This window comes from Candidatus Enterococcus huntleyi (assembly GCF_009933175.1).
Classification (GTDB): domain Bacteria; phylum Bacillota; class Bacilli; order Lactobacillales; family Enterococcaceae; genus Enterococcus_K; species Enterococcus_K huntleyi.
Window position 1 is genome coordinate 1 of record NZ_MAEJ01000018.1, and the last position, 57,482, is coordinate 57,482.

General features: G+C 36.8%; 56 protein-coding genes. 41 read left to right on the forward strand and 15 right to left on the reverse strand.

Annotated elements, in window-relative coordinates; all coding sequences use genetic code 11:
- Positions 1-181 precede the first annotated feature (181 nt).
- From BAU15_RS10380 to lepA, 5 genes are all read right to left on the reverse strand, one after another.
- Positions 182-1,555: an ABC transporter permease family protein gene (locus tag BAU15_RS10380; protein ID WP_161842674.1), complete on the reverse strand. Its 1,374-nt coding sequence runs from the start codon at positions 1,553-1,555 to the stop codon at positions 182-184.
- On the reverse strand, positions 1,555-2,295 hold the full coding sequence (locus tag BAU15_RS10385; protein WP_161842675.1) for an ABC transporter ATP-binding protein: 741 nt from the start codon (positions 2,293-2,295) through the stop codon (positions 1,555-1,557). The genes BAU15_RS10380 and BAU15_RS10385 overlap by 1 nt, the downstream gene beginning before the upstream one ends.
- 368 nt (positions 2,296-2,663) lie before the next feature.
- The gene (locus tag BAU15_RS10390) at positions 2,664-3,068 is read right to left on the reverse strand and encodes a type II toxin-antitoxin system HicB family antitoxin (protein WP_237580177.1); all 405 of its coding nucleotides are present in this window, start codon (positions 3,066-3,068) and stop codon (positions 2,664-2,666) included.
- Between the two features lie 16 nt (positions 3,069-3,084).
- On the reverse strand, positions 3,085-3,258 hold the full coding sequence (locus tag BAU15_RS10395; protein WP_161842676.1) for a toxin-antitoxin system, toxin component, HicA family protein: 174 nt from the start codon (positions 3,256-3,258) through the stop codon (positions 3,085-3,087).
- Between the two features lie 238 nt (positions 3,259-3,496).
- The gene (gene lepA, locus BAU15_RS10400) at positions 3,497-5,332 is read right to left on the reverse strand and encodes a translation elongation factor 4 (protein WP_161842677.1); all 1,836 of its coding nucleotides are present in this window, start codon (positions 5,330-5,332) and stop codon (positions 3,497-3,499) included.
- A gap of 147 nt (positions 5,333-5,479) precedes the next feature.
- On the opposite strand from lepA, the gene BAU15_RS10405 reads away from it, so the two are divergent.
- Genes BAU15_RS10405 through BAU15_RS10415 form a run of 3 tightly spaced genes read left to right on the forward strand, consistent with a single transcriptional unit; the run spans position 5,480 to position 7,949 of the window.
- Positions 5,480-6,700 (forward strand): GNAT family N-acetyltransferase, encoded by a 1,221-nt coding sequence (locus tag BAU15_RS10405; protein ID WP_161842678.1) that lies wholly within the window; start codon positions 5,480-5,482, stop codon positions 6,698-6,700.
- Positions 6,701-6,756: 56 nt separating this feature from the next.
- Positions 6,757-7,254 carry a nucleoside 2-deoxyribosyltransferase gene (locus BAU15_RS10410; RefSeq protein ID WP_161842679.1) on the forward strand — a complete coding sequence of 166 codons (498 nt, stop codon included), beginning with the start codon at positions 6,757-6,759 and terminating at the stop codon, positions 7,252-7,254.
- Between the two features lie 29 nt (positions 7,255-7,283).
- On the forward strand, positions 7,284-7,949 hold the full coding sequence (locus BAU15_RS10415; protein WP_161842680.1) for a DUF2238 domain-containing protein: 666 nt from the start codon (positions 7,284-7,286) through the stop codon (positions 7,947-7,949).
- 237 nt (positions 7,950-8,186) lie between these two features.
- Here BAU15_RS10415 and BAU15_RS15590 read toward each other — a convergent pair whose 3' ends face one another.
- On the reverse strand, positions 8,187-8,339 hold the full coding sequence (locus BAU15_RS15590; RefSeq protein ID WP_202622733.1) for a hypothetical protein: 153 nt from the start codon (positions 8,337-8,339) through the stop codon (positions 8,187-8,189).
- A gap of 322 nt (positions 8,340-8,661) precedes the next feature.
- Positions 8,662-9,072 (reverse strand): hypothetical protein, encoded by a 411-nt coding sequence (locus BAU15_RS10420; protein WP_161842681.1) that lies wholly within the window; start codon positions 9,070-9,072, stop codon positions 8,662-8,664.
- Positions 9,073-9,313: 241 nt separating this feature from the next.
- On the opposite strand from BAU15_RS10420, the gene BAU15_RS10425 reads away from it, so the two are divergent.
- Positions 9,314-9,499 carry a hypothetical protein gene (locus BAU15_RS10425; protein WP_161842682.1) on the forward strand — a complete coding sequence of 62 codons (186 nt, stop codon included), beginning with the start codon at positions 9,314-9,316 and terminating at the stop codon, positions 9,497-9,499.
- Positions 9,500-9,575: 76 nt separating this feature from the next.
- Here BAU15_RS10425 and BAU15_RS10430 read toward each other — a convergent pair whose 3' ends face one another.
- Entirely contained in the window at positions 9,576-9,947 is a 372-nt protein-coding gene (locus BAU15_RS10430) for a hypothetical protein (RefSeq protein WP_237580178.1), read from the reverse strand.
- Positions 9,948-10,725: 778 nt separating this feature from the next.
- On the opposite strand from BAU15_RS10430, the gene BAU15_RS10435 reads away from it, so the two are divergent.
- Complete coding sequence (locus BAU15_RS10435; RefSeq protein ID WP_161842684.1) at positions 10,726-10,941, forward strand: hypothetical protein; 216 nt, start codon at positions 10,726-10,728, stop codon at positions 10,939-10,941.
- Positions 10,942-11,033: 92 nt separating this feature from the next.
- Here BAU15_RS10435 and BAU15_RS10440 read toward each other — a convergent pair whose 3' ends face one another.
- Positions 11,034-11,561: an HdeD family acid-resistance protein gene (locus BAU15_RS10440; RefSeq protein WP_161842685.1), complete on the reverse strand. Its 528-nt coding sequence runs from the start codon at positions 11,559-11,561 to the stop codon at positions 11,034-11,036.
- A gap of 140 nt (positions 11,562-11,701) precedes the next feature.
- On the opposite strand from BAU15_RS10440, the gene BAU15_RS10445 reads away from it, so the two are divergent.
- The 9 genes from BAU15_RS10445 to pheT all read left to right on the forward strand — a co-directional run bounded on the left by BAU15_RS10445 (position 11,702) and on the right by pheT (position 26,588).
- On the forward strand, positions 11,702-11,923 hold the full coding sequence (locus BAU15_RS10445) for a hypothetical protein (RefSeq protein ID WP_161842686.1): 222 nt from the start codon (positions 11,702-11,704) through the stop codon (positions 11,921-11,923).
- Between the two features lie 23 nt (positions 11,924-11,946).
- Positions 11,947-12,150 (forward strand): hypothetical protein, encoded by a 204-nt coding sequence (locus tag BAU15_RS10450; RefSeq protein WP_161842687.1) that lies wholly within the window; start codon positions 11,947-11,949, stop codon positions 12,148-12,150.
- Between the two features lie 173 nt (positions 12,151-12,323).
- Entirely contained in the window at positions 12,324-12,797 is a 474-nt protein-coding gene (locus tag BAU15_RS10455) for a hypothetical protein (protein ID WP_161842688.1), read from the forward strand.
- Positions 12,798-12,999: 202 nt separating this feature from the next.
- Positions 13,000-14,466 (forward strand): peptide MFS transporter, encoded by a 1,467-nt coding sequence (locus tag BAU15_RS10460; RefSeq protein ID WP_161842689.1) that lies wholly within the window; start codon positions 13,000-13,002, stop codon positions 14,464-14,466.
- Positions 14,467-15,080: 614 nt separating this feature from the next.
- A complete protein-coding gene (locus tag BAU15_RS10465) occupies positions 15,081-18,656 on the forward strand; it encodes a PD-(D/E)XK nuclease family protein (protein WP_161842690.1) in 3,576 nt (1,191 codons plus the stop codon).
- Positions 18,649-22,380, forward strand: coding sequence for a helicase-exonuclease AddAB subunit AddA (gene addA / locus BAU15_RS10470; protein WP_161842691.1), 3,732 nt, complete (start codon positions 18,649-18,651; stop codon positions 22,378-22,380). The genes BAU15_RS10465 and addA overlap by 8 nt, the downstream gene beginning before the upstream one ends.
- A gap of 79 nt (positions 22,381-22,459) precedes the next feature.
- Positions 22,460-22,804 carry a winged helix-turn-helix transcriptional regulator gene (locus BAU15_RS10475; RefSeq protein ID WP_161842692.1) on the forward strand — a complete coding sequence of 115 codons (345 nt, stop codon included), beginning with the start codon at positions 22,460-22,462 and terminating at the stop codon, positions 22,802-22,804.
- A 314-nt stretch (positions 22,805-23,118) separates the two neighbouring features.
- Positions 23,119-24,162: a phenylalanine--tRNA ligase subunit alpha gene (pheS, locus tag BAU15_RS10480; protein ID WP_161842693.1), complete on the forward strand. Its 1,044-nt coding sequence runs from the start codon at positions 23,119-23,121 to the stop codon at positions 24,160-24,162.
- 5 nt (positions 24,163-24,167) lie between these two features.
- Complete coding sequence (gene pheT, locus BAU15_RS10485; protein WP_161842694.1) at positions 24,168-26,588, forward strand: phenylalanine--tRNA ligase subunit beta; 2,421 nt, start codon at positions 24,168-24,170, stop codon at positions 26,586-26,588.
- 206 nt (positions 26,589-26,794) lie between these two features.
- Here pheT and trpS read toward each other — a convergent pair whose 3' ends face one another.
- Positions 26,795-27,808 carry a tryptophan--tRNA ligase gene (trpS, locus tag BAU15_RS10490; protein ID WP_161842695.1) on the reverse strand — a complete coding sequence of 338 codons (1,014 nt, stop codon included), beginning with the start codon at positions 27,806-27,808 and terminating at the stop codon, positions 26,795-26,797.
- Between the two features lie 306 nt (positions 27,809-28,114).
- Here trpS and BAU15_RS10495 point away from each other — a divergent pair, with 306 nt between their 5' ends.
- The 4 genes from BAU15_RS10495 to BAU15_RS10510 are packed head-to-tail and all read left to right on the forward strand — an operon-like array spanning position 28,115 to position 31,020.
- Positions 28,115-28,852 carry an amino acid ABC transporter ATP-binding protein gene (locus BAU15_RS10495; protein WP_161842696.1) on the forward strand — a complete coding sequence of 246 codons (738 nt, stop codon included), beginning with the start codon at positions 28,115-28,117 and terminating at the stop codon, positions 28,850-28,852.
- 56 nt (positions 28,853-28,908) lie between these two features.
- Positions 28,909-29,688 (forward strand): transporter substrate-binding domain-containing protein, encoded by a 780-nt coding sequence (locus BAU15_RS10500; protein WP_420022125.1) that lies wholly within the window; start codon positions 28,909-28,911, stop codon positions 29,686-29,688.
- Positions 29,689-29,700: 12 nt separating this feature from the next.
- A complete protein-coding gene (locus BAU15_RS10505; protein ID WP_161842698.1) occupies positions 29,701-30,348 on the forward strand; it encodes an amino acid ABC transporter permease in 648 nt (215 codons plus the stop codon).
- Between the two features lie 15 nt (positions 30,349-30,363).
- Positions 30,364-31,020: an amino acid ABC transporter permease gene (locus tag BAU15_RS10510; protein WP_161842699.1), complete on the forward strand. Its 657-nt coding sequence runs from the start codon at positions 30,364-30,366 to the stop codon at positions 31,018-31,020.
- A gap of 167 nt (positions 31,021-31,187) precedes the next feature.
- Here the strand turns inward: BAU15_RS10510 and BAU15_RS10515 are convergent, their stop codons facing one another.
- Positions 31,188-31,406, reverse strand: coding sequence for a hypothetical protein (locus tag BAU15_RS10515; RefSeq protein ID WP_161842700.1), 219 nt, complete (start codon positions 31,404-31,406; stop codon positions 31,188-31,190).
- 174 nt (positions 31,407-31,580) lie between these two features.
- On the opposite strand from BAU15_RS10515, the gene racE reads away from it, so the two are divergent.
- The 6 genes from racE to BAU15_RS10545 all read left to right on the forward strand — a co-directional run bounded on the left by racE (position 31,581) and on the right by BAU15_RS10545 (position 37,189).
- On the forward strand, positions 31,581-32,408 hold the full coding sequence (racE, locus tag BAU15_RS10520) for a glutamate racemase (protein ID WP_161842701.1): 828 nt from the start codon (positions 31,581-31,583) through the stop codon (positions 32,406-32,408).
- Positions 32,398-33,735 carry a ribonuclease PH gene (gene rph, locus BAU15_RS10525; RefSeq protein ID WP_161842702.1) on the forward strand — a complete coding sequence of 446 codons (1,338 nt, stop codon included), beginning with the start codon at positions 32,398-32,400 and terminating at the stop codon, positions 33,733-33,735. The genes racE and rph overlap by 11 nt, the downstream gene beginning before the upstream one ends.
- Positions 33,736-33,738: 3 nt before the next feature.
- Positions 33,739-34,251: a metallophosphoesterase gene (locus tag BAU15_RS10530; RefSeq protein ID WP_161842703.1), complete on the forward strand. Its 513-nt coding sequence runs from the start codon at positions 33,739-33,741 to the stop codon at positions 34,249-34,251.
- Between the two features lie 246 nt (positions 34,252-34,497).
- Positions 34,498-34,995 (forward strand): cyclic-di-AMP-binding protein CbpB, encoded by a 498-nt coding sequence (cbpB, locus tag BAU15_RS10535; protein ID WP_161842704.1) that lies wholly within the window; start codon positions 34,498-34,500, stop codon positions 34,993-34,995.
- A gap of 86 nt (positions 34,996-35,081) precedes the next feature.
- The gene (dapD, locus tag BAU15_RS10540) at positions 35,082-35,783 is read left to right on the forward strand and encodes a 2,3,4,5-tetrahydropyridine-2,6-dicarboxylate N-acetyltransferase (protein WP_161842705.1); all 702 of its coding nucleotides are present in this window, start codon (positions 35,082-35,084) and stop codon (positions 35,781-35,783) included.
- 272 nt (positions 35,784-36,055) lie between these two features.
- Complete coding sequence (locus BAU15_RS10545; protein ID WP_161842706.1) at positions 36,056-37,189, forward strand: N-acetyldiaminopimelate deacetylase; 1,134 nt, start codon at positions 36,056-36,058, stop codon at positions 37,187-37,189.
- Between the two features lie 121 nt (positions 37,190-37,310).
- Here the strand turns inward: BAU15_RS10545 and BAU15_RS10550 are convergent, their stop codons facing one another.
- Positions 37,311-38,231 (reverse strand): mechanosensitive ion channel family protein, encoded by a 921-nt coding sequence (locus tag BAU15_RS10550; RefSeq protein WP_161842707.1) that lies wholly within the window; start codon positions 38,229-38,231, stop codon positions 37,311-37,313.
- A 341-nt stretch (positions 38,232-38,572) separates the two neighbouring features.
- Between BAU15_RS10550 and BAU15_RS10555 the strand changes: the two genes are divergently transcribed.
- Entirely contained in the window at positions 38,573-39,586 is a 1,014-nt protein-coding gene (locus BAU15_RS10555; protein WP_161842708.1) for a branched-chain amino acid aminotransferase, read from the forward strand.
- A gap of 119 nt (positions 39,587-39,705) precedes the next feature.
- Here the strand turns inward: BAU15_RS10555 and fabI are convergent, their stop codons facing one another.
- On the reverse strand, positions 39,706-40,461 hold the full coding sequence (gene fabI, locus BAU15_RS10560; protein ID WP_161842709.1) for an enoyl-ACP reductase FabI: 756 nt from the start codon (positions 40,459-40,461) through the stop codon (positions 39,706-39,708).
- Positions 40,462-40,991: 530 nt separating this feature from the next.
- Here fabI and fabZ point away from each other — a divergent pair.
- On the forward strand, positions 40,992-41,429 hold the full coding sequence (gene fabZ, locus BAU15_RS10565) for a 3-hydroxyacyl-ACP dehydratase FabZ (RefSeq protein WP_161842710.1): 438 nt from the start codon (positions 40,992-40,994) through the stop codon (positions 41,427-41,429).
- A gap of 77 nt (positions 41,430-41,506) precedes the next feature.
- On the opposite strand, the gene BAU15_RS10570 is transcribed toward fabZ, so the two are convergent.
- On the reverse strand, positions 41,507-42,283 hold the full coding sequence (locus BAU15_RS10570) for a peptidylprolyl isomerase (RefSeq protein ID WP_161842711.1): 777 nt from the start codon (positions 42,281-42,283) through the stop codon (positions 41,507-41,509).
- 168 nt (positions 42,284-42,451) lie between these two features.
- On the opposite strand from BAU15_RS10570, the gene BAU15_RS10575 reads away from it, so the two are divergent.
- Together BAU15_RS10575 and BAU15_RS10580 are read left to right on the forward strand one after the other, a co-directional pair.
- On the forward strand, positions 42,452-43,543 hold the full coding sequence (locus BAU15_RS10575; RefSeq protein WP_161842712.1) for a DUF871 domain-containing protein: 1,092 nt from the start codon (positions 42,452-42,454) through the stop codon (positions 43,541-43,543).
- Positions 43,544-43,834: 291 nt separating this feature from the next.
- Positions 43,835-44,770 (forward strand): alpha/beta hydrolase, encoded by a 936-nt coding sequence (locus BAU15_RS10580; RefSeq protein WP_161842713.1) that lies wholly within the window; start codon positions 43,835-43,837, stop codon positions 44,768-44,770.
- Positions 44,771-44,921: 151 nt separating this feature from the next.
- On the opposite strand, the gene gap is transcribed toward BAU15_RS10580, so the two are convergent.
- Complete coding sequence (gene gap, locus BAU15_RS10585; protein ID WP_161842714.1) at positions 44,922-45,932, reverse strand: type I glyceraldehyde-3-phosphate dehydrogenase; 1,011 nt, start codon at positions 45,930-45,932, stop codon at positions 44,922-44,924.
- 220 nt (positions 45,933-46,152) lie between these two features.
- On the opposite strand from gap, the gene BAU15_RS10590 reads away from it, so the two are divergent.
- From BAU15_RS10590 to BAU15_RS15950, 13 genes are all read left to right on the forward strand, one after another.
- Positions 46,153-47,139, forward strand: coding sequence for a DUF4003 family protein (locus BAU15_RS10590; protein WP_161842715.1), 987 nt, complete (start codon positions 46,153-46,155; stop codon positions 47,137-47,139).
- 114 nt (positions 47,140-47,253) lie between these two features.
- Positions 47,254-48,567 (forward strand): GTPase ObgE, encoded by a 1,314-nt coding sequence (obgE, locus tag BAU15_RS10595; protein WP_161842716.1) that lies wholly within the window; start codon positions 47,254-47,256, stop codon positions 48,565-48,567.
- Between the two features lie 163 nt (positions 48,568-48,730).
- Positions 48,731-49,120 carry a hypothetical protein gene (locus BAU15_RS10600; RefSeq protein ID WP_237580180.1) on the forward strand — a complete coding sequence of 130 codons (390 nt, stop codon included), beginning with the start codon at positions 48,731-48,733 and terminating at the stop codon, positions 49,118-49,120.
- A 127-nt stretch (positions 49,121-49,247) separates the two neighbouring features.
- On the forward strand, positions 49,248-50,072 hold the full coding sequence (locus tag BAU15_RS10605) for an endonuclease/exonuclease/phosphatase family protein (RefSeq protein ID WP_161842717.1): 825 nt from the start codon (positions 49,248-49,250) through the stop codon (positions 50,070-50,072).
- A 345-nt stretch (positions 50,073-50,417) separates the two neighbouring features.
- Entirely contained in the window at positions 50,418-50,900 is a 483-nt protein-coding gene (locus BAU15_RS10610; RefSeq protein ID WP_161842718.1) for a protein-tyrosine phosphatase family protein, read from the forward strand.
- A 16-nt stretch (positions 50,901-50,916) separates the two neighbouring features.
- On the forward strand, positions 50,917-51,747 hold the full coding sequence (locus BAU15_RS10615; protein WP_161842719.1) for a metallophosphoesterase family protein: 831 nt from the start codon (positions 50,917-50,919) through the stop codon (positions 51,745-51,747).
- A 10-nt stretch (positions 51,748-51,757) separates the two neighbouring features.
- Positions 51,758-52,831, forward strand: coding sequence for a metallophosphoesterase (locus BAU15_RS10620; RefSeq protein WP_161842720.1), 1,074 nt, complete (start codon positions 51,758-51,760; stop codon positions 52,829-52,831).
- Positions 52,832-53,175: 344 nt separating this feature from the next.
- The gene (locus BAU15_RS10625) at positions 53,176-53,568 is read left to right on the forward strand and encodes a hypothetical protein (RefSeq protein ID WP_161842721.1); all 393 of its coding nucleotides are present in this window, start codon (positions 53,176-53,178) and stop codon (positions 53,566-53,568) included.
- Between the two features lie 239 nt (positions 53,569-53,807).
- The gene (locus BAU15_RS10630) at positions 53,808-54,113 is read left to right on the forward strand and encodes a hypothetical protein (RefSeq protein WP_161842722.1); all 306 of its coding nucleotides are present in this window, start codon (positions 53,808-53,810) and stop codon (positions 54,111-54,113) included.
- A 507-nt stretch (positions 54,114-54,620) separates the two neighbouring features.
- Positions 54,621-55,019, forward strand: a complete 399-nt coding sequence (locus BAU15_RS10635) for a hypothetical protein (protein WP_161842723.1) — start codon at positions 54,621-54,623, stop codon at positions 55,017-55,019.
- A 1-nt stretch (position 55,020) separates the two neighbouring features.
- On the forward strand, positions 55,021-55,827 hold the full coding sequence (locus tag BAU15_RS10640; protein WP_161842724.1) for a metallophosphoesterase: 807 nt from the start codon (positions 55,021-55,023) through the stop codon (positions 55,825-55,827).
- 262 nt (positions 55,828-56,089) lie between these two features.
- On the forward strand, positions 56,090-56,641 hold the full coding sequence (locus BAU15_RS10645) for a metallophosphoesterase (RefSeq protein WP_161842725.1): 552 nt from the start codon (positions 56,090-56,092) through the stop codon (positions 56,639-56,641).
- Between the two features lie 735 nt (positions 56,642-57,376).
- On the forward strand, positions 57,377-57,482 hold a 106-nt coding region (locus BAU15_RS15950; RefSeq protein WP_046668824.1), incomplete at its 3' end, for a transposase.

Below are 57,482 nucleotides of genomic sequence, written 5' to 3' on the forward strand. Positions count from 1 at the left end.
CTTCCGGCGTAAGTTTCATTCTTCTTTTTCCCATAACAAATACCCCTATCTAGGATTTATTTATTTCTTTGTCCTAGATAGGGGTAGCATACCATGACGACTAGTCTCAGGTTTTATTTGTCTTAAAAATATTTGTATAGATATTTTCCTCAAATGTGTCTTCAATAAAAAGCCAATCCAGTTATACTACATGCTGCATATATTTTTTTAATTGGAAAATATGAATGCTACTTAACACGATGAACATTCCTAAACATATAGATAAGGACCAGTAGAAGGTGACGCCCCATGAGCCACTAGCATTGCCATTACTGATCTGTGCAACTTTGATCACGGCGATAGAAATCAGGACATTGCAACTGAGCGAGCATAGCAGAAAGGTCAGGGAATAGATTAAGACTTCCATGATTTTTACTTTCAATACTTCCCATGAAGAAAAGCCAAGTATGATTAGCTGATTCACGGTAGCCAATTGTTGCTTGCCAGAAACTAAGGTAATCACGAGTACATTTACGAGAATAATCAATAGCGGAGCACCCACATAGAGAATAAAGATTAACAAATTTTCGATATTTTGTTCTTGAACAGTTCTGGAAGCTACTTGGCTAAGAATATTTACCATAATAGATGAAAATCCAGACAATAATACTGCTCCTGCAATCATCGGATTTAGTAAGGAAGTGAGATAATCTTTCTTTGCCAACACCTCCCAATAGGCCGTATTGACTGTAGCAGATTTCTCTCTTGGTAGCAGCCGTGTCCAAATTTTAACAACAGCGGGTAGGATAACTGATCCGGTTAAGTTGAGTAATATTAATAATGTAAAGATGATGATGAAACAAAGTTGAAATCCTAGTGAATTAAATGAAGTTGACTTATTTTTAGAAAGTGATATAAAAATCTGGTAATAACAAGTGCATAGAATTCCTAGGCATAAGAAAATCATTAATAATAGGAATAGCGTAAATTTTCTTTTGCTTGGCTTTTTAAAACTAAAAATATCTTTCTGCGAACGAATAAAGACTTTTCTAGCATGTTTAAACCCACCTAATCCACCAAGTAGGAAACAAAATAGAATGGTTACTAAGAAAGCTGAAAAGGAAAAATTTATTTGAATAGAAGGTAACATGGTCTGTCCAACGATGGTTTGCATCCAATAGTACAGATAAGAAGTGAAAGGGACAGCTATTAAATAACCTATGAACCCACCAATTGCACCAACGATTGCTAGTTGTCCGCCGATGAGTAAGGACAGTTGAGTCGGATTGCTGCCGAGAATCGTCCAGAGAATGTACTCTTCCTGAAAATAATTGATAACTAACCGAATGACACCACCAATAACAAAAAATAGTGTCAGTCCGCCAAATACAGTTGGCATTAAAAAGATAGGCGTTGGATCATTTTTCCCTAACAGCACTTGATTATTTTCTTGAATCAATGAAAAGAGACCGGTTAAGCAAATTCCTGATAAGAATCCTGCCACAATAAATATGAATAAAGAGCTGACCCATATTTTCCATGAATGTTTAAACTGTAACCAAACTAACTGAATCATTAGGCAGGCCTCGTTTCTTCACTCATCGCTTCAAATAATTGAGTTGCGAAAGGCTTAGAGATGCTGTGAACTAATTGGCCATCTTTCATAATAATCGCGCGATCTGTGTTGGCAGCCAATTCAATATCATGTGTCACCATAATGACGCACACGCCTTGATTAGCCAGGTAGCGCAGTAAATCAAAAACGATTTTTCCGGAAACGGAATCTAGAGCGCCCGTTGGTTCATCCGCAAAGACAACCTCACAATTAGCCACTAACACGCGAGCAATAGCGATTTTCTGTTGCTCACCACCAGATAAGGCATCCACAAAACTCGTGATATCGGCATGAAATTTCAGCTGATCTAGCAAGCTTAAAATTTCCTGTTTATCAATTTTCTTTCCTGCTAATCTCAGCGGTAAGACAATATTTTCAAAAGCAGGCAAGGCGGGTAACAAATTATAAGCTTGAAATATGAAGCCTATTTTTGTACGGCGAAATGCTGCAATTTTTGACGCACGTAGCTCGTAAGGATGAACGTCCAAAATGGTAACTTGACCTTTTGTAGGAATGGATAATCCAGACATACAATGTAATAAGCTAGTCTTACCTGAGCCCGATGCACCAATAATACTCAAAAATTCACCTTTCTCTGCCTCTAAAGAAATATCATGTAAAATCTCCATCGTTTTCCCACTCTCGCCAATTTCGACGCTTTTCGTCACATTTTCTAGAACAATTGCTTTATTTTTAGTCATTATTGACCTCCGTTATGGCGTGCACGCAATAAGAATATGATTTTCAGGGACAATTGTTCTTTTTCATAAAGAGTTCAAGTAGGTGGATGCGCTCAGTATAGTTATTCGGTTCGCATAAGTTCTTTGACGGCTATTTATCTTGTTTGAGTGTAACACTAAATGTACGGTAAAAGTAAAATATAAGGAAAAGGGATATGATTAGTGAACGATTGAGACTAATTGTACTGAGAATAATGAACAGAAGGAGGAGAGAGGCGTTATTAGCGGGAAATCCAGCTATTTTTTGCAATAAAATAAACCACTCGTCTCAAAGTAAGCGGCTTATCAGTGATTCTTGTTCACGAGTATTTATTTAGATGTGGATCTACCTATACGCCTAGCTTTTCTTTCAAAGCTTCTGTGAGTGTCGCAGAAAAGTTGATGCCAGCCTCATTGCCTAGCACGTTCAAATACTTGGGAATGGATAGCGTCTTTTTTACCACAACATTTTTCATGCGTGCTTTGAATTTGATTAAATCAATATCTACTAGCGTTTCTATATCGGTTTCTGCTAAATCAATCTTTGTATAATTTGGCTCTGGAAACAAATGCCCCCGATTTTCTAATTCCACCAACATATTGCCGATATAATCTCGCGCCATATCGATTGCATTCGCTAAATCTTTACCCTGGGTAAATCCCTCAAAATCAGGAATTGAGACTAGGTAATCATAGCCAGAGGAATCTTTTTGATAACTGAGTATTACAGGATATACAAATGTTCGTTTCATCATTTTGGTTTCCTTTCTGTTACTTGAGCTGATATTTTTTGATAAGAGCTTGAGCTAGCTGCTCATTCATTTCACGATGTCGTACTATTTCTTCCAGATCATGTCCATTGGTATAAATATCATGTTTACTGCCGTGTCTCAAAAAGTGCCAACCATTTCGTTTGAACATTTTTACTAGATTTCTAGTCTTCATGAAAACTCCTTCTTATTCAGTATCATACGTAATTAATACGTATTAGTCAATAAAATAGCCAATTTAGTTTAACTACTAAGTAAGTTACCGACTAAATTGTCTATTTCTTTAATTTTTTCTTCTCTATATAGATTACGTAGACTGAATAGAGTTTCTTTTTTTCATAGAAAAAAGGCCACTAGCAAATAGCTAATGACCAATAATAGTAAATTCATAAAAAACTTTTCAAAAAAACGGCTTACTTCTTGGGTTCGTCTTCGTCCATTTTCAGAACGGCCATGAAGGCTTCTTGGGGAACTTCGACTGAACCGATTTGTTTCATTCGTTTTTTCCCTTCTTTTTGTTTCTCTAATAATTTACGTTTACGAGAAACGTCACCACCGTAACATTTAGCCAATACGTTTTTACGTAAGGCTTTGATGTCGGAACGGGCAACAATCTTTTGACCGATTGCGGCTTGGATAGGCACTTCAAATTGTTGACGCGGAATTAATTTCTTCAGTTTCTCAACAATGGCCTTACCACGTTCGTAAGCAAAGTTTCTATGGACGATAAAGCTTAGCGCATCGACCTTTTCAGCATTTAAGAGAATGTCCATCTTGACTAGTTGGCTTTCACGATAGCCGACCAATTCATAATCAAGTGAGGCATAGCCTTTTGTACTTGATTTCAATTTATCGAAGAAGTCAAAGACAATTTCTGATAATGGAATTTCATAGACCACATTCACCCGGAATTCATCTAAGTAATCCATTGTAACGAAATCGCCACGTTTACGCTGAGATAACTCCATTACTGCACCAACATAGTCATTAGGGACCATAATTTGTGCTTTCACATAAGGTTCTTCAATTTTTTGAATAGTCCCAGGATCCGGGAATTCTGCAGGATTATCAACGACAACCAACGATCCGTCTGTTTTCTCAACATGATAGATAACAGAAGGGGCAGTTGTGATTAATTCCAAATTGAATTCGCGTTCCAAACGTTCTTGAATAACATCCATGTGGAGCAATCCTAAGAAACCACAACGGAAACCAAAGCCTAGTGCTTGAGACGTTTCTGGCTCAAATTGAAGAGCCGCATCATTTAATTGTAATTTTTCTAAAGACTCGCGTAAATCATTATAACGAGAAGTATCAATTGGGTAGAGACCACAGTAAACCATTGGGTTCATTTTACGATAGCCATCTAAAGCTTCTTCTGCGGGATTATCCGCTAAAGTAACCGTATCCCCAACACGCGTATCTTGGACGGTCTTAATCGCAGCCGTAATATAGCCGACATCCCCAACCATTAAGAAATCACGCGAAATTGGCTTAGGCGAGAAGATCCCAACGTCAGTTACATCGAAAGTTTTGCCATTGCTCATTAGCTGGATTTTATCGCCTGGCTTCACGACACCGTCCATAATTCGGACGTTCAAAATAACACCGCGGTAACTATCATAGATTGAATCAAAGATTAAAGCTTTCAGTGGCGCTTCAACATTACCAGTCGGCGCGGGTACATATTCAACGACTTGCTCCAAAATATCTTCAATTCCAATCCCAGCTTTGGCGCTGGCTAGGACCGCTTCACTGGCATCAATTCCAATCACGTCTTCAATTTCTTGACGAACGCGCTCAGGATCAGCGGCTGGTAAATCAATTTTATTAATGACTGGCAAAATTTCTAAATCATTATCTAGCGCTAAATAGACATTTGCGAGCGTTTGCGCTTCAATTCCTTGGGCTGCATCTACGACTAGAACAGCACCTTCACATGCAGCCAAACTACGAGATACTTCATAGGTAAAATCGACGTGTCCTGGTGTGTCAATCAAATGAAAAATATAGGTTTCGCCATTTTTGGCGTCATAAGTTAATTCAACCGCATTTAATTTGATGGTAATCCCACGCTCACGTTCAAGATCCATTGAGTCTAAAAGTTGTTCTTGCATTTCACGAGTAGTTACTGTATCTGTTTTTTCAAGAATTCGATCGGCAAGCGTCGATTTTCCGTGGTCAATATGGGCAATGATTGAAAAGTTTCTAATCTTTTCCTGCCTTTTTTTCATGTCATTTATATTCATGGATTAATTCCTCATTTCTTTTATTCAGCACTTACCATTATACCAACGAAACCATGAGAATTAAAGTACTTTTCAAAACACGAAGATTTCCCACTTTTCCTCGGCATTTGTTATACTATAAATATAAAGAATATTGGAGATGAAAGAATGGACCAGAAAGATTTTCGAGAGAGTCTTGAATTAAAACCAGTCGGTGAGGAACATGTCGGACAGTTCAATGAACTTCTGTCTTATGTGTTTCAAGTCACCCAATCAGATATTGAAGAAAGTGGCTTTGAGAACAAACGTGAATTTATCAAATCAAAACAACCCATCCTAGAATTGTCGAAAGTTTTTGGTTGGTTTCATGAAAATAAACTAATTTCTCAAATTGCTATTTATCCATGTGAAGTAAATATTCATGGCTCTATTTATAAGATGGGGGGAGTTACCGGGGTGGGAACCTATCCTGAGTATGCCAATCATGGCTTGATGAAGGACCTGATTGCGCTAGCATTGAAAGATATGCGCGAAGATCAGCAATGGATTTCTTATCTCTATCCCTACAATATTCCGTATTACCGCCGAAAAGGCTGGGAGATTATGTCGGATAAGCTGACCTTTAAAATCAGAGATACGCAACTGCCTAAACAAGTGCCGGTCAATGGGATGGTGGAAAGAGTAGCTGTCAATCATCCAGATGTGATTCGTGTATATGATCAATTTGCCCGTCAAAATCACGGTTCACTGATTCGCAGTGAATTTAATTGGGAAGAATATTGGCGTTTTGAAAATGAAGAAGAGCGAACTGCTGCCGTCTACTATGGCGCCAATCAAGAACCATTAGGCGTCTTGTTTTATTGGGTTGCCGAAGAAGTCTTCCATATTAAAGAGTTATTTTATATCAATCAAGAGGCTAGAAATGGTCTTTGGAACTTTGTTAGCGCACATTTTTCGATGGTCTATTGGGTAAAAGGTGATATTTATAAAAATGAACCTTTAGCATTTCTATTGGAAGATAGTCAAATTAAAGAATCGATTGAACCTTATTTTATGGCTCGTGTCGTTGATGTCAAAGAATTTCTACAAATTTTTCCTTTTGCAAGTACAGCGAAACCTTTCCATTTCGTGATTGAAGATCCGATTGCTGAATGGAATAATGGCGTATTTAGTGTCCTGTGGGATGAAAATGATCAAGTTCATATCTCAGATGAGCTTTTAGGAGCCCCCGTTAAATTAAATATCCAGACTTTTACTTGTCTGATGATGAATTATCGTCGGAGTTCTTATCTACATCGAATTGAGAGAATTGAAACGGATAAAGAAACGTTAAATAGCTTAGAGCGCATTATTCCTGATACGGAAGCCTATTTTAGTGATTACTTCTAAAAATAGAGTGTCACTTATCATCAAAATGAAAATAATAAACGAAATGAGGATATGAAATGAATATTTATTTTGCCGCACCTATGTTTGCTAAAAGTGACTTACAATACAACACAATGGTAGTTGAGAAAATCCGAGAACTTTCTGAAGATGTCTCAGTCTATTTACCACAGGAGAACGGAGATATTAATAACAAATCTGCCTATGCTGATAGCAAAATGATTGCCCAAGCAGATACTGAAAAGGTGTTAGAAAGTCAATTATTGATTGCTTTATTGGACGGATTAGTAATTGATCCAGGGGTTGCTTCTGAAGTTGGTGTAGCTTATGCGAAGGGGATACCCATGATTGGTTTATACACAGATACACGTCAACAAGGAAGCGATAACTCTAAAAAATTAGCGGCATTAGCTGAAGTGGCTGAAAATCAATTCCATTATGTGAACCTCTATACTGCTGGTTTAATTAAGCTAAATGGAACAATTGTTTCGACTGAAGATGCTTTATTAGAGAAGGTCAAACAATGGTTAGATAAAGAGTCGATTACTAAGGATTGATTAATTAATGAGAATGGAAGTGTCTAAGCATGGAAAAAAATGAAAAAAAAGTTCAACTCTTTATGCTACTATTTGGTCTATTTGTTTTTGGGTACACGATTTACGAATTTATCATTGGTAAATATTCTGTCACTCAATCGTGGATTTTCGTCATCGAAGTAATTGCCAGTATTGCACTGATCTTTTTACCGCAGCTATTTCGCAAATTATTTAAATTGAACGTGCCCACATCAATTATTTATTTTTACTGGTTCTTCTTATTAATCTCTGCGTTTATTGGGACTGGCTTACATGTCATCAGTTATATTTCTTTTTGGGATAAAATTCTTCATGCCGTTAGTCCAATGCTATTAACTGCTTTAGGTTACGGTTTGATTGGCTTTTTCATGAAGCGGGCAAAAATTTCTGAGACGAGTCCTTGGTTATTCTTGTTATTCGGATTTGCTTTTGCAGGGCTCTGCGGAGTCTTTTGGGAATTTTGGGAATTCGGTTGCGATCAATTCTTTAATATGAACTTACAACGTTATTTAACCAGTGGAGAAGTCGAATTAATTGGTCGCTCTGCCTTAATGGATACGATGGGGGATTTAATCACGAATACAATCGGAGCTTTGATTATGGGAGGCTATGCTTGGTTTATGAGCAAGAAGAATGCTACTTATTTTGAGAATTATCGATTAACAAAATGCAAGTAAACAACTAAGCATCATCTAGTAAATAGCGTTATTTAAAAAAATGAATATTCCTGCTACTAATGAGGGGAATATTAAGTAAATCGTATGAAATATTTACATCAAAAAACTTTATAGGCGAATATTCTATAAAAAAATAAAAGCGGCCTGTCTATTCACTGTCAGGTCGTTTTTTGTATGAGAGAATAAAATAAAAGAGTAGGCAACCTAATACTTGTTGTCTACTCTTATCACATGAAGTTATCCAATCTGTTTAACTCTCCCGCCTATTTGGTTCGCAAATTCTTCTGCATGTTCTTTACAAGAAAATGTCAGCAAAATTCGCGGATTTTTATTACGTGTTCTTTTTCCATCCTTTGCGATATATCCGTGGAGAACCTTCACGACAAACATAGACCTCATCTCCTTTCTTTGTTGTATTTATAATAGGAGGTTTTTGTTTTCACGTCAAGAAATCGAACTCGGAAATACCGAAAATGATAAGGAGATAAAATAACAATTATAACCTTTTGGATTTTTCGACACTCATTTCCCCAAAAACTGACAACGTTTATATTTATCGCTTCATTAGACGGTAAAGATTAATATTATGGTAATCAGCTTAAAGAAAGATAACAAATTTTTACGAATGAATTATACAGGGAATAGTCATTGGATTTAATCAATTTTAAGTAATTATATGTATTAGGCACTGATGCTGTCTCCAATTCTATTTCTAGCTTTGAATCCACGCTAGGCCCTCATGTGTGATAGTATAAAATACTAATTTTCCTTTTATGTCAAAGAAAGCAATATTTGCATACCCAAAGTCAGTGTTTTCCACTGTTTCACCCAATCGGATATCAAATTTGTTATAGAAAAATGGATCTATTTTTTTCAAATCCTTAAAAATTCTTTCTTTCTCAGCTAGGTTTAAATCAAATTTATAAAGCAATCCTTTTGCTCCAGTATCATTCCAATTAGATACAGTTTTTTGTGTCACCAAAATAGCTCGATATTTTTCTATAATGAAATTAGGCTGATTATCATCCATGAGCTGTAAAATTTCAATATATTTTGTCTGTTTCTCTAAGAAATTTAAAATTTTCATATAATCATTTTTATTAGTGATTTTAGTTAATTTCATCCTGTTTAACCTCCAAAATTTGTATAAACTAACGAATTTTATGATTTCTATTATAGCATGTGAAGTCACTGAACAGTGCTAGATTAGTCATAATTAGTGAGCGGCCAAAAACGGATTTTTACATGGGAGAGCTGTATTATTCCTTTTTCCGATAGTCAAAATTCAAGGAATGAATTCAAAGAACGGAGACTTGCAATTACTTCTGGAAATTGTACAATACAAAAGAAGGGAATGTGATACGATGAATGATTACGAAAAACAATTAGAAGAGTTAAAAGCGGGGGAGATTCAGGAAATCGAAGTAACTAGAGAAAATTTCTTTTTATTTCGAGAAGCTTGGATAAAAAGAGAAGACCGAAAATATTTCGTTGGTGAAGCACATTTAAATGGTGGGGTAACCTATCGTTATGATCCAACTGTCTTATAAAATTAGTAGGGAGGTATGACAAAGTTTTTGTCGTTCCTCCCGTTTTTTATACGCAGTCTATTTATAGCCTCATTAGTTATTTTGAGAGATTATTTGCTTCAAAATAGGGAATGTCAGAATTATTTTGTTTGATTATTCCTCGACGCTTTCCTTGATATTCATTTTCTTCGATGGATACTAATTTTTCGGCATTATCTATATAAATAAAATAAGAAACTTGTTCATCTGAAAAAATTGCTTCTATTATATAAATCTTATTATGGTTTGATTCGTTCGGCGTATAAATCTGAATGGTTTGAATTGACTCAGAGGGTACCGTTGTCTCAATAGTCTGGATTATTTCGAACACATCCTCAGGAACATCTTCTTTACTTAATGTTTGATTAGTAGTTGCCGAAATCTCAGGTGCTGACTCACTGATATCCGACTGAGTGGCATGCATAGCCATGTTTACATCACTAGATTGGCTCTGCGAATTTTCTTTAGCACAAGCCGTTAAAAATAGGAGACTTCCGAATATAGAAATTATTACAAGTGATTTTTTCATAGTCAGTTATGACCCTTTCTATTTTGATTTAGACTTCAAGAGGGTAAGAACTGTCAGTGGGAGACATAGCACTAAGTAACCAATAATGGTAAATATAAGTACTTTTATCCAAAAAGCAGCACCTGAGAATAAAAGAATTCCACCGTATCCAGCTGCAATCGATAGAACATAGCAGATGAATAATTGAAAAAAACGTTTAAAAGTCATTTTTTATCTTCCTTTGTATAAAGTTTTATATGAATGATATTTTGAGCATAAAGACATTTTAAAACTAGCCTAAAAAAACATTACACCAATTATAGCAAATTTATCCGCAAAATTAGAAATATTTTGCCCCTTCTAATCTCGTATAGTAAAAAAACTGAAAGAGCGAACTAAATCGCTCCTTCAGTTAGGCAATTTGCCCCTGCCAAGGTATCCTTAGTGTAGCATAAAATTTTTGAAAGGCTACGGAAAAGATAAAAAATATTTCACCAAAAAATTAAAAAAAATAAAAGAATAGCCACTCACCTTGCGTATATTTACTATGAATGGACCTAGTACGAGTGAAAGAAGTGACCTATTTTTGTATAGATAGGTGAAAATTTATCGATTATCGTTTAAATTATTTTTGATAAAGTAAAAAAAACGCTTTAAATTCTAAAAATAAGGTATAATCGTATTATGGGGAGGCGATAATATGCAGGATAATCGACAGATTGATCAATTGAAAAAAGATAAAATGAAGTATGTTCAACGTCTGGCTGCTTATTATCAGCAGATTGACTCGATTGATATAGGAGAGAAACGCGATAATATCATTAAGGAGATTCTGAGTAATCGCCAAGAAATCTTTTCAATCAATAAGCAACTTGAAGAATTAGAAAAAAATTCGGCGGAGGAAAGAAATACATGATCTCTGATTCAAAATAATAATAGGGCAGAGCACGACTATTCTCATGTTCGACCCTATTATTTTCTTTTTTATAATTCGTTGATGACACTGGCCTATTTGTATAATTTTTTCAGTTGGAAATAGTTGATCAGTTCTGATAATCCATTAAAAATTAATAAGATACCAAAAACCTGACAGACAACTAATAAAGTTTTAAAGGGGTTAAACATTAAAATTAATCCGGCAATAATCATTAAGCCGCTAAAGAATAACCAAGCACCTTTGGCTTTCGTCGCATTCAATGCTTGCAGAAGTTGTGACGCGCCATTGACTACAATTAGCAAGCCCAAGAAAAATGGAATAACGCTAAGGATTGCTTTTGAAAAGAATAACACGATTAGCGCCAGCAGAATAAAAAATAGACTTGTGGCCATACTGAACCCGTAGCTACCAGTTTCTTTGTGCAACCGTAAAGCAGCTAAACAATTAATAATTCCCATTAAGAGAAAATAGCCAGCGATAAAATAAATGATTGCTTTAAAGAAAAAGCCAGGATTGGAAAAGGCGAACACGCCGACTAATACATACGCAATTCCCCTTAAAATTGCATATTTCTGAAACTGTTGAAAAAAAGCTTCCATACTCACTCATCCTTTCTGCTCTAATTGTACCTAATATCTGAGGAAATGACGAATTATTCGCTGTGGGAGATCCTTTTTGTTTGTGAAACCGAAAACAATCCGATATAATGCAGGTATGAATAAAAATGGGGGAATGCTTTGTGGAAATTGCAGACACAAAATATACTGAGATGGACCGTCATTTTACTTCTGTTTTTAGGGATATGGCTTGTGGGATTGAATATGATAATTTAGATGATGCAGAGCAATGGTTAATTACTACGTGGGGCCTCCAAGAAGGCCATCTGATTGAGTTATTTAAAACAAATCCTCAATTGGAAGTTGACGCGATGCTTCTGTTAGAAAAGCTAATAAAAAATTAGGATGTTGTAGGAGGTTTCTTTGGATGCAAGAAGAACAAGTTGAACTAGGCCAAAATTATCAATGTCAGCCGATTGGTTTTGAAAAAATTGTTGTAGGGGAAGTTGTTTCAAAAATGACTAATTGTGCGGTCATTCGCGTGAATTCATGTGAAACGGTGGATACTGAACAATTAGAGGCAAAATCTAATATGGTTGTTGCTCGATATGATACATTCAATCAAGTATGAAACTAGGGATATATTCTTGGCGTAAAAATGAATGATAACTTCTATAGATTGCGATATCAGTTATTTTGACTAATATCGCAATCTTTTTCTTTTAAAATGGAAAATAAATTAATTTTTTACTTGAGAGTCTGTTATGATTAAGAGGACTAGAAATTATGGAAAGGATGGGGTGCATGAGTATCTTTACGATATTGTTATTTCTGTTTGTGATTATCATGTTTTTATATTTAAATATAGTCAGAAAAGAAATTCGGATTACCGCAATTAGACGGAAAAACACAACGATTTTTATTATTTGCCTTGCGATACTTACTCTTTGGCTGACAGTGACGACTTATACAACAATAGATGAGCAGATACGGGGCGTGCTTTCTGCCTTGATATTTTTGAGTTTTTTATTGGATCGAAAAGGGCTCAGCGAGGAGCGGATTATTCTCAATGTGTTTGATCGTCGTGGCGTCATGTATTCAGAGATTGACCGAGTTGTGCTCTATCAGGTCAAAGATTCAAAGGAAGTTAGAATGAATTTTTTCAAGAAAGGTTTAAGAGGTCCTTTGTTAAATTTCTCTTTGCCAATCGAAGAATTAGTGCTTTTTCTCTCAACAAAACTTGGGGAAGAAGCAGATTTAGAAATAGTGATAGAGTAAGAAAAAGAAGCTTTGAGATACCACTCAGGCTTCTTTATTTTCGTTTATTAAAAAGAGACAAACGTTTTCTAATGACATTACAACTGAGAAATCATCAAATTAACAGGTTAGGGGTATAAACTTACAGTTATTAATTTTTTTAGGAATAAACATACACTATTGTCTGTTTATTCTGAATAAAAAAGAGAATTGGGGTTTTACAATGGAAAATGAGCAGGATCGGTCATTCTTTGGGCAACCCAAAGGTCTTTCGACATTGTTCTTTACAGAAATGTGGGAAAGATTTAGTTATTACGGGATGCGTGCCATACTCATTTATTATATTTATGATACCGTAGCTAATGGTGGGCTAGGTTTACCTCGAACAACGGCACTAGCGATTATGTCAATTTATGGCTCCCTAGTATTTATGTCAAGTATCATTGGTGGTTGGCTTTCTGATCGAGTGTTGGGTTCGCGGAAAACAGTCTTTTATGGCGGCGTGTTCATCATGGTTGGTCATGTTGTTTTGGCTACTCCACTTGGGATTGTTGCGCTTTTTCTTTCGATGATTCTAATTATTATCGGTACAGGGATGCTCAAGCCAAATGTTTCTGGAATGGTCGGCCATCTGTATTCGAAGACTGACTTACGACGAGATGCTGGATTTTCAATCTTCTATATGGGGATTAATATGGGCGCCTTACTTGCACCCTTTATTGTTGGAACGCTTGGGCAAAAATACAATTATCATTTAGGCTTTTCAATCGCAGCTTTCGGAATGTTCTTTGGTTTACTCCAGTATTATATTCAGGGAAAGAAAAGTTTAAATACGATTGGGCAAGACCCTACAAATCCTATGGATATGGCGGAGAAGAAAAAATTCGTTACAGCTACGGTTATTGCTGCAATCGTTGTTGCAGTTATTTTTGGAGTCGCATATGTGACTAAAAATTTAACCATCGATTTCTTTGTCAATGCAATCAGTCTATTGGGAATCATGTTGCCTGTCTATTACTTTACAAAAATGCTTACGTCAAAAGATGTTACAGCGGAAGAAAAACCTAAAGTGATGGCTTATATTCCTTTATTTCTATCAGCTATCGTCTTTTGGTCTTTAGAAGAACAAGGCTCATCTATTTTAGCCTTATTTGCTAGTGAACGAACCAAAGAATCGCTATTTGGAATTTCAGTAGCAGCGAGCTGGTTTCAATCGTTGAATCCAATTTTTGTTTTTATTTTAACACCCGTCTTTGTAACTTTATGGACAAAATTAGGTAAGAAACAACCATCAACTGTCGTGAAATTTTCGGTTGGATTGATTTTTGCGGGTCTCTCTTTTGTCTTATTAATGTTTCCAGGATTACTGTTTGGAACGGATTCAAAAGTTAGCCCCTTGTGGCTGGTCCTAAGTTTCTTTATTATGATTGTTGGAGAGATGTGTCTCTCACCAGTTGGCTTGTCAATTACAACAAAACTGGCACCACGAGCTTTTGAAGCACAAACAGTTGCTATTTGGCTACTTGCCGATGCTGCTTCACAGGCAATCAATGCGCAAATCGCGCGCTTCTACACACCTGCGACAGAATCAGCTTATTTCGGTATTGTAGGAGGCGTGGCCGTCATCGCCGGAATCATTCTCTTCTTAGTAAAAAATCCGATTAAAAAATTGATGGGCTCTGTTCATTGATTAAACAGGCTGAATGAAGGAAACAAGCTCGATAAACGATAAACAAATACTAATCACTCTTTTTTACTAGTAAAGTGAAAATAAAAAAGTCTTTTCTTTTATTCAAAGGATGCGTCATTCTTTCGCGTATCTTTTGAATGAAGAGGGCTTTTTTATTTACTCTAATAGCTGAGAATCGCAGAGGGTGAAGAATTAGCAACCAGAGTATACGGCATCATTGGAATCAGTTATCGACGGTCTATGATTTTTAAGAATGATATAGAGGATAAGAGACGAAATTATTATTAATCTAAGGTACACTATGACTAACACAAGTAAAAATGGAAAATAAATACAAATTAAACGTAAATTTACTATGCGATTATGGCATAATGACAAGTAAAGGAGAGGGGTTCTATGTCAAATCTCTTAGCTGATCACAAATTGGTAAGAAGAACGCAAAAATCGATTGAGGTCTAACGATGGTTACTTATTAAGATTCGTTTTTATAGGCAGTCATTCCGTCTGCTGTACAAATCAAAAACCTCTTAAAAATACAGAACAAACGTTCCATTTTTTGTTATAATATACTTATATGAAAAAATCTCAGTACAAAGAAAGAAGGATGTGATCACGTGAGTCTACAGTTTATTATTGGTTCAGCAAAACATGACCACGAAGCTTCTATAATCAAAGAAGCCAATGAATGGCTCTCCAATAATCCTAAAAATGAAGTCTATTTTTTAGTTCCAAACTATAATAAATTTGAGCAAGAGCAGGCAATTCTTTCTCAGCTTCGTCATTCGCAAAATTTAAAAACAATTAGCACAACTAGAGTACAGGTGTTTAGTTTTTATCGTCTGGCTTGGTTTTTTCTTCAGCAAACAACCTTGCTTTCAGGGAATGAATTAAGTGAAGCCGGTGCGGCGATGATTTTTAGGCAAATTTTAGAGAAAGAACAAGAACAGTTAACAGTCTTTCGTGGCGAGGTTAACAAAACTGGGTTTATTCAACAACTATATTCGTTATATATGGAGTTAAAAGGTGGAAATATTGCGCCAGAAGATCTCAAATTTGTGGGAACAAAGCCGCAAACTAATAGTGAAGAGACAGTCAAAGACGTTGACCAACAATTAAAACTAGCTGATCTACACTTCTTATTTTCCAAGTTTGAAGAAGAGCTAGTGAAACGTGATATTCTTTCCCCGGACGTTTTAGATTTATTAATTAATTATCTACCAACACTAGATTTAGAGCATACAAAATTTATTGTGTCAGGTTTCTCGCATTTTAATGGACAGGAACATCAATTAGTTGCAACCTTAATGACCTATAGCCACCTAACACTCGCTTTAATTCTAGATAAAAGCTATCCAACTGAGAAACCCCATCCGTTGAATTTATTTAGAGAAACTGGTGAATTATATTACCGTTTGAAGCAAGTGGCTAATGCACAAAAAGTCCCAACCTTTATGGACAAAACGGCGCCAGTCAAAAACAGACGCCCTGAGTTTGAAGCACTCGATAATTCATGGGTAGCTACACAAAATCAAGAATCGTTTGAGAAGAAAACTCTGGAAAATAATCAGGCGATTCATATCTGGAAAGCGGACACGCCAACGGTTGAAGTGCAACAAGTAGCTGTGGAAATTCGCCGTTTAGTCGTGGAAGAAGGCTATCGTTATCGAGATATTCAACTGCTAACAGGAGAAGTTGATCTCTATAAACAGTTGATTGAACCCACGTTTAATCAGATGAGTATTCCTTGTTATATTGATGAAGATCAGCTGATGGAACAGCATCCATTAGTAGAATTTCTAAATTCGCTGTTTGCTATTGATCGGTATCATTACCGTCAAGCAGATGTTTTTCGTTTTTTGCGCACGGAATTATTTTTACCTGAAAAGAATGAGCAAGACTGGGAAGAGCAAAGAGATACGTTTAGACGTCAGGTAGATATCACGGAAAATGTCGCTTTAGCCTATAATTTCCAAGGCAGCTTTTGGACAAGAGAGCGTGACTGGCACTTCATTTCTTATGATTTCGAATCAGAAAGTCTTAACGAATCTGATTCACTGGAAACCATCTCCAATACAGTCCGAAAACTACTTCAAAGTCGATTACCAGAATTTTTCACTGCTATCAAAGAAGCCAAAACAGGTGGACAAGCCGCAACTATTCTCTATCAGTTCTTAGTGAATGCAGGAGTGGAATCACAGTTAGTCGCGTGGCGAGATCAGGAAGTAACTAGAGGAAATCTGGAAGCTGCCCGTAACCATGAACAAACCTGGGCCGCTTTAATCGATTTATTAGATGAATATGTGATTATTTATGGAAATGAGGCTTTTGATTGGCGGACCTTCCAAGATATTTTAGCAAGTGGACTTGAGAATCTAAGCTATGGAAAAATTCCGACAGCAATTGATCAAGTACAGGTCAATAAGCTGGACTTAGCAAGAATTGACCAAGAAAAAATCACGTTTGCCCTAGGCTTAAATGAACAGGTTTTTCCAAGTCAGTCAGAAACAAAAGGCCTACTAACTAGTGAAGAGCGACAATTATTAAACGACCGCCTGGAAGAAAACCAGTATTTAGTGGATGCTTCTAGTCAATCGATGGCGCAAAAACCTTTTCAAGCCTACTTAGTCTTTCTTTCTGCTAGTGAAAAACTTTATCTGACGTTTGCCGCAAACTATGATACCAAAAAGAATATTCGAATTTCGCCTTATGTTGCAAGAATTAGCCAGTATTTAGGGATACCTATCCAAGACCGAACTGCCTTAAATTTAACAAGTCCGCTGTCAGAATTCGTCGGCACGTACCGCAATTTAATTAGTAGTTTAAACACGCTTTATCGTCTATCAGACGAAGCAAAGGTCAATCTACCCGTGAATTGGCAAACAATTGAAAAGAAATTGAAGAATTCAGCGTATCGAACAATTGCTGAAAAAGTTTTTTCTAGTCGTCACTATCAAAACATCCCAGTCTCTCTCTCTGCAGATTTAGCAGGAGAAATTTATGGAGAAGACTTGTATGCATCCATTTCGCGAATGGAAAACTTCTACAATTGTCAGTATAAATATTTTGCTAATTTTGGTTTGAAATTAAAAGAGCGTGAATTATATGGTTTAACGCCAGCTGCGACGGGTGATTTTTATCATGAAGCCCTAGATCAATTCTTTAAATTACTATTTTCGAGAAATTTATTGTTAACTGATTTGAATGAGGAGACACGAAAAGAATTTACTGATGAAGTATTGAAGAGTGTCTTTGGTGAAATTCGTTTTGATATTTTAGCTAGTTCTGCTCGAATGAATTATATTCGCTACCAGCTTAGCCAAACGATTCAAAAGGTAGCTTGGGCACTGCAAAAGCAGAGTCAGCGTACAGGTATGACACCTCTACAAACAGAAATTCTATTCGGCCAAATTGCGGGTGAGAAAGGTATTCCAGGATTAGAATTACCATTAAAAAATGGTGGAAATTTACATTTGCGTGGGAAAATTGATCGTCTTGACATCGCCAAAACAGAGGACCAGACTTGGCTGAGTGTCGTCGACTATAAATCTAGCGGACGCACATTTGATGTAACGGAAGCTTATTATGGCATGGCAATGCAATTGCTGACTTATCTAGATGTCGCACTGATGGATGCGACACGTCTGACAGGACAAGATAAGGAAAAAGTTCATCCTGCAGGTGCTTTCTACCTCCATGTTCACAATCCAGTTTTGACTTCTGAAGAAACTATCGAAAAAGATACCCTCAAAAAATATAGTTATGATGGGGTATTTGTGGATGAGCCTAGCTTATTTCCAACATTGGACAATAGTCTAGAAGCGAAAGAATCATCCTTACTTTATCCAATAAAGAAAAATGCCAAAGAACTGTATCAGATGAATGCTCTGAGTAAGGATAAATTCTTTACCGAAGAAGAATTAACTCAATTTATGGCGCATAATCGAAAAAATATGCAAGAAGCTGGCGAGTCTATAAAATCTGGTGAAATTCAGTTAAATCCGGCATATAAAGATAAACAACGTATTGCTTGCCAGTACTGTCCATTTAGAAGTATTTGTACTTTCGATGTCATGTTGAAAGAGAATAATTACCATCGTTTAGAAAAACTAACCAAAGAACGTGCTTTACAAAAAATTCAAGAAGAACAACAGATAAAATCTGACGATGAAGGAGGCCGCATAGATGGTTGAAATTCCTAAAAAAGGGCCAAATGAAACGTATACGCCTCAACAATGGCAAGCTATTTATGATGGTGAGGATAATCTACTTGTTTCAGCCTCTGCAGGATCTGGAAAAACGACTGTTTTAGTCCAGCGAGTAATTGAGAAGTTAAAGAATGGGACAAATATCGATGAATTATTAATTGTAACCTATACAGAAGCTGCTGCAAGAGAGATGAAGGAACGAATCCAGCAAGCATTACAAGAAGCTAGCCGAACGGCGACTAAAGAAAGCGATAGACAGCATTTTACCCGCCAATTATTGCTATTACCCACGGCTTCAATTTCAACTTTGCATGCCTTTTGTCTGACAGTCATTCGTCGCTTCTATTATTTAATTGATCTCGATCCTGTCTTTAGAATGCTAACAGATGAGACTGAGACTCTCTTGTTAAAAGAAGATGTTTGGGAAGAGTTACGGGAACAACTGTATGCAAAGGATGAAGCCTTATTTTATCAGCTGACCACTAATTTTTCCAATGACCGCAATGATAACGGCTTAACAGATATGGTCTTTTCATTGTACGAATTTGCTCGAGCGAACCCAGATCCAAAGGAATGGTTGCACTCGCTTGCTGATAATTACCGGGTAGAAGAGGGAGTCGAGCATTCTGCGCTGTATCAGAACTACCTTCGTCCCCAAATTATCAATCAGCTAACTGCTACTATAAATAGTTATGAAAAGATGGTAGAAGTTGCTCAAGTAACTGGCTTAGAGAAAGTTCATGCCTTAGTTTCTGATGAAAAAGAAAGTTTAGAAGGATTCTTGCTCGCGGTTCAAAATAATCAACTTGATGAAGCCTATCGCTATGTCGAATCGCTTGTTTTTGAACGCTATCCTTCTATTAGAAAAGAAGAGTTAAAACCTTATTCAGTCGAAGTCAAAGGCTATCGTGACAAAGCAAAAAAAGGCATCGAAAATCTCATCAAATCGTTTTTCAGTGTATCACCAGATAAGATGAAAGAGTTGATGACTCAATCTTTACCACTCGTTGAATTAATGGGTGAGGTGACGGCTTTATTCATGACTAGCTATCACCAAAGAAAACTCGAAAAAGGCGTTTTAGATTTCAACGATTTAGAACATTTTACCTTACAAATTTTAGCGACCGTTACCGATGGCGTCTGGCAAGCAACTGAAGCTTCTGATTATTATCGAAAGAAATTTAAAGAAGTGATGGTGGATGAATACCAAGATGTCAACAGACTGCAAGAAAATCTGTTGTATTGGTTAAGGGAGCCAGATGATACAAAGGGCAACATGTTTATGGTGGGGGACGTGAAACAATCTATTTATTCATTTAGACTAGCTGATCCAACGCTATTTATCGAGAAGTATACGGCATTCAAAGATGAGCAAGGTGGCCGTAGAATTATTTTGGCAGAAAATTTTCGTTCGCGCTCTGAAGTGTTAGATTTTACTAATCTAGTATTTGAACAATTGATGGATGAAGAAGTTGGACAGATTGAATATGATCAAGCAGCTAAACTAGTGTATGGTTTCCCGGTATTCCCTGAAAGTCAAACGTTCAAGCCTGAACTCTTAATATATGAGAAAGAACAGGAAATCACTGAGGAAAGTCTACTTCCTACTGAATTTATAGAGGATAAAACGGAAGGTGAATTGTATGTAACAGGCTTGAAGATTCGTAAGTTAATTGATTCAGAATTCATGATCTATGATAAAAAGGCCAAGGAAAATCGACCGGTTACGTATAAAGATATCGTCCTATTAACCCCGACTAAAAAGAATAACTTAGCGATACTAGACGTTTTTAAAACATTAGCTATTCCAGTAGAAGTCAATGATGCACAAAATTATTTCCAAGCAACAGAAATTCGGATTATGATTTCCTTATTACAAATTATTGACAATCCGTTTCAGGATATTCCACTTGTAGCTGTCTTGCGTTCGCCAATCGTCGGTTTACTTGAAGATGAGTTGGCTAAAATTCGACTAGTCGATAAGAAAAATAGTTTTTATGAGGCTGTTTGTCTATATGAAGAGCATAAAACTGATGAATTATCTCACAAGTTATCAAACTTCTTAAATCAATTATCTTCTTGGCGTGAACTTGCCAGACGGGAGCCCTTAGCGACTTTACTTTGGACTATTTATGATGAAACTGCATACCTTGATTATGTAGCTGGTTTACCTGTAGGTAGTCAACGACAAGCCAACTTAATCGCTCTGGTAGATCGGGCGAAGGCCTATGAACAAAGTAGTTTCCGTGGTTTGTATCAATTTGTTCGTTTCATCGAAAAGATGCAAGAAAAGGATAAGGATTTAGCTGAACCGTTGACTATTACTGAAGAGAATGCAGTACGTGTGATGACGATTCACGCCAGTAAAGGGTTAGAATTCCCCGTGGTCTTTTTACTAGACATGAGCAAACAATTTAATTTGCAGGATGTTAAGGCACGTTACATGTTCGAAGAAAATATTGGTGCTGGAATACGTTATTTAACGCCAGATACTCGCGTGTTATACGATACATTACCTTATCAAGCGATTAAACAAGTCAAAACAATTAAACTTTTATCAGAAGAGATGAGAAAATTATATGTTGGCTTGACTCGTGCGGAACAAAAATTATATTTAGTCGGCTCGTATAAGAATAAAGCAGATACCCTAAAAGCTTGGTCAGAAGCCTATGAGCAACAAGAACTTGTCCTAGATGCGGCTTCCCGAATTAAAAGTCAAGGAAGTTTATTGACTTGGATTGGAATGACCTTGATGAGGCATCCAGCGATGAAGCAGTACGACGAAAATTATCAGCCGTATGTCCCCTTACAAGAACATCCCGGTGATTTTTCGATTGACTGGATTACACCAGCTCAAATTGCTGAGAAGATGCAGAATTATAGTCAAAAACCCCTGGAAAAAGGGCAGGAAAACCAAGTTGAACTGGCTAAAGGAGACCTTCAAAAAGTCGCACAACGTTTGGATTATCGTTATGAATATGACGCAGCAACCCAGACAACTAGTTATCAATCTGTTTCAGAAATCAAACGGTTATTTGAAGATCCAGATGAGAACCAAACAGCTAAATTAACTTGGGAAAGTCATGAGGAAAAAGCCTTAAACCAACGATTCCGTTACACCGAAGAAACGCTGGCTAAACCTAAATTTCTCAATCAAGAACAAGTGATCACAGGAGCAGCGATTGGAACGGCAACCCATTATATTTTACAGCTATTGCCTATTGATCGAGTACCTTCTGAAAAAGATATCGAAGAATTGATTATGGAACTGGTCCAAAAACGTTTAATTGCGGAGGAGATTGCCAAAAGAATTGATCGAAAGACGATTCTTTGGTTCTATCAAACTATATTAGCTGATGAGTTAATCGCAAATTCTGCGTTGGTTAAGAGGGAGCAGCCATTCTCAACCTTGGTTCCTGCTGATGAGATATTTACTGACTATCCGACAAATCAAGATGATTTATTAATTCACGGAATCATCGATGGCTATTTAGAAAAAGAAGATGAGATAATCTTGTATGATTTTAAAACAGATACTGTTTCAAAAAATAATCAACAACAAGAAATTAATGAGATTAGTCAACGTTATTTAGGACAATTACGACTGTATCAAAAATCATTGAGTGATGCATTAAATAAGCCGGTCACAAAGGTCTATTTAATCCTATTAGCGATTCAAGAGGTTGTTGATGTAACCGAAAAATTATAAGTTGGTAAATAATTTCTAAGCAAACCAACTTACAAAAGGTAAGCCTTATGATATACTTATTTGTACGAGGTGAGGGAGAATGGAACAAGTAAATTATAGTGAGTTTAAACTCTGTCCAAAATTCGAAAAGACTTTTTCTATTTTAGGAAAAAAATGGAATGGGTTAATCATTGATGTGCTATTGGAAAATGGGCCGCAACGGTTTGTTGATTTAGCCAATAAAATCCCCATGGTTAGCGACCGCGTATTAGTGGAACGTTTGAAAGAGTTAGAAAAAGAAAAAATTGTCACCAGAAATATTTCTTGCCAAGAATCTAGTCGCTCAGAATATATGCTCACTGAAAAAGGGGCAGATTTAGAAGAATCAATGAGACAATTGCAAAGTTGGAGTGAACGTTGGGTAACTAAAGAAGAATGTAGTTGATTTACTTGATAAAATCTTGTACACTGTAATCAATTGGATAAGAAAAAATGTCGATGGAAAAGAGTAATTTGGCTGAGACTTATTAGGGAGATTTGTCATAGACTGAGAGCAAATCAAGTACTCGAAAAATGAAGTTCACTTCCGGAGTTTTGTCTATACTATATAGACCGGCGCGAGTCGTTAATAAATTAAGTGCGTAATGACTAGTCATTACGAATTAGGATGGTAACACGAGCCTTCGTTCCTTATTGGATACGAAGGCTTTTTTTCGTTCATTTTTTCCAAAAGAAATTTTAGAGGAGGAAGAAGAAATTATGTCTTTACAAGCACAATTAGAGTCATTAAAAAAAGAAACGCTAGAAAAAATATCAGCGACTGATGATCTTGCACAATTGAACCAAATTCGTGTGGAAACATTAGGTAAGAAAGGGCCCATTACTGAAGTTCTTAGAGGAATGAAAGATTTATCGCCGGAAGAACGACCAATTGTTGGTGGATTTGCCAATGAGATACGAGATTTACTAACTGCTGAGATTGAGAATAGAAAAGTCAGCTTAGAAGCGGTGGCTTTAAACAATGCTTTGGCTAAAGAAACACTTGATGTTACCTTACCTGGAACAAAAGTTTATCATGGTACACGCCATGTATTAACTCAAATAATGGAAGAAATCGAAGATATCTTTATTGGAATGGGCTATCAAGTGGTTGAAGGTTTTGAAGTTGAATCTGATCACTACAATTTCGAACGAATGAATTTGCCTAAAGATCATCCAGCGCGAGATATGCAAGATACCTTTTATATTTCTGATGAGATATTGATTCGTACGCATACATCGCCTGTTCAAGCTCGAACAATGGAAAAACATGATTTTTCAAAAGGGGCTTTACGAATGATTTCCCCAGGGAAAGTTTTCCGCCGCGATACAGATGATGCGACACATAGTCACCAGTTCCATCAAATTGAAGGATTAGTCATTGACAAAAATATTACAATGGGTGACTTAAAAGGCACACTTGAAGTGATGATGAAAAAAATGTTTGGTGAAGAACGAAATATCCGTTTACGTCCAAGTTATTTCCCATTTACCGAACCTTCTGTTGAAGTAGATGTTAGCTGCTTTAAGTGTGGTGGTGAAGGCTGTAATGTCTGCAAACACACTGGTTGGATTGAAATACTAGGGGCTGGCATGGTCCATCCAAATGTCTTAGAAATGTCAGGAATTGACCCAGAAGTCTACACAGGTTTTGCCTTTGGATTAGGACCTGATCGTGTAGCAATGCTTCGTTATGGCGTAAATGATATCCGTAATTTTTATCAAAATGATTTACGTTTCTTAAGTCAATTCAAGGGGGAATAATAAATATGTTAGTATCTTACAAATGGTTAAATGAATATTTAGATTTATCAAATGTAACGCCTAAAGAGCTGGCTGATACGATGTCAGTAACGGGAATCGAAGTTGAAGGGATTGAAGTACCCGAGGACGGATTAAAGAAAATTGTCGTCGGTGAAGTTATGGAATGTATCCCTCATCCAGACTCAGATCACTTATCTGTCTGCCAAGTAGATATTGGCGAAGATGAGCTATCTCAAATTGTTTGTGGTGCACCAAATGTGAAGCAAGGAATCAAAGTGATTGTTGCTTTACCTGGCTCAAGAATTACTGGGAATGTCAAAATTAAAAAAGGGAAAATGCGTGGACAAGTCTCTAATGGTATGATTTGTTCGTTAGAAGAACTTGGATTTTCAGATAGCGTTGTCCCAAAAGAATATTCTGAAGGTATCTATTATTTACCAGCGGATGCAGTAAATGGTTCGCCAGTCTTCTCTTATCTAGAAATGGATGATTCGATTATTGAATTATCAATCACGCCTAACCGTGCGGATGCTTTATCTATCCGTGGTGTTGCACATGAAGTGGGCGCAATCTATCGTCAAAAGCCAGTATTTAATGATGAACCATTGATAGAAGACGCTAAAAAAGCCAGTGACAAAATTGCTGTTTCCGTTACAGATACAGCTGATTCACCAGCTTACCAAATTCGAATTATTGAAAATGTTAAAATTGAACCAAGTCCGCAATGGTTGCAAAATCGTTTAATGAATGAAGGCATCCGACCAATCAATAATGTGGTGGATGTGACAAATTATATTTTACTGTTATTTGGACAACCACTGCATGCGTTTGACTATGATAAGTTAGGCAGTCAAGAGATTCTGGTTCGTCGTGCAACTACTGGCGAAGAGCTTATCACTTTAGATGGCGAAACAAGAGAATTGACTGAAGAAAATATTGTCATTACAAATGGTACAAAACCAGTTGCCTTAGCTGGGGTCATGGGTGGCGCAAATTCTGAAATCACTGACGAAACTACCACGATTGCTTTGGAAGCTGCGATGTTTGATAAAGTTTCTATTCGTCGGACATCAAAACAGTTTAATCTTCGAAGCGAATCATCTTCACGCTTTGAAAAAGGGATAAACCAAGCGACGATTGCCCAAGCAAATGAAGCGGCAGCAGCTTTGATTGCCAAACTTTCAGGCGGGACTGTTTTATCGGGAGCGGTTGAAGGAGCAACAATCACTGCAGAAAACGTCGAAGTAACGATTGAATTAGAACGAATTAATCGTTATCTAGGTACTCAGTTATCTGTTGAAGAGGTCAATGAGCTACTTGATGCGTTACAATTTGACTACAGTGTCGATGAAGAGCATTATTCAATCGTGATTCCACCACGTCGTTGGGATATCAAAATTGAAGCTGATATTATCGAAGAAGTGGCTCGTATCTATGGCTATGATCGTTTGCCTTCAACTTTACCAAGTGGCGAAACCGTCGCGGGAAGTTTAACGAAGGAACAATCGTTGACAAGAAAAGTTCGCTCAATTCTTGAGGGTAGTGGGGCAAGTGAAGCAATTAGTTATGCATTAACTACTGAAGAAAAATCGAGTCAATTCCAAATGAAAGAAAGTCAGTTAACTCGTTTGGACTGGCCGATGAGTGAAGATCGTTCGGTGTTAAGAATGAATTTAATCAGTGGTTTATTAGACGATGTTGCTTATAATGTAGCTCGTAAAAATACGAATATCTCATTCTACGAAATCGGAAATGTATTTTATCAGAATAATGATTCTAAGAAGCATTTACCGTTAGAAGAAAATCATTTAGGTTTAGCAATTACAGGTCTTTGCGCAGTCAAAGATTGGCGCCAAAAAGATCAGAAAGTTGATTTTTATACGCTTAAAGGAATCTTAGAAAACTTGTTTGATGAGCTTTCTGTATCAGATAAGATTAGCTATCAGCCAACTACAGCGATGCCAGAAATGCATCCTGGAAGAACAGCTGACGTCTACTTTGGTGAAGAGAAAATCGGCTTTATCGGTCAAGTCCATCCGGCTGTAGCAAAAGCCTATGATATTCCTGAAACTTATGTGGCAGAATTAAATCTACATGGGCTATTAACAGCGGACAATACGGAATTTGTCTATCAAGCAGTTACAAAATTCCCGGCTGTTAGTCGTGATATTGCATTATTAGTTTCTGAAAAAGTTCTAAATCAAGCATTAGTAGAAACAATTACTCAGTCAGCAGGAAAATATTTAACGGCTATTCAACTTTTTGATGTTTACCAAGGAGATTCGATCGAGGCTGGTCATAAATCAATGGCCTACAGCTTAACTTTTGCTAATCCTGAAGCGACATTGACAGATGAGGAAATAAATAAAGCGATGGCAAAAGTAACAACTGCATTAACAGATCAGCACGGAGCAGTTATTCGTTAATTATTAGAAGAGCGCACCCATACAGATTGTCTAATGGTACCAGATAAATAAAGATGATAAAAAAGAAGATCCCACTGATTAAATTAGATTTAGTCAGTGGGATCTTTTCGTATGGCTTTTTAGCATGCCAGTTTATTTGATTTTTCTAACCTGTTAGAAGCTAGTACAAGATCAGCTAACAGGCTAATTTTCGTCTGTTTTGCAAATTAGTCTTTGAAGTAATTGATGCCCATCGCTGTTTTGACTTCTTTGAGTGTTTGGGCAGCAACTTTTTCAGCTTCTTTGCAGCCCTTATTTAAGATATCCATGATAGCTTCTGGATTTTTACTTAATTCTTCTCGACGTGCACGAATAGGAGCTAGTTCTTCTTCTAAGACTTCGATTAAATAACGTTTAATTTTAACGTCACCTAAACCACCACGACGATAATGAGCTTTAAGTTCTTCAATTTTTTCTTTATCCTTGCCAAATACATCAAGATAAGTGAAGACCATATTACCTTCAACTTGGCCCGGATCTTCAACGTGGATGTGGTTAGGGTCAGTATACATACTCATGACTTTCTTTTGGACAACCTCAGCCGAATCCGCTAGATAAATCCCATTTCCTAGGGATTTACTCATCTTGCCATTGCCATCAATTCCTGGTAAGCGGCCCATACCTTTTGGAGGCAAGACAACTTTTGGTTCAACTAAGACTTCGCCATACGTGTTATTGAAGGCTTGGACGATTTCTTGTGTTTGTTCAAGCATTGGTTTTTGATCATCGCCAACCGGCACTAGTGTTGCTTTAAAAGCTGTGATATCAGCTGCTTGTGAGACTGGATAGATGAAAAATCCTGTAGGAATACCTTCACCAAATTTTTTCTGTTCAATCTCAGCTTTGACTGTTGGATTTCTTTTGACACGACCAACACTGACTAAATTTAAGAAATACATCGTTAATTCGGCAAGTTGTGGCACCTGTGATTGAATGAAAATCGTAGTTTTTTCTGGATCAAGTCCGATTGATAAATAATCCAAGACGACTTCTAATAAATTATCAGAAACTTTCTCCGGATTTTTGGCATTATCAGTCAAGGCCTGCATATCCGCCACCATTACGTACAATTTATTGTTTGGATCGGCTTGCATTTCTACTCGCTTCTTTAATGAACCCACATAGTGTCCTAAGTGTAAGCGCCCTGTTGGACGGTCACCTGTTAAAATGATATCTGTCATATATTTATTCCACCTTTAATCTATTCCATTTGGGAAAACCCATGCACCTATCATCTTACCTTTTTTTTAAAAGAGAAACAACTGCTAAAATCGACTAAAACAATTCTCTTCAACTCTTGATATTCTATTATCATATTCTAATCATCCTTACATCACGATGTCAGAAATTCGGACAAAAGATGAGTTTTTTATCAAGAGTTTAGTAATTATGACTTTACATCTGACTATTTTTTCGTTTATAATGTGAAATGGTTAATGAATTGTGAGAATTTTTTAATCTAAATTTTAGTTTAGGAGCGTGACGTTATGGCTATGATCGAGTTTAAAAATGTAGAGAAATATTATGGTAAATTTCATGCATTGAAAACAATCGATTTATCCCTTGAAAAAGGTGAAGTCGTGGTTGTGATTGGGCCCTCTGGTTCAGGGAAAAGCACCATGCTTCGTTGCATCAATGGATTAGAAACAATTACATCAGGTGAATTATTAATTAATGACCAGAATATCCGAGGGAAAAATGTCAAATTGACAGAGGTGCGCAAAAACATCGGTATGGTCTTTCAACATTTTAATTTATACCCAAATAAAACCGTGTTAGAAAATATCACGTTAGCACCGATAAAAGTTCTGAAACAGGATGAAGCAACTGCAATCAAAAATGCTGAGAAGTTTTTAGCGAAAGTTGATATGTTAGATCGAAAAGATTCTTATCCATCAATGCTTTCTGGTGGGCAACAACAGCGTGTGGCTATCGCTCGTGGTTTAGCAATGAATCCTGCGATGCTTCTTTTTGATGAGCCGACTTCTGCATTGGATCCTGAGATGATTGGCGACGTACTGAATGTTATGAAAAAATTAGCACGCGATGGCATGTCTATGATTGTAGTGACCCACGAAATGGGCTTCGCGAAAGAAGTTGCTGATCGAGTAATCTTCATGGCCGAAGGGGAAGTCCTAGAAGATAGTCGAGATGTGAACGGCTTCTTTGAAAATCCAAAAGAAGAACGGGCAAAACAATTTCTAAGTAAAATTATTAATCACTAATACGAAGAAGGAGGGTATCTATGAAATTCTTAAAGTCAACTCTTTCAGTTTTGGCAATGGGACTTCTTCTATTTACACTTGCAGCTTGTAAGGTAACCAGCGTAGCGAATGAGGACATCATGGAACGAACAGAGAAATCACCTGAAATCGTCTGGGGCGTAAAATATGATACACGCCTTTTCGGTATGATGAATGTAGCTACAAGCGAAGTAGAAGGATTCGATATTGATATAGCAAAAGAAATTACCAAGGAAATACTAGGTGAGGATGCAAAAGCAACCTTTGTCGAGGTGACTTCTAAAACCCGTATCCCACTGCTAAAAAATGGGAATATTGATGCCATCATCGCAACGATGACCATTACTGATGAACGAAAAAAGCAGGTGGATTTCTCAGATGTATACTTTGATGCTGGGCAATCACTGCTTGTTAAAAAAGGAAGCAAAATAACACGTGTAGAGGATTTGAATGGCGAAACAACCGTACTTGCCGTGAAAGGCTCCACGTCAGCTATTAATATCCGTGAGCATGCACCCGATGCAAAAATTCTGGAGTTAGAGAATTATGCAGAGGCCTTTACTGCACTTCAATCGGGACAAGGCGATGCCATGACGACTGATAATGCTATTTTATTAGGGATGGCCTCAGAAAATCCTGATTATACATTGGTTGGTGGAAATTTCACCAAAGAACCCTATGGAATTGCAATAGACAAAGGACAGACAGATTTTACGCAAGCTGTTAATCAAGCATTAACAGAGATGCATAAAAATGGAACCTATGACAAAGTTTACAAAAAATGGTTCCCTGATACCACAGATGGAAAAGTTGAGTAAGGAGGAGAGACAGTGATTCAATTATTTCAGACCTATTCTGGGATGTTTTTGGAAGGCTTTAAAATAACGATATTATCAAGTCTGTTAGCCTTATTTTTCAGCTTACTTATCGGCACTCTTATGGCTATTTTCCAGCTATCGAGTAATCGAATTATTCGTGGCTTAGCTAAAGCCTATGTCGAATTTTTCAGAAATATTCCTTTACTAATTATTGTGATGTTTTTCTATGTCGTTGTTCCTCTTTATTGGATGAGCTTTGACGGATTTCAAGCAGGAACGATTGGCTTAACCATCTATACTTCGGCTTTTATAGCTGAAACGGTTCGTTCAGGTATTCAAACTGTGCCAAAAGGGCAGACGGAAGCTGGCTTATCTTCTGGCTTTACCTATTCTGAAACAATGCGTTATATTATTTTGCCTCAAGCCTTCAAAATTGTGGTGCCGCCACTAGGCAATCAATTTATTAATTTGGTTAAGAACTCTTCTATCTTGGCTATGGTTGCTGGTGTTGACTTGATGTATCAAGGCGACTTAATTGCTAGCACCACTTTCAACACATTTGATACGTATATTATCGTGGGATTATTCTATCTAGTCATCACTTTACCGTTATCTTATTTAATGGTCTATTTAGAAAAACGATGGGCAATTCGCTCGTAGAAAGGAGATTCCTCTATGGATTTCACTCAAGCATTTTCGTGGATTAATATCCGCTTTTTACTAGAAGGCCTGTTAGTTACCATTGAAGTCTCTCTAGTTTCTATTATTTTTAGTTTTATTATTGGTGGCTTAATTGGAATTATTCGTTTTACGAAAGTTCCTTATTTTTCAAAAATTGTCGGCATAATCACGGACGTCATCAGAAATTTACCGTTGCTACTGATCATTTTCTTTGCTTACTTTGCCTTACCACAGGTGGGTATTCGCTTAAGTATTTTTTGGTCGGCTGTCGCAGCCTTGACTATTTTTGAGTCGGCGATGTTATCTGAAATTTTCCGTGCAGGATTGAATGCTGTACCGAAGGGTCAAATGGAAGCCGGCTTATCAACAGGCTTATCGTATAGTCAAACGATGGCAACGATTGTTTTTCCTCAAGCATTTAAATCAATGACACCAGCGATTGTTAGTCAGCTAATCTCCTTAATTAAGGATACCTCTTTAGCAGTCATTATTTCTTTACCTGAACTTACCCATAATGCAAAAATTATTTATGGGCAAAACTCAAATTACGTAATTCCTATGTTTATTGCGATGACTTTCTTCTATTTTGTTGTCTGTTACTTGTTGTCATTACTTTCTAAATATCTAGAATCTAGACAATACAATTACTAGTAGAAACAAAGAGTGAACAAAGCTAGCTGAAAAACGGTTCAGGTAGCTTATCTAAATAAAAAATAAATGACGGTCCATTGAAGATCACTTAGTGTTAGGCATTTCTAACAGCAAGGATTCTTCGAATGAACCGTCATTATTTTATCTACTTGAAGCTTGCAGATATTTTAACTTGGTGGGAAATTAGACCCGCCATTTTTTGGTGGAATTGGCGGAATCAACTCACTAATCGTTTCTTTATCTTTGGCCTCTTCTGGCACATCATCGTTTTCAGGATGATCCAGATTCAATTCTTTTTCAACCTCATCTAACTCTTCAAATTTTTTACCATGTTTGGTTTCTTTTGCAATGTCAGCGAGTTTTTTATCAAAGTCTTTATCAGGCATAACAAATTCCTCCTCTCATTTATACTTAGGATAGCATGCTTATGGAAAAGCATAAAATGAAACGCTTCCTTAAATTTTTCTAAAGAAAAGAAAACTTGAAAAATATCAATAAAAAGGGGACAATGGAGACTGTAAACTATTTGTTTTTCATTTCCTAATAAAGGATGGATAAATTTGTATAATAAACAACCTATTGGCTTTATAGATTCCGGTGTAGGTGGCTTAACAGTTGTAAAAGAAGCGTTAAAACAACTGCCTAATGAAAATATACTTTATGTCGGCGACACGGCGCGTTGCCCTTATGGCCCGCGTCCAGCGGAACAAGTCATTGACTATACATGGGAGATGACACGCTATCTACTGGCAAGGGATATTAAGATGCTGGTAATTGCCTGCAATACGGCTACAGCGGTCGCGCTAGAGGAAATTAAAGCGGCTTTATCAATTCCAGTTGTAGGTGTTATTCTACCTGGGACGAGAGCGGCATTAAAAACAACTAAAAATAACAAGATTGGGATTATTGGAACAGTTGGCACAATCAATAGTGGGTCTTATGAAGCGGCTTTAAAACAAAAAGCTCCTCAGACGACACTAGCTAGTTTGGCCTGTCCTAAATTTGTTCCAATCGTCGAAAGTAATGAATATTATTCTTCCGTGGCTAAGAAAATTGTCGCTGAGACCTTGCAACCATTGAAGCATAAACAGCTAGACACACTGATTTTAGGTTGCACTCATTACCCGTTGCTACGTCCGATAATTCAAAATGTGATGGGCCATAGTGTGACATTGATTGATTCAGGTGCTGAAACAGTTGGAGAGGTTAGTATGCTTTTAGACTACTTTTCCATTGCCAATGCGCCACAAACAGCTGAACAAAAAATATGTGAATTTTACACAACAGGTTCAGCAAATATGTTTGAAAAAATAGCAGATAGCTGGCTGAATTTAACTGAATTATCAGTCACTCATATAGACTTAGGAGGAAACATTCATGCGTCATGATCGAAGAACAGAACGAGAATTACGAAAAATAGCTATCCAAACAAACGTTTTTAAACATCCAGAAGGTTCAGTCTTGATTTCATTTGGTGATACACAAGTCATTTGTTCAGCAACGATTGAAGATTCTGTACCACCTTTCTTGCGCGGTGAAGGAAAAGGCTGGGTGACAGCTGAATACAGTATGCTCCCTCGTGCGACGAATACAAGAAATCGCCGAGAGAGCGCTAAAGGCAAAGTTACTGGTCGAACGATGGAAATCCAACGACTAATTGGTCGTGCGCTGCGTGCGGTGATTGATTTAGAAAAGTTGGGTGAACGCAGCATCATCGTCGATTGTGACGTAATCCAAGCGGATGGTGGCACCCGAACGGCTAGTATTACTGGCGGATTTGTCGCATTACGTTTAGCGATTAATCATCTTCTACAAAAGAAAGAATTAGAAGAGGATCCAATTAAAGAACATTTAGCCGCAATCAGTGTCGGAATTTTGCCTGATGGATCGTGCGTAGCTGATTTAGATTATGTCGAAGATTCTTCTGCATTCGTGGATATGAATCTAGTGATGACTGAATCTGGGCAATTCGTCGAAATCCAAGGAACTGGCGAGGAAGCAACCTTTGATGGCGATCAATTAAATAGCATGTTGTCTTATGGCAAACGAGCAATTGAAGATTTGATTGCTTATCAAAAAGAAGCGTTACTGGATGCAGAGTCATTGTTGGTCGAACCAACAGAAAATACCATCGTCATTGCTACACGAAATCCTGGGAAAGCTAAAGAATTTGAGGCGCTCTTTGCGACTTCAGGCTATGCTGTCAAAACACTTTTGGACTATCCAGAGTTACCAGATGTGGAAGAAACAGGCAAAACATTTGAAGAGAATGCTCGTCTGAAGGCGGAAACGATTGCGCAGATTCTCCAACAACCTGTGTTGGCAGATGATTCAGGCTTAAAAGTTGATGCTTTAGGTGGGATGCCAGGTATTTATTCGGCTCGATTTGCCGGAGAACCGACTAGTGATGCAGCAAATAACGCAAAACTTCTCCATGAATTAACAGATGTAACGGACAGACAAGCCCAATTTCACTGTACATTGGTTTTTGCTGCTCCACAAAAAGAAAGTCTGGTTGTTGAAGCGGAGTGGCCAGGCACGATTGGTCGAATCCCTCGTGGTGAGAATGGCTTTGGCTATGATCCGTTATTTATAGTTGATGGATTAGAAAAAACATCAGCTGAACTTGATTCGGCTGAAAAAAATAAGCTTAGTCATCGTGGCCAAGCACTAGAAAAATTGAAAAAAGAATGGCAAACATGGTTGGAGGGGTAAAAAATGAAATATTTAGTAGTAAGTGATAATCATGGCGATCGTCAAATTCTTGTTGAATTGGCGGATCGCTACAAAGGACAGATGGACTACTTTTTCCATTGTGGTGATTCGGAGCTTGAAGGTAATGACAAATTGTGGGATACATTTATCGTGGTTCGCGGCAATTGCGATTACGGCGGTGACTTTTTAGAGCGTCAAACAATTAGCACCCAACAAGATATTGTCTATATCACACATGGTCATCTATCTAATGTTCGCTTTGGCTTGACTCAGCTGGCACTGGAAGCAAAGGAAGCCCAAGCAACAATCAGCTTATTTGGTCACACACACCAAATCGGCTGTGAAGTCGTTGACAACACACTTTATTTGAATCCTGGTAGCATCTCGCAACCTCGTGGACCTATTCAAATCCCTTCTTACGCAGTGATTGATAGTACGCCAAATGCCTTTGATGTACAATATTATAATCGGGCCCATCATCCAGTAGAAGAGCTCCATTTTACTTTTCCAAAATGAATCGCTTAACTAATCTGTTTGTTAACAATCGGTTCATAAATGCATGGTATAACAAGGTGAATGTTTTCTTTGTAAATCAATAGGATATAAGCTAGTGATGACTCATTGATGTACTGAAAAAGCCGAATGGGAAGTGACTACACGAATAAATGGTGATACTTTTTTCCTATTTTCATTACAAAACATTCATTATTTATAGGTAAAATAGATTTGTTGATTGAAATTTAAATGGAGGCGAGCAATCGTATGATTGGACCCACAGTAAAAGAATTATTACTAGAAAATCAAGAAACGTTTTTAATACCGGCAAATAATGTTGCCAATGTCATGGTGGAGCACCCGTTAGATCACTGCTTATTGGTGTTATCCAAAGTTGGCTACAGTAAAATTCCCGTGTTAGACAAAGAGGATCACTTAGTCGGACTGGTTAGTTTGACTGAAGTGGTGGAAAAAATGATTGATTTGAAAGAGATTAATATGGCCCACTTAAATGGCTTAGCCGTGGCTGATGTAATGGAAACTTCAGTGGCGGTTGTCACAGAGGACTGGGATTTAGAAGAAGTTCTCCATCTATTAGTAGACTTAGCGTTTCTACCCGTCGTCAATGAGGAACGTGTCTTTAAGGGGATTATTACAAGAAAAGAGATTTTAAAAGCCGTCAACCATATGGCTCATGAATTGGAACGTAAAAATATGTTATTGCCGAAAGCTAGCGCAAACTTAGAAAAACAAAAAATTGGCTAGTTTTGAGCGATAATACTGTTCAGGGCTTCATTTTTTTGATACGCTTAATTCTATAAAAAATCTGAAGCAAAAAGGAGTTGGGATGAATGGATGCCTACGAGATTATTAATTATATTGGGAATGCCAAAAAACAAACTCCTGTCAAAGTGACTCTTAAAGGGAAGCTGAAGGAACTCACATTTCCTGAAACGATTCAGACCTTCACGAATTGTAAAACGGGGACACTATTTGGAGATTGGTCGGTTATTAAGCCTTTCTTGGAAGAAAATAGCGCGGTGATTGTTGATTATGTCGTAGAAAATGATACACGTAATTCGGCGATTCCGTTATTAGATACCAAAGACATCAATGCCCGTATTGAGCCTGGCGCGATTATTCGGGATCAAGTAGAAATAGGCGATAATGCAGTCATCATGATGGGGGCAATTATCAATATTGGTGCAGTAATTGGCGAAGGCACAATGATTGATATGGGCGCTATCTTAGGTGGACGTGCAATTACTGGGAAAAACTGTCATATTGGTGCGGGAACTGTCTTAGCGGGCGTGATTGAACCACCAAGTGCAGAGCCTGTTGTGGTAGAAGATGACGTACTGATTGGCGCAAACGCTGTTGTTTTAGAAGGTGTTCGAATTGGACGAGGCGCCGTAGTTGCTGCTGGTGCAGTAGTCGTTGAAGATGTCGCACCCTATACGGTAGTAGCAGGTGTTCCTGCTAAGAAGATAAAAGAAATTGATGAACAAACCAAAGAAAAAACAACCATTCTAGATGAATTGCGTAAACTGTGAGAAGGAACCCTTCAAAAAGTTAGCTAGTTCGTTATTTAATGATGAGCTAGATGAGCGTTATCAAAGTGATAGGAAGCCTTTAATTTGAAGCTTTCTATCACTTTTTGTTTAAAATTATCTATTTATTTGGTGGGATTGCGAACAATTTTGCTGAAAAAAATACAGCAATTGATTATTTCAAACAACTTGAGGATTGAGAGGAATCGATTGTTTGACTATGCGCAACGGAAATTATTCGTTGGATGCATAAGAGAAGAGGGAGCTTAATTATAATGAGTATTCAACCACGGTTAGTAGAAATTCGGCGCGCCCTACATAAGATACCTGAGATTGGGCTACATGAAGTGAAAACATCTGAATTTTTACTGACGCAAATTGATTTATTACAAAAAGAGTATATCGAGGTTCGGAAATGGCAGACAGGTATTCTAGTCTACGTCAAAGGGTTCCAACCAACTAAGACAATCGGCTGGCGCACAGATATCGATGGGTTGCCGATAAAAGAACTTGTTAAAAGTTCTTTTACATCAAAACATGAAGGGTTTATGCATGCCTGTGGACACGATTTTCACATGACGATTGCCTTAGGTCTTTTAGAAAACTTAAGTGCAGTCCAACCTAAAAATAATTTTTTGTTTCTATTTCAACCAGCTGAAGAAAATGATGCAGGGGGCATGCTCATGTATAATGATGGGGCTTTCGGTGACTGGTTGCCTGATGAATTTTACGGCCTACATGTAGCACCTGAATTACCAGTTGGGACGATTAGTACACGCAGTGGGACTTTATTTGCTGGAACCTGTGAAGTTCGCATTACACTTAGAGGAACCAGCGGTCATGCAGCGTTTCCTCATTTGGCTAATGACATGATTGTCGCAGCAACACAGCTGGTTCAACAGGCACAAACGATTATAAGTCGCAGTGTCGATCCTATTCAAGGTGGCGTAATTACTTTTGGGAGTTTTCACGCAGGACAAACGAACAATGTGATTGCCGGGGAAGCTGAATTATTTGGCACGATTCGTTCATTGACACAAGAAGTGAATGAGTTGACGCAAAAAAGACTTAGAGAGATTGTTCAGGGAATCGAAAAGTCTTTTCAATGTGATATCGAGTTATCGCTTGAGCAAAAAGGCTATTTACCAGTTAACAATAATCCACGAACGACTCAACGATTTATTGAGTTCATGGAAAATCAGCCACTAGTGCAATTCAAAGAAGCCCAATCAGCCATGACTGGCGAAGATTTTGGTTTTTTATTAAGCAAGGTTCCAGGGACCATGTTTTGGTTAGGGGTAGATAGTCCATATGGCTTGCATCATCCTCAATTTGACCCGAATGAAGCTGCTTTAGTACACGGAGTAACTATCCTCAGTGATTTCTTTAAAGAAATCGATAACGATTAAAAAAATCGAATAATTGTTATTTAATTATAAATCTCAAAAAAAGCCAAGGATGTATGTATAATCACATCCTTGGCTTTTTTCTACTCTATTATTTACAGGTCAGATTGAGCCTTGTCCAGTTTTAGACGGTCACGATCGGTGTATTCGGAATTGAAAAACCAGCTTCGGCGAGTTCTTTGACATAAGTCGTAAGGAATTCTTCTTTAATGCTGGCTTGTTGACCATTTAGCACGTACATAGTAGTACGTACGGCGAAATTTGCATTGCCTAAATCAACCATCCCAAAAAGAGTCGGTCCCGTCTGAATCTCTTCGGCGTAGACTGTTGCGAGCCGTTGATTGACTGACTCGATAACCTCACGGATTTTTTCATAACCTTCATCAGGTAAGATACGCACATCCACAACGACTTGCATATTTGCCCGAGACAGATTACTGATAGTAGTAATATTTCGATTCGGGATAAAGTGGAGCGTGCCATCGATTGATTGTAGCTGAATCGTTCGAATACCAACGGAAACAACTTTTCCTTCAATACTCAAATTAACCAGACGAATGTAGTCACCTACGTCAATCTGTTGTTCCATGATAATGAAGAATCCGGTAATGATATCATTCATAAAGCCTTGTGCACCTAGCCCAATAGCTAAACCGGCAATCCCAGCACCAGCTAGCAGTGAACCAACCGGAACGCCAATAATCGAAAGGATTGAGTAGATTAAAAAGAAGACGAGCATATAGGCATAGACGTTATCTAATAGGGTATGAATAGTACTTAGTCTATTTTCACTAAGATGAGCTTTCTTCTGATAACGACTATATAATTTGTTAATAAAGTACTTGCCTAGTCGACTTAATATACCAAATAAAATGAGGATTAAGACTAAGTAGATGACTTTTTCGATTAAAATGGAAGCGACCCGATCCCAATCAATCGTTGCCCAAAAACGCTGAAAAGCATTTAACTTTTCGGTGGTCTGTTCAACAATTGTTTCAGCGGTTGAGTCGGTAGTTGCTTGTGTAGCTAATAGCGTGTAAAACATAAAAAAATCGCACCTTTCAAAGAGTAATTAACTATAGTTTACCAGTTTGATAACCAAAAAGAAAATTTCCCATTTGTAGGTGAGCAGAGTTTAAACCTAAACTAGCGTTCTTGTATAAAAGAGACGAACTATTCTGGAAGACTCATTGTTAGAAAATCTTCAGAAGCGGGATGTATTAGGGAAATGATAGACTTGCTTCAGTCAGAAAAACACTGGATAATAGGAGAGAAAAAGATGAAAAAAGGCATGAAAAAAATTAAAAGAAATTTATGAAAATATAATGACATTTTTCTCATAAAGTGGTAAACTAAGCAGAAATATTAGAAATAGGAGGAATGTTTATGAAAATTGATTGGGATAATTTAGGTTTCTCATACATGAAGACACCCTTTCGTTACGTGTCACGATGGAAAGATGGAAAATGGGATGAGGGTGCTTTAACAGAAGAAAACACCATTACACTTCATGAAGGTTCTTCAGCGTTACATTACGGACAACAATGTTTTGAAGGTTTGAAAGCTTACCGCAGAAAAGACGGTGGGATTAATCTGTTTAGAACTGACCAAAATAGTCAAAGAATGAATAGAAGTGCTGCGCGCCTAATGATGCCAGCAATTCCTGAAGACAAGTTTATTGATGCAGTCAAACAAGTAGTTTTAGCGAATGAAGAATTTGTTCCCCCTTATGAAAGTGGCGGTACATTGTACTTACGCCCTCTACTGATTGGTGTGGGTGAGGGAATTGGAGTTAAACCAGCTCCAGAATATATTTTCACCGTTTTCTGTATGCCAGTAGGAGCCTATTTCAAAGGTGGCTTAACACCGACTAACTTTGTGGTTTCTGATTACGACCGTGCTGCACCATTCGGGACAGGTGCCGTGAAAGTTGGCGGAAACTATGCAGCTAGCTTACAGCCAGGGCATGAAGCACATGAGAAGAACTTTTCAGATTGTATCTATCTTGATCCTGCAACACATACAAAAATTGAAGAGGTGGGCTCAGCAAACTTCTTTGGAATTACCAAAGATGGCAAATTCATCACGCCAGTATCGCCATCCATTCTACCAAGTATTACTAAATATTCGTTACTTTATTTGGCAAAAGAGCGCTTAGGCTTAGTGGCTGAGGAAAGTGATGTTCGTTTGGATGAATTGGATAAATTTTCTGAAGCAGGTGCCTGTGGGACAGCAGCAGTCATTTCTCCAATCGGTGGGATTCAAAATAAAGATGATTTCCATGTCTTTTACAGTGAAACAGAAGTGGGACCTGTAACGCAACAATTGTATAAAGAATTAACAGGCATTCAATTTGGTGATGTTGAGGCGCCAGAAGGCTGGATAATCAAAGTCAGCTAATTTTTTGACTAGCTATAGAAATTATTGCAAAAATGTCATTTAACTAAAAAAGAAAGGAGGGACGACAATTTGTCATTCCTCCTTTTTTGAGTACTATTCTATTGATACATCTAACTGAATTAAGAAAGATGAACGCCTTTATCTACAAAGATTACGTCACCGATAATTCCGCTTGATAGTGGGCTAATCAAGAAGGCACATGCGTTACCAACCTCTTCAATAGTCACACCTTTATGATCGGGTGTACGGTCTTCAGAAAGTTGAATTAGTTTTTGGTAATCTTGCACACCAGTTACGGCTAATGTTTTGATTGCGCCAGCTGAGATGCCGTTTACGCGAATTTTCTTAGGTGATAATTCTGCTGCTAAATAGCGAATGCTTGCTTCAAGCGCTGCTTTGGCAATTCCCATCATATTGTAGTTAGGAATGGCACGTTCAGCACCGATATAGCTCAAGCTGACAATCCCACTATTTTCAGATAAAATTTCTTGTCCATATTTTGAAACGGCAATCAATGAATAACTGCTGATGTCTTGCGCTAGGGCATAGCCGTCACGAGAAATATTCGTCACGTCACCAGATAATTCTTCTTTTTTAGCATAAGCAACCGCGTGAACAATCCCATCGATTTCGCCTGCATATTCTTTAATTTGGGCAAATGCGGATTGAATACTTTCATCGCTTGCTACATCACATTCAACTAAAAATGCTTTTTCATCAACAATTCTTTGTAACGATTTTTTCATACGTTCATTTTGATACGTATAAAGAATTTCAGCGCCTTGTTTTTGCATGGCTTCTGCACAGCCCCACGCAATACTTTTCTTATTTGCAACGCCCATTACTACTACTTTTTTTCCAGCTAAATATGACATATTTACACTCCTTGATTTTCTATTAGTGATCAATTAATAGAGATGTGGTTCTTGAAAAATTGAATAATGGCTAATTTACCTTAATTATCTCTATGATTTATTATTATTATCGATAATTGTTTGATTGTCAAACTATTTTTACTTAGAATAGAAAAAGCGCCTTAAATCCTCCAAAATTTGCTCTTTTGACTAATGATTGATGCACCAACCAATCCTCTTTACTCTGTGCGAGTGGGGGAGGAATTCTCAATGGCTCGAGCACCCTATATTTTGTATTATTTGTTCATCCTAGAGACACTTAATTGCTTCACCAGCTATTTCTAGCACGTCATCATAAATAACGGCTGTCTACTATTTTAAAATAAAAATGCTACTTGCCTTTCTCAGCGCTATGATTTATGATTATTATCAAGAATAGTTTGATAACCAAACTATTTGAATTATTGATAGTATCTGATTACCTGAAAAATGATAATTACAATACTTTGATAATCAAATAAAATAATCATTCACGAAAGTAGGTTTATTATATGGAAAAAGTATTAACTGCAGTTGAAGTCATGGAGCTTATCCCTAATCGTTACCCGATTTGTTATATCGATTATGTGGATGAATTAATCCCTGGCAAAAAAATTGTTGCAACTAAGAACGTGACGATTAATGAAGAATTTTTCCAAGGTCATTTCCCTGGAAATCCAGTCATGCCTGGCGTCTTAATTTTAGAATCTTTAGCGCAAGCAGGATCAATTTTAATTCTAAAATCAGAAGAGTTTCTTGGTAGAACAGCCTATATTGGTGGGATTAACAAAGCAAAATTCCGTCAAAAAGTTGTGCCTGGCGATGTTGTAAAATTATCTTTTGAGATTACTAAAATTAAAGGTTCAGTAGGGACCGCGGATGCTATCGCAACCGTTGAAGGTAAGAAAGTCGCTGAATGTGAGTTTACCTTTATCGTAGGACAACAATAATCATTTGTGCAATTAAAAATCGGAGGAACAAAACAGTCTGGCTGTTAAGTTCCTCCGATTTTTTATTTGAATTAGACTTATTTTGCTTCTTGTAAAATTTTGATTGATTTGATTTTCACTGGATCAAGCGGAGTTGATTCTTCACCTGAACTATTTGCTTTAACTTCTGCTTTAGCAATTTTATCGACAGTATCCATACCTTCATAGACTTGGCCAAAGACTGTATAACCGCCATCTAATTGAGGAACACCACCATTTTTGTAAGCATCGATGATTGCTTTTGGATAATAATTATTTAATAAACCATCTGAAACATCTTGTGTGTTTTGGACGATAAAGAATTGACTACCAATGCTGACAGGTTCTTGTGTTTTCGCCATTGAAAGGGCGCCACGTATATGATATAGCTGTTCTGAAATTTCAGTTTCGAATGGTTCTCCCCAAATACTTTCGCCACCAGCTCCAGTACCGTCAGGATCGCCACCTTGAATCATGAAGTCTTCCACTACACGGTGGAAAATGACGCCATCATAGTAACCTTCTTTGGCATGAGTCATGAAATTTTCTACCGCTTTTGGCGCGATTTCTGGGAATAACTTCAATTTGATGTTACCAGCAGTTGTTTCGATCTCAACAGCCGATTCGTTTTCTTTTAATTCTGCGTCAAGCTGTGGCAACTCTAAACTATTTAAATCAACTTCATCAGAAGAAGCTGCAGTTGATTTTTCTGTTGTTGCTTTTTCAGTAGACGAGGTAGAACTCGCGCTTTTCGTTGTGTTGCCTGATGAGCAGGCAGTCAGTAATAAACCCATTCCTAGGATGCTTAAAGGAATTAGAACGCTCTTTAATTTCATAAATTATTTTCCTCTCTTTTTTAAACTTTCCATATTATCATAACAAACTAGCTCATGAATGACTATAAAATTTTTAGTAACTCGCAAAGGTGTAGACCATTTCTGGTAATTTTGCTATACTGTATCTGTAATCAAAATTAAGAAACAACTACTCAGGAGGCAATACAAATGGGAAAATTAGGTATTTCAGTTTATCCAGAACGTTCAACATTTGAAAAAGACAAAGCGTATTTAGATCTTGCACATAAATATGGCTTTACGCGTGTCTTTACAAGCTTATTACAAATCACAGAAGACAAGGAAAAAGTTTTAAGTGAATTTAAAGCAGTCGTTGATTATGCCAACAGTTTAGGCATGGAAGTCATGGTTGATATTAACCCGGCTTTGTTTGAACAACTTGAAATTTCTTACACTGATCTATCATTTTTTGATAAAATGGGCGCTTATGGCGTACGTTTAGATGTAGGTTTCACTGGAGCAGAAGAAGCCCAAATGACTCGAAATCCTTATGGCATCAAGATTGAAATTAATATGAGTGCAGGAACCAATTATGTAGATAATATTATGAGTTATTCGCCAAATACAGATAACTTACTAGGTTCTCACAACTTTTATCCTCATCGTTATTCAGGATTAGGTTATGACCATTTTGTCTTTTGTTCAGAAAAATTCCGTAAATATAACTTAAATACCATGGCGTTTGTCAATTCACATGCTGCAACATTTGGTCCTTGGCCGACACAAGATGGTCTTTGTTCATTGGAAGACCACCGTGATTTAGAAATCGGCACACAAGTCAAACACTTACTATTAACTGGTTTAATTGATGACATCTCAGTCGGGAATGCGTATGCGTCAGAAGAAGAATTGAAAGCTATGTCGGAAGCCTTTACAGCAGCTTATCCAACGTTGAAAGTAAAAGTTGAAGAAGATATTACTGAGAATGAACGAATTTGTTTATTTGATAATCTACACAGCTATCGTGGCGATCGTTCGGACTATATTTTGCGCTCAACCATGACGCGTGTCTACTATAAAGACAAAGAGTTTCCTGCTCACAATACTCGTGACATGAAGAAGGGCGACGTTTTGATCGATAATGTTGGCTATGGTCAATACAAAGGTGAAACACAAGTGGCTCTGAAAGAAATGAAAAATGATGGCCGTGTCAATGTAGTGGGGCGTATCTCAGACGATGAATTGTTCCTATTAGATTTCTTAAAACCATGGTCTAGCTTCAAATTTATTGAAACAAAATAACTCGCATAACAAACGAGTCTAAAATAAGTACCCGGTGCCATAGATCAATCAGCCTAACAGCTTGATGATCTATGGCACCTTTTTTCAGTTGTTAAGAGAACGAACCCAGTCCTTTATAAGGCGAGGGTAAGCCAAAAAATTCAAAAAAAGAGTATCCAAGAAGAAAAAGAAAGTATAGAGTGGAAATTTTTTTGACTATTTGTTTAAAATTAAAAAATCAATTTGCGAAGCGCCCAAAATTTGGCTATACTGTACTGTTGTGAGGAATAATAAGTAGAAGGTGGCAGGTAAATGAAACGTTGGGTGAAAATTTTAATTGGTGTGCTTGCAGTAGTTATCGTAGGACTCGTATTTGCGGGGAACTATTTTTATAATTATGCAGTAGTGCCTTCAGAAAAAGATTTTTTAGCTGGGGATACGGCTGGAACGGACAAGGAGAGAACACCTTCACAGGAATCAACTTGGTTCACTGATGAGAATAACAGAACACTTTGGGAAATGGACTCTACTGATGGCTTAAAGCTTTCAGCTATTTATTTGCCCGCTGAGTCGAAAACGAACAAAACAGCTATCTTAGCACATGGCTACATGGGAACGGCTGAAACGATGGCAACTTTTGCTAAATTGTATCATGATTTGGGCTACAACGTCTTAGCTCCTGATGCAAGAGGTCATGGGAAGAGTCAAGGGGACTATATTGGCTTTGGTTGGCCTGAAAGAAAAGATTACTTGCAGTGGATTGATCGCGTGCTAACCGAAAATGGTGAGGATGAAGAAATTACACTCTTTGGGATCAGCATGGGTGGCGCTACGGTTATGATGACCAGTGGCGAGGATTTACCTAAGAACGTCAAAGCGATTGTAGAAGATTGCGGCTATGCTTCTGTAACAGGGGAATTGAGCTATCAATTAAAAGAATTATTTAATTTGCCAAGCTTCCCATTAATTCCAGTGACGAGTGTTGTGACGAAAGTTAGAGCGGGCTATTTCTTTGGTGAAGCAGATGCCATTAAGCAATTAAAAAATAACAAGACGCCAATGTTGTTCATCCATGGCGATGGTGACACCTTCGTGCCCTATACGATGCTTGATGAAGTCTACGAGGCGACAGATGTTGAAAAAGAAAAATATGTCGTGCCAGGTGCAGAACATGCCAAAGCGTATGATACTGACCCAGCCAAATACAAAGAAGTCGTAAAAAACTTTTTAGAAAAGTATATCGATTAGCTTCGACGACAAAATAGATTTTAAAAATGAACGAAAAATCACAAAAAAAAGACGCAGGATCTCGGAAGAGGGATTCTGCGTCTTTTGCGTCATTTCTGGATGGGACTACTTCAGGTGATTTCTGATTTAGTCCATTATTGAACTGCTTATCTTACAAGTTTGCAAATTTTTCTAATAGACGAATCATTTGGCAAGTGAAGCCATATTCATTGTCATACCAAGCGACTGTTTTGACTAATTGGAAATCACCAGCTGTGGTCACTTCGGTTTGAGTCGGGTCAAAGATTGAACCAGCTGTTGTACCAATCACATCGCCAGACACGATTTCACGATCATCGTAGCCGAAAGAAGGATTATCAACGGTATGTTTTTTAATCGCTTCATTGACTTCATCAGCAGTAACTTTTGTCTTCAAGATAGAGACAAGTTCTGTTAATGAACCGTCTACGACTGGCACGCGTTGCGCATGTCCTTGTAATTTCCCTTGCAGTTCAGGAATCACTAGACCGATTGCTTTGGCTGCACCTGTTGAATGGGGAATCGTGTTATCGGCAGCAGAACGAGCGGCACGGAGATTACCACCTTTGACGGGTCCATCTAACAACATTTGTGTTGAAGTGTAGGCGTGAACCGTCGTCATTGTGCCGACTTCAATGCCAAATTCATTATTTAAGAAATAAGCCATTGGTGCTAAGCAGTTAGTGGTACAAGAGCCTGCGGAAATAATTTTATCTTCTTTATCGAGCGTATCATCATTGACATTATAAACGATAGTTTTCATCGCACCGGCTGGAGCTGAAATAACCACGCGTTTTACACCAGCATCCAAATGTGCTTGCGTTTTTTCTTCAGAGGTATAAAAACCAGTACATTCTAACACGATATCGACGCCGTTTTCTTTAACCCAAGGAATTTTACTTGCATCAGGTTCTGCATAAACGCGGGTTGTTTCACCATCGACAACGATTGAATCGTCAGTCGCTGTAACGGTACCAGGATAAGTGCCGTGAGTGGAGTCAAATTGTAATAAATGTGCTAACATCGTAGGGCTAGTCAAGTCATTAATTGCCACAACTTCAATATCATCAGAGACTTCTTTGATGCGACGAAATGCTAAACGACCAATTCGGCCAAAACCATTAATACCTACTTTTACTGTCATACAAATACTTCCTCCTTTATATAGATAAACTGCTGTGTATTTGTAGGAAAAACCTATCTTTTTACCCAGATTTTCGCTACACTAATAGTGTGCGCTCGTTTGATTTGTTTGTCAAAAGATTCACCTTTCAAAATGAGGAGAGAACCTGCGCCAATTCAATCGTACATAAACTTAAAAATTCTAAACGCGATAAAAGCGATAGAAAAAGGAAGGGATAATTATGTCAATTAGAGTAGTTGAGGAACTTCAATCAAATTATGAACAACTAAAAAGAGAACAGCAGTGGACCTTAAGTAAACAGTTGGCCTATGTTTTAGCAAGAGGATTTGTTGGGAGTACGTATCCTTTTTCAGGTGAACTGTACCAAGAAACCAAGCAACGCCTAAAATCAAAATTGAATTTATTTAATAATTTTACGAGTCCAGTTAGAGAGTCGATTATTTGTTTATTAATGACGCATAACCAAACGTCAGATCAGGCATTAGATGAATTATTATATGACTATGAGCAAATTGTTAATGGCGGTTTCCGTCGGTCACAGTATACCTATTTTGCAGCCTATCTTTTACAATTTACACCAACTAATCAGAAGGTGGCGACGATTGAGCGAGGCAAAGAAATTTATGAGGCTATCCGTGAACGTCATCCATTTTTGACTGGGCAAGAGGATGCGCCGATTGCTTTGTCGTTAGCACAAAATAGTCAACTGCAGCCGTTTTCTGTCGACGCTATTTCTGATTGCATGGAACAATTCTATGTCGGTATGAATCGGATTGGCTTTGCTAAAGGCGATGAATTACAATTTGCGGCAGGCACTGCGGTTCAGCTATTTCAAGGATACAACGAGTCGATTATTCAAGAGATGGCCCAAATCATTGAGGATTTTAGAGATGCACGTCTACCTTTCAGACGAGAAACTTATGCTAGCATCGTCTTTCTAACTTTTTTATCAACCCAAAAATCGCTTAATTTTCAGCGACTTTTAGATTTGTTCGATGAGATTAGTGAGACGTGTCAATTAGGCTTTTATAAAAATTTACGGACTTCTCTAGCTGTCAGTCTATTTATTGGGGAAGAACTGAAGGAATTTAGTCAGGAAGAAATCGAATCATTGTCTCTCAACATGAATTTCTTAATCATCCAGCAAGAGATTTCAGCAATGATTGCAACAACAGCTGTCGTTGCCGCTTCATCTTCTAATAATTAATCAGTAAATGAGCAGAAAACATAGACAAAAGACGATTTCACGGCTAAAATAAAAGAGGCTTTTGTTTATTGTGGAGATTCATGTAGTCAAGTAACAAAATAGGAGGACGAAAATATGTCCATGTTTTTAGATCAAGTAACAATCGACGTTAAAGCCGGTAAGGGTGGCGACGGAATGGTTGCCTTCCGTAGAGAAAAATATGTCCCAGATGGTGGGCCAGCCGGTGGTGATGGTGGACACGGTGGTGCAGTCATTTTAGTTGTCGATGAAGGCTTACGGACCTTAATGGATTTCCGTTTTAATCGTCATTTCCGAGCACAACCTGGTGAAAATGGTATGAGTAAAGGCATGCACGGTCGTGGCTCAGAAGATACGTATGTCAAGGTGCCACCAGGTACAACGGTGCGCGATGCTGAGACAGATGCTTTATTAGGTGACCTAATTGAAAATGGTCAGACGCTAGTTGTTGCCCAAGGTGGTCGCGGCGGACGAGGCAATACTCGTTTTGCTTCACCAAGAAATCCAGCACCTGAAATTGCTGAAAACGGCGAACCAGGGATGGAACGAAAAATTGAATTAGAATTGAAAGTTTTAGCGGATGTCGGTTTAGTTGGCTTCCCATCAGTTGGAAAATCAACACTACTTTCTGTGATTTCTTCTGCTCGTCCAAAGATTGGTGCCTATCATTTTACAACCTTAGTGCCTAACTTAGGCATGGTTGCTACCAGCGATGGCCGCAGTTTTGCTGCAGCTGACCTGCCTGGTTTGATTGAAGGAGCTTCTCAAGGTGTCGGACTAGGCACGCAATTCTTACGCCATATTGAACGTACGCGAGTAATTTTACACGTGATCGATATGAGTGGGATGGAAGGGCGCGATCCTTACGATGATTACTTAGCGATTAATCACGAATTAGCGACGCATAATTTACGTTTATTAGAACGTCCACAAATTATTGTCGCAAATAAAATGGATATGCCAGACGCTGAAGAAAACTTAAAATTATTTAAGGAAAAATTAGCAGCTGAAAAAGAAGATGAGTTTGCGGAAGACATGCTTGTATTCCCAATCTCAGGCGTGACTAGACAAGGGATTGAGCCCTTATTAAATGCAACGGCTGATCTATTAGAAGTCACACCAGAATTCTTATTGTATGATGAGGAAATCGAGGATGAAACAGTTCTGTATGGCTTTACCGCTGAAGGACCTGAATTCACCATCGACCGTGATCCAGACGCGACTTGGGTTCTGACCGGCGCGAAGATCGAAAAATTATTTGATATGACCAACTTTGATCACGATGAAACAGTCATGCGTTTTGCCCGTCAATTGCGTGGTATGGGTGTTGATGAAGCCCTACGTGCAAGAGGCGCCAAAGATGGCGACTTAGTTCGTATCGGCGAGTTCGAATTTGAATTCGTTGACTAGACAATTATCAATAGAGCACCGAGCCTTTATTTTAAAGGTTCGGTGTTTTTAATATTAGTTAGGTTTTCAAATATTTTTCCAGGGGGTTGTCAAACCAAAATATGTGTGTTAATCTGAATGGGTAGTCAACACTTCACAGCTTCACGGAAGGGAGGACTTGAAAATGAGAGTGCAAATGCGCTTATCGACAGAAGCAAGAATAATTCTACAAGAAGCTAAGCTAGAGTATCTACGATCAGGAATTACAAAAAGTTCGGGCGACGTTCTCGACGATCTGTTTTCTTTGTATAAAGATCGAGTCTACGATATTGATTGGGAGCTGGTTAGGAATAATCCAAGCTATGATGGTATATTGGCCGATTACACATCCGTTAACCCGACCACTCTCAATTTGAATAATGCTACTATAGAGACGATAGAAATGTTTAGAAAATTTTTCAATACAGAACCTGCTTTGAAAATAAAGCGGACTGTCTACAGATCTTATATTATTCGAATGGTGTTAAAGGCATATATATTAGAAAAAGAAAAAAAACAGAATATTAGAAAATAATTTGGTCAATTATTTTCTAATTTTGTAGATAAATAGGTAGTCAAAATTTAACTACCTCCACCCTTTTGGGTAGTCAAAATTTAACGGAATTTCTTGGGATAAAAATAAAAAATGAGGAGAAAATATAATGAAAATATTATCGTGGAACATCAATTGCCGATCATCAGTGAGAAGGAAAATACCTGATTTAGTCATTGAATCAATTGCTGCAAAAAATCCTGATGTTTTTTGCCTTAATGAATTTGTGAAGGGAGTAAACTATCGGGAATTCATTGATAGGTTAAGCAAATTGGGATATGAAGCCTTTGTAGATCCTCGAACAACTGGATGCTCAGGAAATGAAATTCTGATAGCTGTAAAAAGGGAACATGCGGTAATGACTGAAAGTTTTGTAATTAATAATGATCACAAAAACCCTAATTTTCTGCACGTAGCAATAACTAGAAAAAATGAGGAAAAAATTAATTTAATCGGTGTCAGAATTAAAATTTTGTCCCCTGAGAAAAATTTATCAAAGGATGAAAAAGAGAAATTTCAAATTAAAGAAGCTAAAGAGCGTATGTGCCAATTGAATAATTTAGTGAGTTATTTAGAAAAATTAGAGGGACAACAAATTTACGCGATTGGTGACTGGAACAATTATTATTATGATGATAATTCTAAAATTGATACTTGGAAGTCAGACGATACATACTTACAAAATTATTACAGCTATCCTTTATTAGTCAGTAAAATGGCAACCCTCGGCCTTACAAATTATACTCCGCAAGGATATTCTTGGCTAAATAAAAGTGTAAGATCTAAAAAAAAATATATAAGGAATGATCATGTCTTTTCCAATGCTAATGTATCTGATCTTAACTACTGTTGGGCGTTTACAAATTCTATTAATTATATACCTGATGAGGTTGGCTACCCGGACCATGCTATGTTGCTCTTTACAGCACACTAAACTGCTAAAAACTTTGAAAATATTATTGGTGAAGAGACGATTACACAATAACTAAGGAAGAAACAGAAAATCAAAGTATATTGAGATTTGAAAACTAAAATTGGGGGATATAGAGTAAAAATTAAATGAATCAAAACGGTTCATGATTGACATATAGGACTTCTACACTATCCAAAAGATAGATTTTATTCTCACATACTCTATTTGTTAGGATCTAAGAATAGCCTGTCTATGAACATATAAAAATAGGGGCAAAAAAACTAGCTAATATTATGGACAAAAGAAAATACGCTTAAAACTTAATACTAATCAATACACTAAAAGAAAATAAAGGAGTGTTGTTCATTGAATAAGGTTACTATTATATCACGTAAGAAATTTGGCGAATGGATCCCACCAGTTGAAAAAAAAGATGTAGTAGCAATCAGAATAGGTGATCAAGTTCCAGTTAAAGATACTGCCACAAAACGCTATTTAGATACCTTATCATTAGCTTTTTATGATGACTGGGATTTTGCAGATAAAATTGATCGTAATACACCGGTCGGGAGTAACCGATTTACAGAAAAAGATAAAACAACTGTAGACAGTTTTATTGATAAATATGCTGATAAATACTTCGTTTTACATTGTGAACAAGGCATTAGTCGCAGCCCAGCTATCGGGTACTATATATTGAAAAAACTTGGCTTTATTGAGGAACTCAATAACAAGAAAAAAAGTGGACTTTTTCTGCCTAATATCGAGGTATATGGGGTTCTGATTGGTAAGCCCTATACTGAAAGTACGGCTACTGAATTAAGAACTGAAATAAAATCCCTAGAGTGACGAGAAGGAGAACACAATGACCAAAGTGCTGTTAGTTGGTGATTTACATCTAAAATCAAAAGTAATATTACCCATTGTTGAGGAGACAATAGAACAATATGAAGTAGAACAGGTAGTCATGCTTGGAGATTATTTGGATGATTGGAACTGTTCACAGGACTCCCAACTATATTGGGAGGAATTGACGTTTCTAGTTAGATGGAAAAATAAAATAGAAAGATCTGGAGTGAAAGTAGTGACTTTGTTGGGGAATCATGATGCCCCATATTTAACTGGTGAGCTAAGAAACTATTCCTTAAATAAAGCTTTTGATATAGATTCTAAGAAGCTAAGTATAGATGATGTTATTTCCGACAAGTTAATGGAATTAGGTGTACAAATAGCATATCAGCTGGATGATTTCTTAGTGTCGCATGCTGGCTACCACCAAGGACAGCCGCTTGAAAAATGGCATCTAAGAAAGCTAACATTAAGTGATCTTGATCTTCGAAATGTTAAAGAGTTAGAAAATAGAATCAGTACATATCGGGGGGGATACAGTTTAAATCCGAGTCCTCTTTGGACAGATTTTTATGAGCTGATTGAGTTCTGCAACCCTAAATACCCTAAACAAATTGTCGGGCATACCCCACAAAAACACATTGTATTAAAAACTAATTCCCAAATACCATATCAATTAATTGATATAGACACCTTTAGTTTATCAACTAAAGCAACTTACCCTTATTACGAATTTAAAGGGAATGGTGATTTACTTTTTTATCATGATGGTGAACTAAGTATAATAAATACTCGCTGGAGGAATAAAGAAACCTTAGAGAAAGTCCACTTTCAGCGTGGAAGATAGGAGGAAAAGTATGAAGACTCTTTTAGTAGGTGACATCCATCTTAAGGCTCAAATAATACTCCCGATGGTAGAACAAAAAATCCGCCACCTTTCTTGTTATCGTGTCATTCTGTTAGGGGACTATATGGATGCATACAATCAGAATAGAAATATCTCTTTATACATGGATGAATTAGACTATATACTGATGTGGCAGTCTAAGATGCAGGTATTAGGGGTAGAGGTGATAACATTAATGGGGAACCACGATGCACCATACTTAATTAATCAACCTAAAATGTTTTCTATACGTGATGCAGATGGATTTATAAGGGTCAAGAAAAAGTTACTGAAATTAAAATTACAAATAGCTTTTTTGCTAGATGAGTATGTAGTAAGTCACGCTGGCTATACTCAAGACTATGATTTAGAAGACTGGCACCTAACGATATTAAATGAAAATACTTTAGAAAAAGTTGATTGGCTAGATAAGCATGTTGGAGCTTCACGAGGGGGAGAATACTTATCAGGAAGTCCCTTGTGGGCTGATTTCGAGCAAGAATTATGTATGTTCCCTAATCCAAACTATCCTAAACAAATTGTTGGCCATACACCTCAAAGACAGATCCACATCATGGAAAAATCTAATTTTTCAATTGCCGGAATAGATACTTTCCAAGTAACGCCTATAAAGACAGCCCCTTATTATGAATTATTTGGAAATGGAGAAATTTTACTGTATGAAAATGATACTTTATGTCCTGTAGATCTTGATTGGGAAAATGAGAGTGTCATAAAAAAGATTGACTCGAATTTTTATCGGAGTGGACGAATTGCTGTCGTGGGAGGTATAATATTTGATTTTGAGAAATGGTCAGTTACAGTTAATAAAAAAGAATTTTTACTTACTAATGAAGAATTTGATATTTTTGTTTATTTATTTGAAAGAGAAGGAAAAGAAGTCCTCGAAAAGGATTTGGAAACAGAAATATTATATAAATATGAAAAAATTGATTCTGTGAACGACGTGATTTTTAGGCTGAATTCTAAGATTCAGTCAGTGGTTATATCTCCCGGTAATAAGTTTACTTTCAGGCTTAAGTGATGGGAAGTCTAACTACTCTTTTGCAATACATTAAAGGAAATGCATCGTAATAGACTATGCAAGTCTGTTAATTAATGAATTACAGTTACGCCTTTAGCAGTTCAAAAGAGATACGAAACTCAGATAGTTAAATAATGCTAGGAACTTACAGTTGTATTTCCTCAACGATAGACAGTAAGGCTGCTGATCTATTGTTGAGGAAAACCGCCATTAAGAAATCAATTCGAATATCTGAAGAGTAGTTTAATCGTTAATTGAGGTTCAAACCTGATGAGGTTTATAATGCTAATAGTGATGAAATAGTCGGTAACAGAAATTACAAGAAAGTGAGATGAATTTCCTAAATGAATAAACGACAACGGAAAAAATGTGCAAAAAATATGCAGTTGCTCGAAGTACGTACATTTGTCACAAATGAAGAATCTTTTAGAAAAGTAAATCAAGCAATAAATCCTATACTTAGAAATATTGGTATTACGGATATCAAAGAATCAATTTGGCAAGATGTTGACCCTATTTTAGGGGTGGTGCTTTTTGGTCAATTTGTTGGAATTAAGCTCGGATATGAACTTGATGAGATTGCCTATACAGAGTTGAATTCATTAGCTTTAAAATCTGCTCATGCAATCTACGATGCTTTAGATGGTCAAGAAGATATTTCTATTGATTTAAGCTTCACAAATCCTTCGAGCTATCGTACGACAACTAAAAACTTCAAATATATTCCTGAAACTTAATCAGATGAGGTTGTTGAGGTCTATTGATTGATGATGCTATGTTTATTGCTATTCAAGAATTTGGTAGTCACTCAATGACAAATGATATTGATGACCCGGGAAATTTTTATTGATGTAATTGCACAAGAACCAATATGAAGAGAGAGTATCTTTTCTCGAAAGATAACAGAAAAAGTTTTGTTCTATAGAACTTTAACAACTAAAATTAGGGAGCATAAAAAATTATTGGAGTGTGTGAAATGGATAATATTGTTAACGATGATAAAGAAGGCGAATATGTATTTGTTACAGACTCTGGCAGTATATATACTTTGATAATTAACCATAATAAAGAGAAATGGCTAGAGAGGAATAATGGAGATGGATCATTATCTCTCAGAAGAGATAATGAAAGAATCTTTATCCAATCAATTGTCCGTTTAGAGGTTGGAAAGTCAGCAGTATTTCTACTGGAACCTTTGGGATTAGGAAATGTAACAACACGTGTCACTACGGAAGTTATAGATATTACAATGAAAGAAAATTTCTTTGATATCGGTGATTAAGTCGTCGAAGGAATAAGTAAATAAAAACCTGATGTAGAATTTTTTGACTTAACAAGAGTTTGAAAATAAACTATTCAGACATTTGATATTAGTACCTTTTATGAATTTTATTGGAAAGATAATATTGATTTTAAAAATAAGTAAACAAAATTTTGGCATAACTCAGACTGTACTACCGGGAAATTTTGGTAAAGAAAGATAGCAAATCATTGGAAAATTTAATTTTTCTTTTTTTATAGGAGAGCTTCCAAGGAAATCTGCAATTGATAGAGATAGGGCATATTAGTTAAACAGCAGAATTAATAGAAAATCGCCTAACCAGCCCTTAACTTATTAGAATAGCAGTCAGGCTTATAAAACTATTCAGAATAGCTTAATATAAGATAATTCTCATAGTCGGTCTGTATCAATTTTAAATTGAGCGTTTTAAAAACAAAGCGCCGAAAGAAGCATTAGAGAGATCGTATACTAAAATGGGTTAACAACATTTAAAATAGGAGGTATAAATTGGATTTTTTACGAAGAGTTATTAAAAATTATTTAAATCGTATTCCATTTAAAAAGATAGAACGGAAATATACTGGACAAAAAACGCCAATTTATATAGAGCTTTATGATGTGTGGGTCGTTGATACAGATTGGGGAGTAGAATGTGGAGATATTAATTACATTATGAGTGAATTTACTAGAAGTGGTGTTTATTATCAATTTACTACAAAACGGAATCCGCGTGTTGAAGATGCTGACCATGAACATAATTTTAATGACGTACTTTACGCTGTAGCGGATGATCCAGAAAATTTCTCCTACAAACCATTTGAGAAAGAGTATTCAACACAAGAAATCATGTACATTGAAGCTATTTTAGCGAAATATCGGGAAATTAGCTTAAAAAAGAGGGGATAACATGCCAATGATATATGCAATGAGTGATATTCATGGGTGTCATGAAGCTATGCTTAAATCTCTTGATATGATTTATCTAGAACCCCTTGATCATTTGGTTTTTGTTGGAGATTATGTAGATGGTGGGGATAAGTCTTTTCAAGTTTTAACCACAATTATGAACTTTGAAAAAGAATTTCCCCAACAAGTAACTGTACTCTGGGGAAACCATGATGAATGGTTAAGTAATTGGTTGTTTTCTGAAGACCAAGGAATAAATTCATACGCTTGTTCGGTAGGCTTTAAAACAGTAAGCAGTTTTTTTTCTGAAGCTGAAATAGAAGAGATTATAGCATCAATTTCTCAGTTTCTTAGAATTCAAGATAGATTAGTAGCACTGAATGACTTGTTCCGCAAAAGGATAGTTCAAGATACTAGATTTACAGAATTACTTGAATGGATAAAGAATAAATCTAATGCACAGAGATATTTTGAAACTGAAAACCAAATTTTTGTACATGCAGGGATTGATGAAGAGCTTGGAGAATATTGGAAGGTAGGAACCGCAGATTACCTTTTCACAAGAAAATTTCCGGCAACAACAGGATCATTTTATAAAGACATAATAAGTGGACATATATATTCTGATACGGTAGCAAGAGATAAGAGTTATCTAGGTTCGGTGTATTGGGATGGATATAATCACTTTTTTATTGATGGAAATACAATCAAGAGTGGTATTGTACCTATATTAAAATACGATATTGAAACTTATAATTACAGTTCCTTTAATATTTCAAGGGATACGTGGGAAGAATGTATAAGATAGATTAGGTAACTTCTCTTTGTTTACCAGCATTGGACTATATAAAAAATCAAATTTTAGTTATCAAAGAATTTTTATTAAAGCTTATAACACCATCTGCAATCGTAACATCAGTTGAAATACGTGTCTCTTCCTTGAAATATTTAGAAACTAAATTTGAAGGCTTGGAGATTTCAATTAAATACCAAATACGATTTTATTCAATTTGATAGATTTCTATAGATAAATATATACTTAGCCACTAAAATTGTTAAGGGATGAATACATGGCAACCTTTATTATTTCTGATGTTCATGGAGAATATCAAAAATTACTCGAAATATTAGATAAAATTCATTTCAATGATGCTGATACATTGTATCTACTTGGTGATATGATAGATAGAGGCAAACAATCGTTGAAAATTTTACAGTTTGCAATGAAGCATTCTAATGTAATTACTATTATGGGAAATCATGAATATATGGCAATAGGTCCACTTACTTGGTTATATTACAATGATCTTCAAAATTTTGAAGATATGAATGTTGACATAAAAGAACAATTTATTGAATGGTTAAATGTAGGGGGAAAGTCAACCATAGATGAATACCAATTATTAGCAAAAAATGAGCAAAATGAAATTTTAATTTATTTGAATGAACTTCTACAATACAAAGAATTAGAGATTAACGGAAATAATTTTGTTTTAGTTCACGCAGGGATAGATAATTTTTCTCCGGTAAAAGAATTATCTGAATACAAGCTCGAAGAATTAATATTTAATAAACCTTTTTACTATTTGAAATATTTTGAAAATAAATTTTTAGTTACATGACATACTCCTACAAGATACATCATAGAAGAGGAATTGAATCTTCCGAGTGGAATCGTGGATAGAGGAAATCATAAGTATGACAAAATATTCAAAAAAAATAACCATATTGCAATTGACTGTGGATGTGGTTACGGTGGTACGCTCAGTGCAATTAGACTAGATGATTTGGAAGAATTCTATGTTCGATGAATTTTGAAGGTTAATTTCATTTTTTTGTTTATGTTATTACATCAACAATCCTGATATTAAGTTGTTTATTATGAAGAATAAAGACTTTTAGAATATCAGTAAGTGTTTTAGTCATAAAGTTTTGAATAGATATAAAATGCCTTAGACGTCCTTTAAAATATCTAGTAGTGTGGAAACTATTTGGGTTAATAGAGCAGCACTAATAATTTTGAACAATTGAAAGTGAATAAATAATCTATCACTTTCTGCTCCTTCTATTATTTTACTCCTTTAAATGTACGAAAATCGACTTACTCAATAAAGAGTAAGTCGATTTTCGTTATTTTATGTGGGATAAGCTGTTTTCTAAAATGCATGTACGACCCGCAAGTTGGTTTATTTTGAATGCGTCGTCTTTATATTTAATTGATGCAATAGTGCTTTGGTGAGTACCGATAGTATGGATTATATAAATCAACCTAAACATGCTATTGGATAGGCTACAATTAACTAGACAGAAAAATTAAGGTGTGTAGACTAGAAGAAAACATACCAGGAGGAATTTTTATGTCTAAGAGAACACGAAGAACTTTTTCACAAGAATTCAAGCAACAAATCGTCAATCTTTACTTAGCTGGAAAGCCACGTGTAGAAATCATTCGAGAATATGAAC

Bases quoted from the DNA above. Each gene is read 5' to 3' on its own strand.
- BAU15_RS10380 (WP_161842674.1), bottom strand. From the start codon at position 1,555: ATGATTCAGTTAGTTTGGTTACAGTTTAAACATTCATGGAAAATATGG.
- BAU15_RS10385 (WP_161842675.1), bottom strand. From the start codon at position 2,295: ATGACTAAAAATAAAGCAATTGTTCTAGAAAATGTGACGAAAAGCGTC.
- BAU15_RS10390 (WP_237580177.1), bottom strand. From the start codon at position 3,068: ATGATGAAACGAACATTTGTATATCCTGTAATACTCAGTTATCAAAAA.
- BAU15_RS10395 (WP_161842676.1), bottom strand. From the start codon at position 3,258: ATGAAGACTAGAAATCTAGTAAAAATGTTCAAACGAAATGGTTGGCAC.
- lepA (WP_161842677.1), bottom strand. From the start codon at position 5,332: ATGAATATAAATGACATGAAAAAAAGGCAGGAAAAGATTAGAAACTTT.
- BAU15_RS10405 (WP_161842678.1), top strand. From the start codon at position 5,480: ATGGACCAGAAAGATTTTCGAGAGAGTCTTGAATTAAAACCAGTCGGT.
- BAU15_RS10410 (WP_161842679.1), top strand. From the start codon at position 6,757: ATGAATATTTATTTTGCCGCACCTATGTTTGCTAAAAGTGACTTACAA.
- BAU15_RS10415 (WP_161842680.1), top strand. From the start codon at position 7,284: ATGGAAAAAAATGAAAAAAAAGTTCAACTCTTTATGCTACTATTTGGT.
- BAU15_RS15590 (WP_202622733.1), bottom strand. From the start codon at position 8,339: ATGTTTGTCGTGAAGGTTCTCCACGGATATATCGCAAAGGATGGAAAA.
- BAU15_RS10420 (WP_161842681.1), bottom strand. From the start codon at position 9,072: ATGAAATTAACTAAAATCACTAATAAAAATGATTATATGAAAATTTTA.
- BAU15_RS10425 (WP_161842682.1), top strand. From the start codon at position 9,314: ATGAATGATTACGAAAAACAATTAGAAGAGTTAAAAGCGGGGGAGATT.
- BAU15_RS10430 (WP_237580178.1), bottom strand. From the start codon at position 9,947: ATGGCTATGCATGCCACTCAGTCGGATATCAGTGAGTCAGCACCTGAG.
- BAU15_RS10435 (WP_161842684.1), top strand. From the start codon at position 10,726: ATGCAGGATAATCGACAGATTGATCAATTGAAAAAAGATAAAATGAAG.
- BAU15_RS10440 (WP_161842685.1), bottom strand. From the start codon at position 11,561: ATGGAAGCTTTTTTTCAACAGTTTCAGAAATATGCAATTTTAAGGGGA.
- BAU15_RS10450 (WP_161842687.1), top strand. From the start codon at position 11,947: ATGCAAGAAGAACAAGTTGAACTAGGCCAAAATTATCAATGTCAGCCG.
- BAU15_RS10455 (WP_161842688.1), top strand. From the start codon at position 12,324: ATGAGTATCTTTACGATATTGTTATTTCTGTTTGTGATTATCATGTTT.
- BAU15_RS10460 (WP_161842689.1), top strand. From the start codon at position 13,000: ATGGAAAATGAGCAGGATCGGTCATTCTTTGGGCAACCCAAAGGTCTT.
- addA (WP_161842691.1), top strand. From the start codon at position 18,649: ATGGTTGAAATTCCTAAAAAAGGGCCAAATGAAACGTATACGCCTCAA.
- BAU15_RS10475 (WP_161842692.1), top strand. From the start codon at position 22,460: ATGGAACAAGTAAATTATAGTGAGTTTAAACTCTGTCCAAAATTCGAA.
- pheS (WP_161842693.1), top strand. From the start codon at position 23,119: ATGTCTTTACAAGCACAATTAGAGTCATTAAAAAAAGAAACGCTAGAA.
- pheT (WP_161842694.1), top strand. From the start codon at position 24,168: ATGTTAGTATCTTACAAATGGTTAAATGAATATTTAGATTTATCAAAT.
- trpS (WP_161842695.1), bottom strand. From the start codon at position 27,808: ATGACAGATATCATTTTAACAGGTGACCGTCCAACAGGGCGCTTACAC.
- BAU15_RS10495 (WP_161842696.1), top strand. From the start codon at position 28,115: ATGGCTATGATCGAGTTTAAAAATGTAGAGAAATATTATGGTAAATTT.
- BAU15_RS10500 (WP_420022125.1), top strand. From the start codon at position 28,909: ATGGGACTTCTTCTATTTACACTTGCAGCTTGTAAGGTAACCAGCGTA.
- BAU15_RS10510 (WP_161842699.1), top strand. From the start codon at position 30,364: ATGGATTTCACTCAAGCATTTTCGTGGATTAATATCCGCTTTTTACTA.
- BAU15_RS10515 (WP_161842700.1), bottom strand. From the start codon at position 31,406: ATGCCTGATAAAGACTTTGATAAAAAACTCGCTGACATTGCAAAAGAA.
- rph (WP_161842702.1), top strand. From the start codon at position 32,398: ATGCGTCATGATCGAAGAACAGAACGAGAATTACGAAAAATAGCTATC.
- BAU15_RS10530 (WP_161842703.1), top strand. From the start codon at position 33,739: ATGAAATATTTAGTAGTAAGTGATAATCATGGCGATCGTCAAATTCTT.
- cbpB (WP_161842704.1), top strand. From the start codon at position 34,498: ATGATTGGACCCACAGTAAAAGAATTATTACTAGAAAATCAAGAAACG.
- dapD (WP_161842705.1), top strand. From the start codon at position 35,082: ATGGATGCCTACGAGATTATTAATTATATTGGGAATGCCAAAAAACAA.
- BAU15_RS10545 (WP_161842706.1), top strand. From the start codon at position 36,056: ATGAGTATTCAACCACGGTTAGTAGAAATTCGGCGCGCCCTACATAAG.
- BAU15_RS10550 (WP_161842707.1), bottom strand. From the start codon at position 38,231: ATGTTTTACACGCTATTAGCTACACAAGCAACTACCGACTCAACCGCT.
- BAU15_RS10555 (WP_161842708.1), top strand. From the start codon at position 38,573: ATGAAAATTGATTGGGATAATTTAGGTTTCTCATACATGAAGACACCC.
- fabI (WP_161842709.1), bottom strand. From the start codon at position 40,461: ATGTCATATTTAGCTGGAAAAAAAGTAGTAGTAATGGGCGTTGCAAAT.
- fabZ (WP_161842710.1), top strand. From the start codon at position 40,992: ATGGAAAAAGTATTAACTGCAGTTGAAGTCATGGAGCTTATCCCTAAT.
- BAU15_RS10570 (WP_161842711.1), bottom strand. From the start codon at position 42,283: ATGAAATTAAAGAGCGTTCTAATTCCTTTAAGCATCCTAGGAATGGGT.
- BAU15_RS10575 (WP_161842712.1), top strand. From the start codon at position 42,452: ATGGGAAAATTAGGTATTTCAGTTTATCCAGAACGTTCAACATTTGAA.
- BAU15_RS10580 (WP_161842713.1), top strand. From the start codon at position 43,835: ATGAAACGTTGGGTGAAAATTTTAATTGGTGTGCTTGCAGTAGTTATC.
- gap (WP_161842714.1), bottom strand. From the start codon at position 45,932: ATGACAGTAAAAGTAGGTATTAATGGTTTTGGCCGAATTGGTCGTTTA.
- BAU15_RS10590 (WP_161842715.1), top strand. From the start codon at position 46,153: ATGTCAATTAGAGTAGTTGAGGAACTTCAATCAAATTATGAACAACTA.
- obgE (WP_161842716.1), top strand. From the start codon at position 47,254: ATGTCCATGTTTTTAGATCAAGTAACAATCGACGTTAAAGCCGGTAAG.
- BAU15_RS10600 (WP_237580180.1), top strand. From the start codon at position 48,731: ATGAGAGTGCAAATGCGCTTATCGACAGAAGCAAGAATAATTCTACAA.
- BAU15_RS10605 (WP_161842717.1), top strand. From the start codon at position 49,248: ATGAAAATATTATCGTGGAACATCAATTGCCGATCATCAGTGAGAAGG.
- BAU15_RS10615 (WP_161842719.1), top strand. From the start codon at position 50,917: ATGACCAAAGTGCTGTTAGTTGGTGATTTACATCTAAAATCAAAAGTA.
- BAU15_RS10620 (WP_161842720.1), top strand. From the start codon at position 51,758: ATGAAGACTCTTTTAGTAGGTGACATCCATCTTAAGGCTCAAATAATA.
- BAU15_RS10625 (WP_161842721.1), top strand. From the start codon at position 53,176: ATGAATAAACGACAACGGAAAAAATGTGCAAAAAATATGCAGTTGCTC.
- BAU15_RS10630 (WP_161842722.1), top strand. From the start codon at position 53,808: ATGGATAATATTGTTAACGATGATAAAGAAGGCGAATATGTATTTGTT.
- BAU15_RS10640 (WP_161842724.1), top strand. From the start codon at position 55,021: ATGCCAATGATATATGCAATGAGTGATATTCATGGGTGTCATGAAGCT.
- BAU15_RS10645 (WP_161842725.1), top strand. From the start codon at position 56,090: ATGGCAACCTTTATTATTTCTGATGTTCATGGAGAATATCAAAAATTA.